Origin of the sequence: Pseudomonas sp. 5P_3.1_Bac2, from assembly GCF_025465995.1 — a bacterium.
Taxonomy (GTDB): domain Bacteria; phylum Pseudomonadota; class Gammaproteobacteria; order Pseudomonadales; family Pseudomonadaceae; genus Aquipseudomonas.
Map to the genome: position 1 here is coordinate 622094 of NZ_JANLNY010000006.1, position 57671 is coordinate 679764.

A 57671-nucleotide genomic window follows, 5' to 3' on the forward strand; every position below is an offset into this window, starting at 1 on the left:
TGCTGGAAGACCCGGCTCGTCTGCTGCTGGACATCTAAGCGCGACACATCCACGACGGCCCTCAAAAGGGGCCGCCCGGTTTATCCGAGAAGGAATGAGTTATGACCCAGAAATTTGACGTGGTAGTCATAGGTGCAGGCCCAGGCGGCTACGTTGCTGCCATCAAAGCGGCTCAGCTTGGTCTCAAGACCGCGTGCATCGAGAAATATCAGGATAAAGAAGGCAAAGTGGCCCTGGGTGGTACTTGCTTGAACGTGGGTTGTATCCCGTCCAAGGCGCTGCTGGACAGCTCCTGGAAGTACCACGAAGCCAAAGAAGGCTTCGCTGTACACGGTATCTCTGCGCCGAACGTCAGCATCGACGTGCCAGCCATGGTTGGTCGTAAGAACAGCATCATCAAAAACCTCACCGGTGGTGTTGCTGGCCTGTTCAAGGCTAACGGCGTAACGCTGCTGGAAGGCCACGGCAAGCTGCTGGCTAACAAGCAAGTTGAAGTGACCGACCGCGATGGCAAGACCCAAGTGGTTGAAGCCACCAGCGTGATCCTGGCTTCCGGCTCCAAGCCAATCGACATTCCGCCAGCCCCAGTTGATCAAGACGTCATCGTCGACTCCACTGGCGCCTTGGAATTCCAAAGCGTACCTAAGCGTCTGGGTGTGATCGGCGCTGGCGTTATCGGTCTGGAACTGGGCTCGGTATGGTCGCGTCTGGGTGCTGAGGTGACTGTTATCGAAGCGCTGGATAAATTCCTGCCAGCGGCTGATGAGCAAATCTCCAAAGAAGCTCTGAAAACCCTGACCAAGCAAGGTCTGCAAATCCGTCTGGGCGCTCGCGTGACCGCTTCGGAAGTGAAGAAGAAGCAAGTAACTGTGAGCTTCACTGACTCCGAAGGCGAGCAGAAACTGGTGTTCGACAAGCTGATCGTGGCCGTAGGCCGTCGCCCAGTGACCACCGACCTGCTGGCTGCTGACAGCGGCGTGACCCTGGATGAGCGCGGTTTCATCTTCGTTAACGATCAGTGCGAAACCAGCGTGCCAGGCGTTTACGCCATTGGCGACGTGGTGCGTGGTGCCATGCTCGCGCACAAAGCCTCGGAAGAGGGCGTGATGGTTGCCGAGCGTATCGCCGGTCACAAAGCGCAAATGAACTACGACCTGATCCCATCGGTTATCTACACTCACCCGGAAATTGCATGGGTCGGTAAAACCGAGCAGCAACTGAAGAGCGAAGGCGTGGCCATCAACGTCGGCACCTTCCCGTTTGCGGCCAGTGGTCGCGCCATGGCGGCTAACGACACCGGCGGCCTGGTTAAGGTTATCGCTGATGCCAATACCGACCGTGTCCTGGGTGTCCACGTGATTGGTCCTAGCGCTGCTGAGCTGGTTCAGCAAGGCGCTATCGGCATGGAATTCGGTACTAGCTCCGAAGACCTGGGCATGATGGTGTTCAGCCATCCAACCCTGTCTGAAGCGCTGCACGAAGCCGCTCTGGCTGTGAATGGCCACGCTATTCACATTGCCAACCGTAAGAAGCGTTAACACGCTATAGTCTGCGCCCCGTTCTGGCAGTGCCAGGGCAGGGCCCAGAATAAGAAACCACGACAGGTGGCCCGTGTACAGCATTGCTGGCTGCGCGGAAGACCAGTCGGATTGCTGTTAAGCAGTCACAGGTGGTGCGGCAAATATTTGCAGCATCGTATGCGCAATACCTAAACGAAGACGGTAGAAAAGCATGAATCTCCACGAGTATCAGGGTAAGCAGCTGTTCGCTGAATACGGCCTGCCCGTATCCAAAGGCTTCGCGGTAGACACCCCGGAAGAAGCCGCAGCAGCTTGCGAAAAAATCGGCGGCACTGAATGGGTCGTTAAGGCTCAGGTCCACGCTGGCGGTCGCGGTAAAGCGGGCGGCGTGAAACTGGTTAAGAGCAAAGACGACGCCAAGGCATTTGCTGCCAACTGGCTGGGCAAGCGTCTGGTGACTTACCAGACTGACGCCAATGGTCAGCCAGTGAGCAAAATCCTGGTCGAATCTTGCACCGATATCGCCAAAGAACTGTACCTGGGCGCGGTCGTTGACCGTTCCAGCCGTCGCATCGTGTTCATGGCCTCCACCGAAGGTGGTGTGGACATCGAGAAAGTCGCTCACGATACCCCTGAGAAAATCCTCAAGGCCACTATCGATCCACTGGTCGGCGCACAGCCGTTCCAGGGCCGCGAGCTGGCTTTCCAACTGGGCCTGCAAGGCGACCAGATCAAGCAATTCACTCAGATCTTCGTTGGTCTGGCCAAGCTGTTCCAGGACTACGACCTGGCTCTGCTGGAAGTGAACCCGCTGGTGATCAAAGCTGACGGCAACCTGCACTGCCTGGACGCCAAGATCAACATCGACTCCAACGCCCTGTACCGTCAGCCGAAGCTGCGTGCTATGCACGACGCCTCGCAAGACGATCCGCGCGAAGCTCACGCTGCCAAGTTCGAACTGAACTACGTAGCGCTGGAAGGCAACATTGGCTGCATGGTCAACGGTGCTGGTCTGGCCATGGGCACCATGGACATCGTTAACCTGCACGGCGGTAAGCCAGCCAACTTCCTCGACGTAGGTGGTGGTGCTACCAAAGAGCGCGTGACCGAAGCGTTCAAAATCATCCTGTCCGACAGCAACGTCGCTGCCGTACTGGTGAACATCTTCGGCGGCATCGTTCGTTGCGACATGATTGCTGAAGGCATCATCGGCGCCGTGAAAGAAGTCGGCGTGAAGATCCCAGTGGTTGTGCGTCTGGAAGGTAACAACGCTGAACTGGGTGCCAAAGTACTGGCTGAAAGTGGCTTGAACATCATCGCGGCAACCAGCCTGACCGACGCTGCACAGCAAGTCGTTAAAGCTGCGGAGGGCAAGTAATGAGCGTCCTGATCAATAAAGACACCAAAGTAATCTGCCAAGGCTTCACTGGCTCGCAAGGTACTTTCCACTCCGAACAAGCCATCGCCTACGGCACCAAGATGGTTGGCGGCGTGACTCCGGGCAAAGGCGGCACCACTCACCTGAACCTGCCGGTGTTCAACACCGTTAAGGAAGCTGTAGAAGCCACTGGCGCTACTGCCTCGGTGATCTACGTTCCGGCTCCGTTCTGCAAAGACTCGATCCTGGAAGCTGCTTTCGGCGGCATCAAGCTGATCGTGTGCATCACCGAAGGTATCGCTACCATCGACATGCTCGAAGCCAAAGTTAAGTGCGACGAGCTGGGTGTAGTGCTGATTGGCCCGAACTGCCCAGGCGTGATCACTCCGGGCGAGTGCAAAATCGGCATCATGCCAGGCCACATCCACCTGCCAGGCAAAGTAGGCATCGTGTCGCGTTCCGGCACCCTGACCTATGAAGCTGTTAAGCAGACTACCGATGCTGGTTTCGGTCAGTCCACTTGCGTTGGTATCGGTGGTGACCCGATCCCAGGCTCGAACTTCATCGATATCCTGAAACTGTTCCAGGAAGATCCGAAGACCGAAGCGATCGTGATGATCGGTGAGATCGGCGGCAGCGCTGAAGAAGAAGCCGCGGCTTACATCAAAGCCAACGTGACCAAGCCTGTGGTTTCCTACATCGCTGGTGTAACTGCTCCGGCAGGCAAGCGTATGGGCCACGCGGGTGCAATCATCTCCGGCGGTAAAGGCACTGCAGACGAGAAATTCGCTGCTCTGCAAGACGCTGGTGTGAAAACTGTGCGTTCCCTGGCCGACATCGGTAAAGCTCTGGCTGAACTGACTGGTTGGGAAGTCAAAAACGCTTAAGCGTTGCTGACTTAAAAAAGCCACCTTCGGGTGGCTTTTTTTGCTTTAGTGAAAAGTTAATAAGCAAGTTTTTTTTGACTTATCCGACAAGAAGTTAAGTGCAGCCGCACGTAAACCTATAAAATTGTTAGAACTTTTTTGCAGGGCGCGATCATCAAAAGTGATAACGCGCAGCTAGCGATCGAGCCTAACCGGCTAGGTGACGTTTCCCCCGATCCATCGGGAAACCCTCGGAATCAATCTTTTTTCTGCTTGTGGTATCCCTTCTATGACTCGTTTGAAAGGCACCAATTTGGTTGCCCTTGGCTTTATGACATTTGCGCTGTTCCTTGGCGCCGGCAATATCATCTTCCCCCCTAGTGCCGGTATGGCTGCAGGTGATCACCTGCTACCCGCTGCAATGGGCTTTCTGCTCACTGGCGTGGGTTTACCCTTGCTAACCGTAGTGGCGCTGGCCCGGGTCGGCGGCGGTATGGATAAGCTCACTGCGCCGATTGGCAAAGTCGCCGGTGCGATTCTGGCGGTAGCGGTTTACTTAGCCATTGGCCCGCTGTTTGCGACCCCCCGTACTGCGGTGGCCTCGTTTGAGATTGGCGTAGCGCCGATCACCGGCAACAGCAGCATGGCTCTGCTGCTGTACACCCTAGGTTACTTCGCCATCGTGCTGTTCCTGTCGCTCAATCCGGGTCAGCTGGTCGATCGTGTCGGCAAGTTGATCACCCCGGTATTGCTCGCCGGTTTGTTGATTCTCGGCTTGGCAGGGGTTTTCGCCCCAGCTGGCGAGTTCAGCACGAGCACCGATGCCTACCGGGAAGCACCGCTGGTACAGGGCTTCCTGCAGGGGTACCTGACCATGGATGCGCTTGGTGCGCTGGTGTTCGGTATTGTGATTACCACGGCCATTCGTGATCAGGGCATCACGGATAATGGCTTGGTCACTCGCTATTCGATTATCGCCGGGATCATCGCTGCTATTGGTCTGTCGCTGGTGTACGTGTCGCTGTTTTACCTCGGCGCTACCAGTGGCAATATCGCTGGCGATGCGCAGAACGGCGGGCAGATCCTCGCCGCCTATGTGCAACACACCTTTGGTAAGGGCGGCAGCTTGCTGCTGGCCGTGGTGATCATGCTGGCCTGTCTGACCACCGCAGTGGGCTTGCTCAGCGCGTGTGGTGAGTTCTTCAGCGCCATGTTTGGTCTGTCCTACCGCAAGGTGGTGATCGCCTTCGGCCTGTTCAGCATGGCCGTTGCTAACCAAGGCCTGACCCATTTGATCAGCGTTTCGGTACCGGTATTGGTGGGCCTGTATCCGCTGGCCATTGTTTTGGTTGCCCTGAGCCTGGCGGATCGGCTGTGGCTCAAACCGTCGCGGGTGTTTATCCCGGTAATGGGGCTGACCTTTATCTTTGGCCTGGCTGACGGTATTGCCGCCGCCGGCTGGGAACACTTGGTGCCGGCCTGGTTCAGCCACTTGCCACTGTCATCCTTGAGCATGGGCTGGCTGGTGCCGGCGTTAGTAGCCTTGCTGCTGGCGGTGATCGTCGATCGTGCGCTGGGCGCGCCGAAAGCGGTGCTCAACTAAGCCAGACCGATGTGCCTGAGGCCGCTCAATTGAGCGGCCTTTTTTATGGGCAGATGGCCAGGGCTGTCTATAATCCGCCGACTTTTGACGCGAAGGAGTTGCTATGCCTGTTCACGATTGGTACCTGCCCCACGTTTTAGCGGTGCTCTGGTTTATTCTGTGTTGGGCGGGCTACACGCGTTATGCCCTGCACAAGGGTAAAACCACACCTTGCCTGGCTAGCGTGCTGCACCTGTATCGTGAGGATTGGATGCGGCGCATGTTGCTGCGCGAGAACCGCATTGCCGATGCCAACGTGGTCGGCAATCTGGAGCGCAACGCCTCGTTTTTTGCTTCCAGTACCCTGATTATTCTGGCCGGTATTCTCACCGTGCTAGGCGCTTCTGACCGCGCCACTTCGCTGCTGGCCGACTTGCCCTTTGTGCAGGAGGCCAGTCGTGGTTTGTCGGAGTTTAAGTTGCTGTGTTTGGGGCTGGTGTTTGTCTATGCCTTCTTCACCTTTAGCTGGTGCATGCGTCAATACAACTTTGCCGCGGTGCTTGTCGGCTCGGCGCCGATGATCAGCGAGCGGCAGGTTAACGAGCAGGAGCGTAAGGCTTTCGGGCTGCGGGCGGCGCGGGTGATATCCATGGCCGCCAATCAGTTTAACCAGGGCCTGCGCGCCTATTACTTCGGCATGGCGACCTTGGCTTGGTTTATCAATCCGTGGTTTTTTATGCTGGTGACGGCAGGCGTGGTGTGGGTGCTGTACCGCCGCGAATTCCATTCGAGAGTGCTGGAAGTGATGGTTTACACGCAAACCGTGGTGGCTGAGCCGAGCAAGGACGCCTTGGACTAATCCTGCGGGCGGCATAGGGCTGTTGCCTTGAGTTGGACGCAACTGCGCACGCAGCGTGCAAAAGTGCCGTAGAAGAGCAGCGCTGCCCGGCGTTTTCCAGCTTATGCTTCGCTTGCTCGCTGCTCGCTGCTCGCTGCTCGGGGCGCTTTTGCACCGCCGCCACCGCGCCGACGTACTGATTGCGTCCCTGCTGTTTGGCTTGATACAGCGCCTGGTCGGCTTGCTGCAGGAGTTGCTCGGCGTTAATGGGCGTGTTTGCCAGCGCCACGGCGTAACCCAAGCTGACGCTGACTCGACCAATGGGCGCTTGGGCGTGGGGCAGGTTGAGGGCGCTGATCGCGCTGACGATTTTCTCCGCCAGGGCCTGCGCTCCATCTGCCCCGGTCATTGGCGCGAGGATGACAAACTCCTCACCGCCGTAGCGCGCGACTAAATCGCTGAGCCGACATGCCTGGCTCAGGCTCGCGGCTATCTGGCGCAGACAGCGATCCCCGCTGGGATGGCCGTACAGATCATTGAATGGCTTGAACCAATCCACGTCGATTACCGCCAGGGTCAACGGCGCCTGAATACGTTGTGCGCGGCTGCATTCTTGAGTCAGGACCTGATCGAAGTGACGGCGGTTGGCGATACCGGTGAGGGCATCGGTTAGCGACATGGCTTCCAGCTTGCTGTTGCTTAAGCGCAGCTCTTCGGTGCGTTCTGCCACGCGCCGCTCCAGTTCCCGTTCCGAGTCCTGCAAGGTGCTGACCAGCAATTGCTGCGCATGCAGCAGCTGGCGCTGGACCTGGGCTTTGTCACGGCGGATCACGTAGATCCGGTCAGCCAAGGCGAAGGCCAGCAGGAGCATTTCGCAAACCGAGGCGAACTGGATGCCGTCAGTGGTCAAGGGGTTGTTTGGCAGCAGGCCCATGGCCCGCAGCGAGGTGACGGCGCCACCTAACATGAGCAAGCTAAAGGCGGCGAGAAAGAAATAGGCGCCGCGCTGGCGTAGCCAGGCCCCGCGAATGGCCACCACAAAGATCAATAGCACGGTGAGCAGATTGAGGACGATACCGACGCGGGCGAAGGTCACCAGAGAGTAGGTATACAGCGGCAGGCTGAGCAGGTACAGGACGATGCACAAGCGTAGCCAGCGATCAAGCCGAGGCAGCAGTACATGGCTTTCGAGCATCTTGCGCATAAACCACAACATGCTTGCCAGCGCGATGGAAACCCCACTGAAATACGCTACGTTGCTGTTCAGTTGCCAGCCGCTCCAGGCTAAGTCAGGCGCCAGGCCATTTTTGATGGCGAACGTGTAAGCCGTGCTGCTGGCAAACAGCACGTAATACAGATAGATGTGCTCGCGCAGGGCAATGGCCAGTAGCAGGTTGAATAGGATCATGGCGCTGGCCATGCCGAAGTACCAAGCCTGTGCGGTGTAATCGCTGCGCTGCGCCAGGCTGAAAGCGCTACCCGACCACAGTTGCAAAGGCACTAAGAGGCCGATGTTGGACTGCACGCGCATGTACAGCACGGCTTCGCTATGGGCCGGCAACTGGAGTGGAAAAACGAAGTGACGATCATCGAACACCCGCGTTGAACTGGGCAGGTCGCTGCCGGTTTCAATCCGCGCAAAATGCCCTTGGCCATCTGGCACATACAACTGCACTGAGGCGATACGCGGATTGGCCAAGACCAGCAGCGGCTCAATGGCGACGGCGCTGCTATTGGCTAGGGGGATGCGCAGCCAGAAAGCAGATTGGCTAAAGCCTAGGCCGATTGATTTAACCGCTCCTTGTTGGACAAAGCGCTCATGGATCTGCGGTTGCAACACATCATCCAGGCTGAGCTGACCTTGCGGGTCTTCCAGTAAGCCTAGGTAGGGGGTGAGCACCGTCGGTTCGGGGGGCAGGTCGGCGGCGTCTAGGCCAGCGGCTTGGCTAAATACCGGGCTGAGGCACGCGATCAGGCTGAGCAGCCAGCAGGCAAGTAATGAAGGCAGGCGAGTGGCTGACATAGGCTCAGTGGCGGTCGCAGCGTTGGCTAATGCCCGCGACATGGCCGGCATACGGGTTCATTGTGGGACGATAGTCTACACATGCGCTGCGAATCGGCTAAGCACTAAATCTGCGGGTTGAACGAGCGCCATAAATGCTTACGTGACAACGGCTCGACGTACACCGCCGAACAGATGCGCCTGTTTGTTCGACATTAAGGCTGGCGGCCGGTGACCACAGCTAACGTTTTTCCCCAAAAATCATCAGCCGACAAACGGGGAAATACCCTCTGCAGCGCGCGAGTCAGTTTTCGCACTCATTTTTAAATATACCTAAGACATTGACTTAAAAGACTTTAACTGAGTTAAGCGGATTTTTATTGCTCAGGTTTTTCGTGTTTAGGTGCTGCTGAATTGGTATGTTAAAAAATGTTAGATTTCAAAAATACTTCACATAATCTGATCATTGGCGGATGATTTCTGCACCGGGTAGACGAGGTTTCACACGACCACAACGAGGGGCTTTAACCGACTCGGTGCTCAGACAGTGTGTCTAAGCGACGTCCCTGCGTGTTGGCCAAGCCTGCTTCGGCAACATCTACAACTCGGTCAGCGTTGGCGCCTGAGAGTAGAAGCCGTCTTTGTTTTGCTTTGGAGTTCCCATGAATAACAAGAATGTCGGTGTCATCGGCCTAGGCGCAATGGGCTTGGGAATAGCCCGTACGTTGTTACGCAGTGGATTCAATGTGCATGCCTATGATGTTCGCAGTGCCGTTATAGAGCAGTTCAGTGAAGAGGGCGGCGTAGCCTGCACCTCGCCCGCCCATATAGCTGCCGAGTGTGATCTGATCATTAGTGTTGTGGTGAATGCCGAGCAGACGGATACGGTTCTGTTTGGAGAGACTGGCGCCGTGGTTGGGTTGCGGCCAGGTAGCGTAGTGATAGGTTGTGCCACAGTCGCGCCAACCTATGCCGTAGAACTTGGGCAGAAGCTCGCCGCCCTCGGGTTGCTTTATCTCGATGCGCCGATCTCCGGAGGTGCCGCTAAAGCGGCTGCCGGTGAGATGACGATGATGACCTCTGGACCTGCTGAGGCCTACGCCAAAGCCGACGACGTTCTGGCCGCTATGGCCGCAACGGTCTATCGCCTGGGCGACACCCATGGCCTGGGTTCGAAAGTCAAAATTATCAACCAGCTGTTGGCAGGTGTGCATATTGCCGCTGCAGCTGAAGCACTGGCGCTGGGCTTGCGAGAAGGGGTAGATGCAGCGGCGCTGTATGAGGTGATTACCCACAGTGCCGGTAACTCCTGGATGTTCGAGAATCGCGTGCCGCATATTCTTAACGCGGATTACACGCCATTGTCTGCCGTCGATATTTTCGTCAAAGACCTAGGGTTGGTATTGGATACTGCCCGGGCCAGCAAATTTCCATTGCCACTTTCGGCAACGGCTCATCAGATGTTTATGCAAGCTTCCAGTGCAGGCTTTGGCCGTGAGGATGACTCGGCAGTGATCAAGATATTCCCGGGTATCGAACTGCCAGCCACTCAGACTGAATCTGCTTGAGGAACGCTTCATGACGACATTGTCCGCACGCCCATTATTGGGCTGCATCGCCGACGATTTCACGGGGGCGACCGATCTTGCCAATATGCTGGTTCGAGGTGGCATGCGCACCGTACAAAGCATTGGCATTCCCAACGATAAAGCGACCGCCACACTGGATGCCGACGCCATTGTCATTGCCCTGAAATCCCGTACCGCACCGGTGGCGCAGGCGCTTGAAGAATCCCTCAAGGCTCTGGCCTGGCTGCGCGCGCAGGGCTGCGAACAGATCTATTTCAAATACTGCTCAACCTTCGACTCTACTGCTGCGGGTAATATCGGGCAGGTCAGCGAAGCGTTACTCCGAGCCCTGGATAGCAACTTCACCATAGCCTGCCCGGCATTTCCGGAGAATGGCCGGACGATCTTTCGTGGTCACTTATTTGTGCAGGATCAACTGCTTAATGAGTCGGGCATGGAGCACCATCCGCTGACACCGATGACGGATGCCAACCTGGTTCGTATCTTAAAGATGCAGACTCAGCTGAATGTGGGTTTGCTGCGTTATGACACCATCGCCCAGGGCGTTGAATCCGTAAGGACTCGTATTGCCGAACTGCGAGAGCAGGGGGGTGGCATCGCGATTGCCGATGCTCTGTCGGATCAGGATCTATATACCCTGGGTTCAGCGTGCGCCGACCTGCCGTTGTTGACCGGGGGCTCGGGATTGGCTCTGGGGCTGCCAGGCAACTTCCGCCGTGCCGGAAAGCTGCGTGACCTAGACGCGGCAAAATTGCCGCAAGTCTCCGGAGGGGAAGTCGTCCTGGCGGGCAGTGCCTCAACCGCCACAAATGGTCAGGTCGCGGCCTGGATTGAAGCGGGCCATCCAGCCCTGCGTATTGATCCCCTGGCTTTGGCCGCCGGCGAACCCGTCGTTACGCAAGCCCTGAATTTTGCACGCGAGAGCAAGCGCACGGTCTTGATCTATGCCACCAGTTCACCGAACGAGGTCAAGTCGGTTCAACGACAACTAGGCGTCGAAAAATCGGGCAGTCTGGTTGAGCAGGCGTTTGCTGAAATTGCCCAAGGTTTGCAGCAGAGCGGCGTCCGCCGTTTTGTGATCGCCGGTGGTGAGACATCAGGGGCTGTGGTGCAGGCGCTGGGCATCCAACTGCTGCAAATTGGCGGGCAGATTGACCCTGGCGTACCCGCAACAGTCAGCACGACTGAAGAGCCTCTGGCGTTGGCTCTGAAATCAGGAAACTTCGGCGGCCGGGAGTTTTTCAGCAAGGCCCTAAGCCAACTCGCCGGAGGTGTGCAGTGAGCTCGGAAAACGCTTTGCGAGAAGAGATTTGCGACGTTGGGCGCAGCCTTTATCAGCGTGGATACACCGTTGGCACTGCTGGCAATATCAGCGCACGGTTGGACGATGGCTGGTTGATTACACCAACGGACGCCTGTTTGGGACGCCTTGATCCGGCAGCCATAGCCAAGGTCAATCTGGCCGGGGAGTGGATATCCGGGGATAAACCATCGAAGACACTGGCGCTTCATCGCCAAGTCTACGATCGCAATTCAAGTGTCGGTGGTGTGGTGCATACCCACTCGACCCATCTGGTGGCATTGACCCTTGCTTGCGTGTGGCTGGAGGAGGACATCCTGCCAGCTTTAACGCCATATCAGGTGATGAAGGTCGGGCATATTCCGCTGATCGGCTATCAGCGTCCGGGCTCCCCCCTGGTGGCTGAGCAAGTCGCGGAGCTGGCCAACCGTGTCCGCGGGGTGATGCTTGAGCGGCTAGGCCCGGTGGTCTGGGAAAGCTCAGTATCTAAGGCCAGTTATCTTCTAGAAGAGCTGGAAGAAACCGCCAAGCTTTGGCTGATGACCGACCCCAAACCCGAGCCACTCGATCAGCAGGCGCTGACTGAGCTCAGAGAGGTGTTCGGCGCGCGCTGGTAACCGGCAAGATTTAAGACAGACATTCACAAGGCATATCAAGGAACGCGCAGGCGATGTTCCGCGGTATCGGCTTGCCTGAAAACAATAAAAACAGGAAGCAACCAATCATGAATAAGTCCGAAAGAGGGTTTGTGTGATGAGCCCGTCAATCCTGCTAGTCACTGCCGCAGCGGGTATCGCGTTGTTACTGCTGCTGGTCCTTAAGTATAAGTTACAACCCTTCGTGGCCCTGATTCTGGTCAGTCTCATAGTGGCCCTGAGCGCAGGGGTAAAAGCGACGGATCTGGTCGCCACTATTGAAGGCGGTATGGGCAAGACGCTAGGGCATATCGCTATCATTATCGCGTTGGGCGCTATGATTGGCCGCATTATTGAGCTTTCAGGCGGTTCGGAGGCGCTGGCCCAAGCCCTTATCAAGCGCTTTGGAAGCCGCAGGACAGCACTGGCCTTAACCACTGCCGGTTTTATGGTCGGGGTCCCAGTGTTCTTCGAGGTTGGCGTCATCATCCTGATGCCGCTGGTGTACGGCATTGCCCGCCGGGCACGCAAACCATTGCTGGTGTTCGCCTTACCCATGTGTGCGGCTTTGCTGACGGTGCATGCATTTTTGCCGCCACATCCTGGTGCAGTGGCGGTAGCCAGCCAATTGGGGGTTGATATGGGCCGCATACTGATGTTCGGCCTGCCCATTACCGCGTTTCTTTGTTATGTCGGTTACAGCGTTGCAGGGCGCATGGCGCGCCGTGCTTATCCGATGACTGATGACATCCGTGCTGAGGTTTATGGCCCCCATGTCAGTAATCAGGATCTGGTCGCCTGGGCCCAGGAGCACGACGCTCCAAGCCAGCAGGATGTCGTGATTTCACCCATGAGCACAGAGGCCTCGGCCAGCAGCATTGCGGCTAGGTTGCCAGCAGCCCCGGCGCCGGGATTTGGCCTGATCGTCAGCTTGATTCTGTTACCTATCGTGCTGATTTTACTGGGCACAGTGTCCGGCTCATTACTGCCGGTCAACTCACTGCTGCGCAGTATCATGACTGTGCTTGGTGCTCCTTTGGTCGCGTTGCTGATCGACACTTTACTCTGTGCCTGGTTACTGGGAGCCCGTCGCGGCTGGAGCCGTAGCCAGATATCTGACGTGATCGGCTCCGCGATACCCGCTGTGGCCATGGTCATCCTGATTGCCGGCGCCGGAGGTGTATTTGGCAAGGTCTTGGTTGACACAGGAATCGGTGCCGTGGTCTCCAATCTGCTACGAAGCACAGGCTTACCCGTGCTGGCGCTGGGGTTTCTATTGACCATGCTGTTACGTGCAGTACAAGGCTCGACGACCGTGGCACTGGTGACTACGGCTGGCATCATCAGCCCCCTGATTGCGACGCTGAGTCTTAGCCCAAACCAAATGGCCTTGCTGTCTCTAGCCATGGGCGGTGGCGGTTTAGCGGCATCCCACATCAATGATGCCGGTTACTGGATTTTCACAAAGATGGCTGGCCTGAGTGTGGCTGATGGGCTGCGTACCTGGACAGTGCTGACGACATTGCTTGGCACATTGGGGTTCATCCTGACCTCACTGCTTTGGCCTTTTGTCTGACTTTTAACCACAGGAGCTACCATGCCTCGTTTTGCTGCCAATCTCAGCATGCTTTATCCGGAGTACGAGTTTCTTGAGCGCTTTTCCGCCGCTGCAGCCGATGGTTTCGATGCTGTGGAATATCTGTTTCCCTACGACCACAGCGCCGTCGAGCTTAAACAGCGTTTGCGCGACAACGGTTTGCAGCAAGTGCTGTTTAATGCGCCGCCTGGAGACTGGGCGGCAGGGGAGCGAGGGATAGCATCGTTACCAGGGCGGGAGCTGGAGTTTCGCAGTGGTTTTGATCGAGCGCTGGAATATGCCAGCGTGCTTGGCAATACGCGCATCCATGTGATGGCTGGGTTATTGCCCTCAGAGCAGTATCGCGCGCGAAATCACGAGGTTTATCTGGAGAACCTCACCTACGCCTGCACACAGGCCGCCAAGGCCGAGGTAACGGTGTTGCTGGAGCCGATCAATACCCGCGATATGCCAGGCTTCTTTCTCAACCGGCAAGATCAGGCCCATGCCATTCGCAAGGAAGTAGGCGCGCATAACCTGAAAGTACAGTTTGATTGCTACCACTGCCAAATCGTGGAGGGTGATCTGGCGAGCAAACTACAGCGGGACTTCAATGACATCGGGCATATCCAGATCGCAGGTGTACCTGATCGTCACGAACCGGATCAGGGTGAGGTGAATTACCCTTATTTGTTTGAATTGATTGACCAGCTCGGATATGACGGCTGGATAGGCTGCGAGTACCGCCCCCGTGGCAATACATCTGCCGGTTTGCAATGGCTGCGGGACTGGAAAAGCAGCCAATAATAGGCCCGTGAGAGGAGGGTGGAGAGGCCTTAACTCGATTACGAATAATCAGCGGGGAGCCATAAATCCCCGCCTAATTTGCGAATGCCGTCAGCTGCCGCGCCGGCCAGTGCGTCATCACTGAGAATCAAGTCGAACTCCTCAAGGCCTGCAATTCTGTAAGTACTAAATGTGCCGTATTTCGAGCTGCTGGCCACCAGCACGACTTGCGCTGCCGACTGCATGGCCGCTTGTTTTACCTCAACCTTGAGTACTGATGGCGTGGTAAGGCCACGGCGTAAATCCCAGGAACTCGTCGATATAAATGCGATATCCGTGACGATCTGGCGCAGCGTAACAACCGCAAGGTTGCCCACTGATGAGCGATTGCTGTGATCCAACTGTCCGCCAGTGTGGATCACCGTAACGTGGGGAGCATCAAGCAGTGCCTGCACAATAGCGAAGTCATTCGTCACCACCGTCATGCCGGATAGCGCCGTTATATAAGGAACAATTTCCAGTGTGCTGGTGCCGGCATCCAGATAAATGGTCATATCGGCATGTAGCAAACGTGCGGCTAGCTTGGCCATGGCCAGTTTCTGCGGCAACTCAATGGCCGACTTGAGCTGTCGACTGGGTTCACTGTGCAATTGACTGGCAATGCGCACGCCACCGGTTACCGAATAGGCAAGGCCTTCCTGTTCAAGCAGCGCAATGTCGCGGCGTATGGTCATGTGCGAGCAGCCAAACATCTCCATCAACTGATGAACACTCAGCACCTGATGTTTGCGCAACGTACGTAACATCAACACACGACGCTGCTCAGGAATCATGGGTGCGCCATTTTCAACCGCGATGTCCTTTGTTGACATTCAGGCTCCTGAATCCATCGTTTATGGATACAACGTGGGCCGACATAGTAGCGCAACTCATCTAGGACGCCATGGCGTGCGCTGCTCAATAACTGATGACTAGGACGGCTTGCAGAATGCTCAGGCTGAGCGAGGGCGGGATTTTACAGGCACAACTGCTAGCAGAGCGTTGTGCACAGGCTACGAGTCGGGTTGATAAAGCGATGGGAGTTAGCCTCGCAATAAAAAAACGCCCGATGCGGTGCACCGAGCGTTTTGATTGTCCTGGCAGTCGGTTTAAACCTATTTCAGGACGAGGCATGCGGCGGATTAGTTACCGTCGACAGCGTCTTTAGCTTCGTCGCCAGCATCTTTGATTGCATCAGAGGCTTTGTTGGCGGCATCTTCAATTTTTTCACCGGTGGTAGGCTCAGTGCCCAACACTTGATGGGTTTTCTGTTCGATGGCTTCACCAGTCTTTTTGGCCGCATCGCCCAAGGATTCTACGGCCTCGGAAGCCGATTCTTTAGCGGACTGGACTTTGTCTTCTGGAGTCTTCTCACAAGCCGCCAGAGCCAGGACGGAAGCCAGGAGCAGAGTGGTTACGAATGGCTTTTGCATAGTAGTAATCCCTAGTGTTTATAGTTTTGAATGCTTGGCGCCCAAGCATGCCGATTAAACAACTTAATGGGCGTTAAGTTCCCTTAATTACTTTAGTTGTTCCTGGCCATATGGCTAATTAACGTAGAAACCGGGTCTGTGGGTTATCATGCGCGCTCTTTATGTAGCGGGCCTGGAATAACAACATGAGCCAATCCTCGCTCTTCGAGCGGACCCAGTATTTCCTCTCAGCCTTACGTCATTGCCAAGTACTCGGCATGACGGTGCATAGCGCCGAGCCCAGCGGGCTGATTCTGCGCCTGCCATACAGCCAAATGATTGTCGGCAACCCACAAACCGGTGTGATTCATGGCGGCGCCATCACCACCTTGATGGATACCACCTGCGGTATTTCTACGGTATGTGCTTTACCTGAATTTGAGTTGTGCCCAACTTTAGACCTGCGCATTGATTACATGCACCCGGCCCAGCCGCATAAAGATGTCTTGGCTTTTGCTGAGTGTTATCGAGTCACGCCCACTGTTATTTTTACCCGCGGTTATGCCTATCAGGATGACCCTAGCCAGCCAATTGCCCATGCGGTGGGCACCTTTATGCGCATGGGCAAGCCCGGCAGCACAGTCAGCAGCCTGAAGGGGCGTAGTTAATGAGCGAGATCGATCTGAATCAGCTGGTGCAAGAGGCGCATCAGCAAAAAAACTACGACGCGCTGCTGAATTTAATTCCCTACGCTAAATTCCTCGGTATTGAGTGCGTGCGCTTTGGCGATGATGTGGTGTTTAAACTGCCGGCCAACCGCGACAACATCGGCAACCCCACTTTGCCGGCCCTGCACGGCGGGGTGATTGCCGGGTTTATGGAGCAAGCGGCGATGCTCCATTTACTGATGTATATGGGCATTGCCCACTTCCCGAAAATTATCGACTTTTCTGTCGATTACCTGCGCGCCGGGCATTTTCTTGATACGTTCGTGCAGTGTCAGGTGTGGCGCCAGGGCCGGCGCGTTGCCAACGTCGCCATCACTGCTTGGCAGACGAAACAAAGCGAGCCTATCGCCACCGCACGGGCGCATTTCAAAGTAGACGAGCCATAGGCACCTAGTGGCCATCAGTTAAGGACCCGGCAATGCCCGCACTGCTGATTATTGGAGGTTTGCTGCTGTTGGCGTTGGCCTTGTTATGGCTTGCGCTGCGCGCCTTCAGCCGTAGTTTGCTGTGGGGCTGCCTGACGGTGTTGCCACCGTTAACGCTGCTGTTTGTGTTTAAGCAGTGGTCACGCGCACGGGCACCGATGGTGCTCGCGGGGTTGGCCATCATCCCGTTGCTGATTGGGCTGGTGATGCTGGCCAATCAAGACCCGCAGCGGCTTGAGGCGTTGTTGAGCGGCCATTGGCGCCAGCCTGCCGCGGTACCGGCGGCGCCGCTCCAGATCAAGCTGCATGGCCTGCTCAATGGCCGGCCGTTTACCCCGGATCAAGCCGAGCTGGTGGATGGCGTGCTGCGTCTGCGTGAAGGAGCGGGGTTCTATGCCGAGAATGAGCTGGTGATTCGCTTGGGCCAACGTCCGAAAGGGCCGCTGCGCGTGAATGTGCTGCCCGCTGACCAAGGTCAGTTGCCGGAAGTGGAAATCAGTTGGTTGGCGCCTGGCCAAACGCTGCCGGAAGCACGCCGATTGAGCCAGGGCTATACCCTGAGTTTGGCGCTGCAACCCAGCGCACCGAACAAATGGTTGGGCGATATTCACCTAGTGCTGCCAGCGCCCTATAAAACCAGCCTGACTGGCAAGCTGGAATTATTCAGCAATGGTTTGCGCTACCGTGGCGATAAAGTCGATCGGCGCATCGACTCGCTGGACACCTTAAGTTACGTGATTGCCGACTACCTAGAGCGGCGCTTCGCCACCCGCCGCGTTGAGCTGCAGCCTCTGGCACCGATGAGCAAGCTCCAGCCGCCGTTAACCTTAACCGTGCAGGCGACGATCAAGGGCGAGCAGCAGCAGGTGTCCCTAAGTTTGGATAAATCGGCTAAGGGTGGCTGGAAGGTGGTCGATGATAGTTTCCCCAACCTACAGCAGGCGAGTGTGGAGGCTACAGCGCCAGCTGCTCAGCCGACTCCTGTCACTGACAGCGTTGCCGTGGCGCCCGCAGCGGCGGCGGATCGTCGGCAAGGCTTTAGTTTGCCGGCCCTGCAAGCTAATCCTAAGCGTTACCAAGGCCTGCGCATGCGCATTAGCACTCAAGGCAGTAGCGCCCAAGGGCGTTTCGAAGGCCTGACGGCAGCGGGGCAGTTGACCCTGCGTAAGCAAATCAGCGGCAGTGGTGATGTGAGTTATCGCTTTAATCCGCAGCAGATAATACAGATCGAGTTACTTGAGCCTTAAATAAGCACTTGAAATTCCTCAGCCTGCCCCCACTTCTATGACATCCGCCGTATTGCGGCTTCGTAAATAAAAGTGGAGAGAGAGCATGAGTGTGGAAACTCAAAAAGAAACCCTGGGCTTCCAGACCGAGGTGAAGCAACTGCTGCACCTGATGATCCATTCGCTGTATTCGAACAAGGAAATCTTCCTGCGTGAGCTGATTTCCAACGCCTCCGACGCCTCGGACAAATTACGTTTTGAAGCTCTGGCCAAGCCCGAGCTGCTCGAAGGCGGTGCGGATCTGAAAATCCGTATCAGCTTCGACAAAGAAGCCAAGACCCTGACCCTGGAAGACAACGGCATCGGCATGGGCCGCGAAGACGCCATCGCGCACCTGGGCACCATCGCCAAGTCCGGCACCGCTGACTTTATCAAGCAGCTCAGCGGCGACCAGAAAAAAGACTCGCACCTGATTGGCCAGTTCGGTGTGGGCTTCTATTCGGCGTTTATCGTCGCTGACAAAGTCGACGTTTACAGCCGTCGTGCCGGCACCCCGGCCAGCGCCGGTGTGCATTGGTCGAGCAAAGGCGAGGGCGACTTTGAAGTGGCCAGCATTGAGAAGGCTGAGCGCGGTACCCGTATCGTGCTGCACCTCAAGTCCGGTGAAGAAGAGTTCGCCGATGGCTGGCGTCTGCGCAACATCATCAAGAAATACTCCGACCACATCGCTCTGCCGATCGAGTTACCTAAAGAGCTCCACGGCGAAGAGAAAGACCAGCCGGCCGAGCCTGAGTGGGAAACCGTCAACCGCGCCAGCGCGCTGTGGACGCGTCCGCGTACCGAGATCAAGGACGAGGAATATCAAGAGTTCTACAAGCACATCGGCCATGATTTCGAGAACCCGCTAAGCTGGAGCCACAACAAGGTTGAAGGCAAGCTGGAGTACAGCTCGCTGCTGTATGTGCCGGCCCGCGCACCGTTTGACCTGTACCAGCGCGAAGCGCCGAAGGGCCTCAAGCTGTATGTGCAGCGCGTGTTCGTGATGGATCAGGCCGAGTCCTTCCTGCCGCTGTACCTGCGCTTTATCAAAGGTGTGGTCGACTCCAACGACCTGTCGCTGAACGTGTCGCGGGAAATCCTGCAGAAAGACCCGATCATCGATTCGATGAAGTCGGCGCTGACCAAGCGTGTGCTGGACATGCTGGAAAAACTGGCGAAGAACGAGCCTGAGCAATACCAAGGCTTCTGGAAAAACTTCGGTCAGGTGCTTAAAGAAGGCCCGGCAGAAGATTTCGCCAACAAGGAAAAAATCGCCGCTCTGCTGCGCTTTGCTTCCACTAAAGGCACCGACGGCGAGCAAAACGTTGGCTTGGCTGAGTACATCGCGCGCTTGGCCGAAGGTCAGGACAAGATCTACTTCCTCACTGGCGAATCCTACGCGCAAGTGAAGAACAGCCCGCACTTGGAAGTGTTCCGCAAGAAAGGCATCGAGGTGTTGCTGCTCACTGACCGTATCGATGAGTGGCTGATGAGCTACCTGACCGAGTTCGATGGTAAGCAGTTCGTCGACGTCGCCCGTGGCGATCTGGACCTCGGCAAGCTGGACACTGAGGAAGACAAGAAGGCCCAGGAAGAAGTCGCCAAAGCCAAAGAAGGTTTGGTTGAGCGTCTGAAAACTGCGCTGGGTGAGCAAGTGGCGGAGGTGCGGGTTTCCCACCGTCTGACCGACTCGCCAGCGATTCTGGCCATTGGTGAGCAGGACTTGGGTCTGCAAATGCGCCAGATCCTCGAAGCCAGCGGGCAGAAAGTGCCGGACTCCAAGCCCATCTTCGAATTCAACCCGGGCCACCCGCTGATTGAGAAGTTGGATGCCGAGGCCGATGAAGATCGCTTCGTTGACTTAAGCCACATCCTGTTTGACCAAGCGGCTCTGGCTGCCGGCGACACCCTGAAAGACCCGGCTGCCTATGTGCAGCGCCTGAACAAACTGCTGGTCGAACTCTCGGCCTAACAGTCTGCTCAAGAAAAGCCCGCTTACGCGGGCTTTTTTTTGCCTGGCGTTTGCCTTTGGCTTGACTGGCGCGGGCTCAGCAGCCGGCTGCTGGGTAAAGGGCAACGCCTTGAGGGGCACTTGGGAAGCGCTTTTGGTTTATATAACTTGGTAAAAATTTTGGGCTAACGGGTCTGTTTAAGAACTTTCTTAAAGTTACAGGGAGACTGCGGTGCGGACATTGTTAAATGGGCCTTTGGTCTATATTGGCTAGGTGTTGCCGCAGGCTGTAGTAAGTTCAGTGGCCGCTGCAGTGGTTTCGGCTATAAGGCATGGTGCTGCTGTTAAGTTTTATTGCTGTGCTTGGGGGGATGTAGATGATGCGAGCCAGCGCTGGCGGTGCGCTACCTCAGCGCTTGCGCCCAAAGTCTGCGGCTTGGCCGCAGGGGGGCAGGAGGGCAGAGCGGGCTCCACGCTTGCTAGATAATTCAGGGCTTTATATCGGTTAAGCAAGGAGGGCTGATTTAGATGGGGGGATTGGTTTTAAATTCTTATCTAGTAATTAGTTTTCTGCTTTATAGGTTTTGAGTTTGGTTATTTGTGGGTGTGAGTTTTATTTTGATTTGCCTGCTTGGCAGTGACAGATAGTTATTGGTAATGCCGGGGCTGGATAAGTTAAGAGGTCGCTTGGCTATGGAAAGTCTTCTGTTAGGTCAGCGCAGTGCGGTGTTTGATCAGGTCGATCCTCATCGCGTCTCCGATTACGTCAATCAGCATGTCGGTCAGCACTGCATCAGCCTGGCCAAGAGTGCGCGGCCGCAGGCCAATCTGAATCACCGCAAATTTGCCCAGCTGGATCTGTGCCGCATCAGTTATGGCGGCAGCGTGCGGGTGGTGTCGCCAGCGCTGGAAAACCTCTTTCACTTGCAGGTGCTGCTACAGGGGCAGTGCTTATGGCGCGGTCCACAGCATGAGCAATACCTGTTGCCGGGGGAGTTGTTGCTGATCAACCCGGATGATCCGGTGGACCTGACTTACTCCGAGGACTGCGAGAAATTTATCCTCAAGGTGCCGGTGGCGGTGCTGGAGTCGGTGTGCGATGACCAGCGCTGGCAGCGCCCGGCCGGTGGCGTGCGGTTCTTGCGCAATCACTACCAACTGACGGAGTTGGAGGGCTTTACCAATTTGCTGGCGATGATCTGCCAGGAGGCCGAGGCCCAGGACTCGCTGCTGCGGGTGCAGGAGCATTACACCCAGATCATCGGCACTAAGCTGCTGTCGCTGTTGCACTGCAACGTCAGCCGCGAGGAGCAGGGCAGTGCCAGTGTCAGCCTGGGGCGTATCCAAACCTATATCGATAGCCACCTCAGCCATAAGCTGGCTGCCGCAGAGCTGGCGGAGCATGCCTGCATAAGCCTGCGTGCGCTCTATGGTCTGTTTGAGCGACAACTGGGGCTGAGCCCTATGCAATACGTGCGGCAGCGTAAATTGGCGCGCATCCACGCCTGCTTGATCGACCCCCATTGCACCGTGCGCTCCCTGACCGAGTTGGCCATGGACTATGGCTTTGTCCATTTAGGCCGGTTTGCCGAAAGCTACCGCCAGCAGTTTGGCGAATTGCCCTCCGCGACCTTTAAGCGTCGTCACTGATTCCCTGTGCTGATCGTCAGCGCCGCTGTCGAGCGCCGCGCTAAGAGCCCTTGCGCCTAAGGTTTGCCTGTGTGCAGAAAACGGCTAGTGATCTGCGCAGATCGGCTATTGCGTGCTTAAGCGCCTGCATAACCTGAGCTGACTTGGCTTGGACAATAAAAAATGGAGGCTCAGCCATGTCTCTGCAATCCGACTATTTGCGTGCCCTGCTTGAAGAAGATACCGAACGAGGCATCTACCGCTGTAAGCGCGAGATGTTTACCGATCCACGGCTGTTTGAGCTGGAGATGCAACACATCTTCGAAGGTAACTGGATCTACCTCGCCCACGACAGCCAGTTGCCCAATAACAACGACTATCTGACCGTGACCATGGGGCGCCAGCCGGTATTTATTGCGCGCAATAAGGACGGCGAACTGAATGCCTTCCTCAATGCCTGCAGCCACCGTGGCGCCATGCTCTGCCGGCATAAGAGCGGTAACCGCAGCTCCTATACCTGTCCGTTCCACGGCTGGACCTTTAACAACAGCGGCAAGCTGCTCAAGGTTAAAGACCCGAAAGACGCCGGCTACCCGGACAGTTTCAACTGCGCAGGCTCCCATGACCTGAGCAAGATCGCCCGCTTTGAGTCCTACCGGGGCTTTCTGTTTGGCAGCTTAAACGCCGATGTGAAGCCCTTGCTTGAGCACTTAGGCGAGTCGGCGAAGATCATCGACATGATCGTCGACCAGTCACCTGAAGGGCTGGAAGTGCTACGGGGCTCATCGACCTATATCTACGAAGGCAACTGGAAGCTGACCGCCGAAAATGGTGCCGATGGCTATCACGTCAGCGCCGTGCACTGGAACTACGCAGCCACGCAAAACCAGCGGGCGCAGCGTGAGGCAGGGGAAGAAATCAAAACCATGGACGCCGGCGGTTGGGCGAAAAACGGCGGCGGTTTTTACAGCTTTGAGCATGGCCATCTGCTGCTTTGGAGCCGCTGGGCTAACCCTGAGGATCGTCCGGCTTATGAGCGGCGTGACGAGCTGGTGCAGGAGTATGGCCAGGCCCGCGCCGATTGGATGATCGAGAATTCGCGCAACCTGTGCCTGTACCCCAACGTGTACCTGATGGATCAGTTCAGTTCGCAGATTCGTGTGGCGCGGCCGCTGGATGTGAACCGCACGGAGATCAGCATCTATTGCATCGCGCCTAAGGGCGAGAGCGCCGAGGCGCGGGCCAAGCGCATCCGCCAGTACGAAGACTTCTTCAACGTCAGTGGTATGGCCACGCCCGATGATCTCGAAGAGTTTCGCTCGTGCCAGGTGGGTTACGGCGCCGGGCGCGGCTGGAACGATATGTCCCGCGGCGCCAAGCACTGGGTCAAGGGTGCCGATGCGGCGGCCACAGAAATCGCCTTAAAGCCGCTGCTCTCCGGCGTGCGCACCGAGGATGAGGGGCTGTTTGTGTTGCAGCACCAGTATTGGCAGCAGTGCATGCTCAAGGCTGTAGCGGCTGAGGCAGAAGTCATTGCCGGGGAGGCCGAACAATGAGCAGCCAGTACCTGCAAGTGTGCGAGTTTCTCTACCGTGAAGCGCGCTATCTGGATGATGGCCAGTGGGATCAGTGGCTGGAGCTGTATGCCAGCGACGCCAGCTTTTGGATGCCGGCCTGGGACGACAGCGATACGTTGACCGAGGACCCGCAGGCGGAAATTTCCCTGATTTGGTACGGCAATCGCAGCGGTCTGGAGGATCGGGTGTTTCGCATCAAAACCGAGCGCTCCAGCGCGACCCTGCCGCATACCCGTACCTCGCACAACCTGAGCAATATCGAGATCGTCGCCAGTGACGGCGAAGAGTGTCAGGTGCGCTTCAACTGGCACACCCTGAGCTTTCGCTACAAGGTCACCGACAGCTACTTCGGCACCAGTTTCTACACCTTGGATCTGCGCGGCGCGCAGCCGCTGATCAAGGCCAAGAAGGTGGTGCTGAAGAACGACTACGTGCGCCAGGTCATCGACATCTACCACATCTGATTGCAGCCGGCGCAAGCCTCGGTGCGTGTTCCTACATGCGCTGGCTGCGCTCGGCCGCGGGGTACCCAATGAGCTACCAGATCGCACTGAATTTTGAAGACGGGGTGACCCGTTTTATCACCGCCACGGCGGCCGAAACCATCGCCGATGCGGCCTATCGCCAAGGCATCAACATCCCCCTGGACTGCCGTGATGGCGCCTGTGGCACCTGCAAGTGCCTGGCCGAGGCCGGCAGCTATGACCTGGGCGATGAGTACATCGACGATGCCTTAAGCGAAGCCGAAGCCGCCCAAGGCTATGTGCTGACTTGCCAGATGCGTGCGCAAAGTGACTGCGTGCTGCGGGTGCCGGTCTCGGCGCAGCTGTGCAAGACTGAGCAGGCCAGCTACCAGGCCAGCATCAGCGCGCTGACTGAGTTGTCCGCCAGCACCTTAGCCTTATCGCTTAAAGGCCAGGCACTGGAGCAACTGGCGTTTTTGCCGGGGCAATACGTCAACTTGCAGGTGCCAGGCAGTGCGCAAACCCGCGCCTATTCCTTTAGCTCGTTGCCGCGTGCGGGCGAAGTCAGCTTTCTGATCCGCAATGTGCCGGGCGGGCTGATGAGCCACTACTTAAGCGCTGAGGCAAAACTGGGTGATGCCATCAGCCTGCGCGGCCCGCTCGGCAGCTTTTACCTGCGTCAGATCCAGCGGCCGTTGCTGCTGCTGGCCGGTGGCACCGGTTTGGCGCCGTTCACTGCAATGCTCGAACAGATCGCCGAGCAGGGCAGCACACAGCCGGTGCAGTTGCTCTATGGCGTGACCCATGATCAGGACTTAGTCGAGCTGGACAAGCTTGAGGGCTTCACTCAGCGCATCCCTAACTTCAGCTACCGCGCCTGCGTCGCCAGCCCTGACAGCAACTACCCGCACAAGGGCTATGTCACCCAGCACATCGAAGCCGGGCACCTCAATCACGGCGAGGTGGACATCTACCTGTGCGGACCGCCGCCGATGGTCGAGGCGGTTAGCCGCTATATGAGCGAGCAGGGCATCAGTCCCGCCAACTTCTACTACGAAAAATTCGCCGCCAGCGCTTAACGGGCGCTACGCGAAGTGTCTCTGTGCGCCGCGCCTGAGGCTGGGCGGCATATTGATCGAGGTCGAGATGAACAAAAGATTTTCGCAAAAGGTCGTGGTGGTCACTGGCGCCGCTCAGGGCATTGGCCGTGAGGTGGCGCAGCGCCTGCTGCGTGAAGGCGCGCAGGTGGTGGCGGTGGATCGCTCGGAGCTGGTCCATGAGTTGCTCGAGGCCAGTTGCAGTGCCGGGCAATTGATCACCCTGACGGCGGACCTTGAGCAATACGAGGACTGCCAGATGGTGATGCGTACGGCGGTGGACCGCCTGGGCCGGATCGACATTCTGATCAATAACGTCGGCGGCACCATCTGGGCCAAGCCTTACGAGCATTACCGCGAGCGGGAGATCGAGGCGGAAGTGCGCCGCTCCTTGTTCCCCACCCTGTGGTGCTGCCACAGCGCGCTGCCGTACATGTTGGCGCAAGGCGCCGGAGCCATCGTCAACGTGTCCTCCATCGCCACCCGCGGGATTAACCGCGTGCCTTACGGCGCGGCTAAGGGCGGGGTCAACGCGCTCACGGCTTGCCTGGCCTTCGAGACCGCCGGACGTGGCATCCGGGTGAATGCCACCGCGCCGGGCGGCACCGACGCGCCCCCACGGCGTATCCCGCGCAATAGCGAGCCGCTGAGCGCCCATGAGCAGCAGTGGTATCAGCAAATCGTTGAGCAAACCGTGCAGAGCAGCCTGATGAAGCGCTACGGCAGCGTGGAGGAGCAGGTCGGGGTGATTCTGTTTCTGGCCTCCGATGAAGCCTCGTACATCACCGGCGTGACCTTGCCGGTGGGCGGTGGCGATCTCGGTTAGCCGCACCGGAGGTGGCGCTAAGCCTCACTGGTTATCGACCTGCGCCTAGTGCGCCAGGCAATCCACTTAAACAGAGAATTGAGCCTATGACTCAAGCGCTGATCGAAAGCCTTACGGCGACCATCGTCGACCTGCCGACCATTCGCCCACACCAGCTGGCGATGCACACCCTGCAGCGCCAGACCCTGGTGATCATCCGGCTGCGCTGCAGCGACGGCATCGAAGGCATTGGCGAGTCCACCACCATCGGTGGCCTGGCCTACGGCAACGAAAGCCCGGAGAGCATCAAGCAGAACATCGACAGCCATTTTGCGCCGATGCTGCGCGGCTTGCCGGCAAGCAATATCAATGCGGCGATGCACAAGCTCGACCTGCTGGCCAAGGGCAACAACTTTGCTAAGTCCGGGATTGAGAGTGCCTTGCTCGATGCCCAAGGCAAGCGTTTGGGCTTGCCGGTCAGCGAGCTGCTGGGCGGGCGCGTGCATGACAGCTTGGAGGTGGCCTGGACCTTAGCCAGCGGCAATACCGCCCGGGATATCGCCGAGGCCGAGCAGATGCTCGAGGCCCGTCGGCATCGCATCTTTAAGCTGAAGATCGGGGCCAAACCGCTGGCCCATGATTTGCGTCATGTGTTGGCGATCAAGCAGGAGCTGGGCGATCGTGCCAGTGTGCGGGTCGATGTCAACCAGTACTGGGATGAGTCCCAGGCGATCCATGCCTGTCAGGTGTTGGGGGCCAACGGCATAGATCTGATCGAACAACCGATTGCCCGCACTAACCGCGCCGGCCAGGTGCGCCTTAACCTGCGCAGCCTGGCGCCGATCATGGCCGATGAGTCTATCGAGTCGGTTGAGGATGCCTTCAGCCTGGCTGCTGACGGCGCGGCCAGCGTCTTCGCCCTGAAGATCGCCAAAAACGGCGGCCCGCGCGCCGTGTTGCGCACCGCACAGATAGCCGAGGCCTGCGGCATCGCCCTGTACGGCGGAACCATGCTCGAAGGCAGCATCGGCACCCTGGCCTCGGCCCATGCCTTTATCACCCTTAAACACCTGACCTGGGGCACTGAGCTGTTCGGTCCGCTGCTGCTGACCGAAGAGATTGTCACTGAGCCGCCGGTGTACCGCGATTTCCAACTGCTGGTGCCAAACACCCCGGGCCTCGGCCTAAGCCTCGACGAAGAGCGTTTGGCGCATTTCGCCCGTAAGTAATGGAGGACTACGCAGATGTTGTTCCACGTGAAGATGACCGTGAAGTTGCCGCCAGACATGGCCCCCAGTCAGGCCGCCCAACTGAAAACTGATGAGAAGGTGCTCGCCAAGCGCCTGCAACACGAAGGCGTGTGGCGCCACCTGTGGCGTATCGCCGGGCATTACGCCAACTACAGCGTGTTCGACGTGCCCAGCGTCGAGGCGCTGCACGACACCCTCATGCAGCTGCCGCTGTTTCCTTACATGGAGATTGAGGTTAACGGCCTGTGCCGGCATCCCTCATCCATCCATAACGACGATCGCTAAGCCTTTGCCCTGGCAGCTGCCGTGCTGCCCATAACAACAGGTAGGTACCCAAGCATGACCGTGAAAATCTCCCCAACTGCTGAGCTGCAGCAATTCTTCCGTGAGGCCGCTGGCCTTAACCATGAGCAAGGTTCGCCGCGCCTGAAGCAGATCATCCTGCGTTTATTGCAGGACACTGCGCGTTTTATCGAGGAGCTGGCCATCAGCGACGATGAGTTCTGGAAGGCCGTCGATTACCTCAATCGCTTAGGCGGCAGCAATGAGGTCGGTTTGCTGGTGGCCGGGCTCGGCATTGAGCACTTCCTCGATCTGCGCCAAGACGCCATGGATGCCGATGCGGGCCTTACAGGCGGCACGCCACGCACCATCGAAGGCCCGCTGTATGTGGGCGGCGCGCCATTGTCTGAAGGCGCGGCGCGGATGGATGACGGCAGCGAAGAGGGCAGCGCCACGGTGATGTTCCTCGAGGGACAAATCCTCGACCCCCAAGGCCAGCCGCTGCCCGGCGCGGTAGTGGATGTGTGGCATGCCAACACCAAGGGTAACTACTCGTTCTTTGATAAGAGCCAGAGTCCGTTCAACCTGCGCCGGCGCATCGTCACCGATGCCGAAGGACGCTATCGTGCCCGCAGCATTGTGCCTTCGGGGTATGGCTGCAATCCGCAGGGGCCGACTCAGGAATGTCTCGACCTGCTGGGCCGCCATGGCCAGAGGCCGGCGCATATCCACTTCTTTATCTCTGCCCCTGGCCATCGCCACCTGACCACACAGATCAACCTGTCGGGCGATAAGTACCTGTGGGATGACTTCGCCTATGCCACCCGCGATGGTTTGGTTGGCGAGCTGAAATTTGTCGAGGGCGGCGGGCGTGGCATTGCCGGACGCTACGCTGAGCTGCAGTTTGACTTCCAATTGCAGCGGGCCTTGGCGCCCAAAGCAGAGCAGCGCAATCTGCGGCCACGGCCGCAGAAGGCCAGCTAAGCAGGGGGGCCGTCGGGCTGATTCGCCTGGCGGCTAGGCAGGGGCAACTGGCGCGCTTATTCAGCAAGACCAATGGTTGGACTAAGCCCGCTTTTAGCGGGCTTTTTCATGGCTAGGCGTTTAAATTCACTATTGTTAGGGTTAAGCCATTTCATTTAAGGGACAGACCATGAGTAAACACGCCATACCCAGCGTCATAACCGAGAAGGTTGGCGATAGCGCTGTGCAGTTCGTGCTCAAACCGGTGGCTTATGAGTTCAATGGCGAGGCCCTGGAAGGTCTGCTGATCTACTCGCAGCACATTACTGAGCCACGTCCAGGTTTGGTGGTGCTGCCCAACTGGTTGGGGATCAATGAGGACTCCGCCCGCAAGGCCATTCGTGTGGCGGGTAATCGCTACGTGGTGTTTTTGGCTGATATGTACGGCAAGGACGTGCGTCCGGAGAACGCCGACGAGGCGCAAGTTGTTTCGTCGAAACTGCGTAGTGACCGTCCCGAGATGCGCGGGCGCGCTCTGGCAGCGGTCAGCGCACTGCGTGCCCAGGCAGACGCGGCGGCCATCGATTTAAACAATCTTGGCGCGGTCGGCTTCTGCTTTGGCGGCTCCTGCGCCCTTGAGCTGGCCCGTGCCGGTGCCGACTTGCAAGGCTTTGTCAGCTTCCATGGCAGCCTGGATACTCCTCATCCGATCGACGCCCATAACATCAAAGCGCCGGTGCTGGTGCTGCATGGCGCTGAGGATCCGATCGTGACCAAGGAGCAAGTGGACGGATTTATCGCCGAGATGAGGTTGGCCCGGGTCGACTGGCAGTTGTTTATCTACGGTGGCGCCGTGCATTCCTTCACCAGCTTGAAAGCCAACGTGCCGGGGGTCGGTGAATACCATCCGGTGGCGGCGGCTCGCGCATTCAAAGCAATGAACGACTTCTTCGACGAGGCGTTTGCTGATTAGGCTTGCTGAGCCTTCTGCCGGCGTGCTGAACGCCGGCAGAAGTTGAGGTAGGTCGTGGGGGTCAGTGCGGCAGCTCGATACGGGCCTGTTCGCCTGGCACTTGCGGCCAGTCGCCTGTGCTCCAGCGCAGGCGCGCCTGATCAATCAGGCTCTGCTCGCTGGCCACAAAGTTCCAGTTGATCCGCCGTGGACCAATGGGCTCGCCACCGATCAGCACCAGATGACTTTCACTGCATGCGCTCAAGGTGAATTCCTCACCTTCAGGCAGCACCATCAACTGGCGGCGCGGCAGTTCCAGGCCGTCGACCAAGGCTTCGCCATCAATCAGGTACAGTGCCCGCTCGGTATGCTCTGCTGGCACTTGCAGGGTCGCCCCGGTGGCCAAGTGCAGCTCGGCGTAAAGAGTCGGCGAGCGCACCGGTACGGGTGATTGCAAACAAAACCCGCTGCCCGCGATCAGGCAGATGTCCACGCCCATGCTCGAGCTGCGTGGCAAGCTGCTCGCCGGATGATGGCTGTAGCTGGGTTCTGACTCTTCCTCGGCCGTGGGCATGGCCAGCCACACCTGCAAGCCGTGGCTGTTGGAACCGCTTTGCACCACGTCGGCGGGGGTCCGCTCAACATGGGCAATGCCGCGTCCGGCGGTCATCCAGCTGACATCGCCGGGCAACACGCGCTGATCCGAGCCGAGGCTGTCCTTGTGCTGCACTTGCCCCTCAAATAAGTAGGTGAGGGTCGACAGGCCAATATGCGGATGCTGATTGATGTTCATCCCGCTACCAGGGGCAAAGCGCGCCTCCAGCATATGGTCGAAAAACACAAAGGGCCCAACGCTGCGGCACTTGGCCGAGGGCAGGGGGCGCAGAATGCTTTGCCCGACCACATCCTCCTGACGCGGTTTGATAATCAGGGGTGAACTCATGCGGCTGGCTCAGCTAAATGCGTACTGATTTGCACCTCGCTGGTGGTCATCAGTTTGTGGATCGGGCACTTGTCGGCCACGCGCAGCAGTTGTTGGCGTTGGCTGTCATCTAACTCGCCCTTGAGGTTTAAGCTCACATCCAGGCGGTAAACGCCTTGACGTTCGCCGCTGTCGTCGCGGTTGATTTGTACATCCACGCCCTCCAGCGGTATGCCGCGCTGTTTGGCATACAGGGCCAGGGTCAGGGCTTTGCAGGCGCCTAAAGCGGCATCGAAAATATCGTGGGGAGCAGGGGCGGCGCCGCTGCCGCCGGATTCAGTCGAAACATCACTGTGTAGGGTGTGCTCACCGACGGTGATGCGCTGCAGCAAGCCTTTTTCATTACTGATACTAATCATATGAACTCCATGGCAAGGGATCGAAGGGCTCAGCCTAGCCCAAGGCAATAGGCGACCACCAGTGCTGGCCACCTGTTGACTAATTGTAAGACTAAAACATTGTCTGTTTGTTATGTCTAAGCTCTGTACCGGACTTAATGGAGGACGCCCGTTTGTTTAAGCCTTACCTAAGCCTTGCCCTGTGCGCATCACTGGCCGTTCTGCCGGGGCTGAGCCCAGTGGCGGCGGATTACCGCTACAGCGACGCCCATTTGCACTATGTCGACTTCTTTCAGGAAAGCGCCGGGCTGGACGAGCTGTTTAAACACATGGACGCCGGGCGCATCGACCATGTGATGCTCTCCGGTATTCCGGTGGCCAAGAAGTGGGATGAAGACGAACCCAAGCGCCCGCGTTATTACGCCGGCGACGATGCCAATGCGTACTGGTACAGCGCCACCGACGTGCTGGTGGCACATGCTTACAAGAGTGCCACGCCCGCTCAGCGCAAGCGCCTGCACCCGTTCCTGAGTGGCTTTAACCCCAACGACAAAAATGCTGACGCCCATATCCGCCGCATGCTGGAGATGGACCCTGGCTTATGGCAGGGGCTGGGCGAGATCTTTACCCGTCACGATGACCTTACTGCGTTGATCCACGGTGATGCGCCACGGGCGAATAACGAGGCACTGGCGCGGGTCTACCACCTGGCCGCTGAATACGACTTGCCGGTGATGCTGCATGCCAATATCACCTCCAAGCGTGAGCGTAATCCGCTGTATCTGCCAGAAATCGAGGAGTCGCTGCGCAACCACCCCCATGTGCGGTTTATCTGGGCCCATGCCGGCACCAGCATGGAAATCCATCGGCATCAGAAGAAGCTGGATTTTCTCCTAGAGAATCTCACGCGCATGCTTGAGCAATACCCCAATCTCTATATCGATCTGTCCTGGAGTGTGCTGCAGCCGTACTTACTGGATGCGCATGGCCAGGCCGACCCCGCCTGGCTCAAGTTAGTGAGCGCTTACCCAGAGCGTTTTATGTTGGGCAGCGATGTAGTGGGGCGCTTCGATAATCTGGAGCAAAGCCTGAGTGACTTTGAGCCCTTCTTAAACAAGTTACCCACCGAGGTGGCGCGGAAGGTGGCGCGGGATAACTTTTTAAACATTCTGCCGAAGTCCAGCCGCGAAAAAGACAACTAAGCCCAGTGCCGTAACTGCGCCTCTTGGTGCTCGCGCAGCACTTCAGGTGTTTACCGGTGGGTGAAATTTAACCCGTTGCTGTTTTGGGTTGCGTACAAAGTAACTGTTAATAGCCGTTGCGCATAACTAAGCGATGGCTCAGCTCTGATTGGCATGGGGCTAATACTTTAGCTGTATGCATAAGGCTGATTTTCCAAGAAAAATTATCCAGGCCACTCAATTGAGTGGCCTTTTTCATATTTTTCATAATTTTTAAGTCGTTTTTAAGGCGCTTTTAGGAAAAGCCGATACGGTTAATAACAGCGTGCACCTTTTTGTGATGCAGGCTTATGTCTTGCGCTTTGCGAGTAAGGCTTTAACTGTCACCGGGGAGATTCAGATGTTATTACGTAAGCTGGCAATTGCTCCTAGAGCAGCGCTAGGGTTTGGTTTGGCTGCACTGTTGACGTTGTTTTTAGGCATCTTCTCTTTAATGCAAATGAGCGAGATGCATGATCAGTCGGAGCTGGTTGATAGCAAGTGGTTGCCAAACGTCTTGGCGCTTAATGAAGTCAGTCAGGATATTTTGCGCTTGCGGGCGGTGACTCTGCGTTTGATCCTTAATCCTGAGCCAGAACATGTGCAAGCTAACTCCAAGTTGGCCCAGGAGTTACGGGAAAAGTTACATGAGGCGCAGAACCTCTATGAAAAACGCATCGTTAATGACAAAGAGCGCGCGGCCTACGCGCTGTTTAAACAAGCCGAACAAAGTTATTTGGCCGAACAGGCCAAGATTATGGCTGCGCTGGCGGCCAACGACTTCGCCGCCGCCCGCCAGCTCGCCAACGGCGAGCTGAATCAACATGCCGATGCCATGGCCAAGGCCTTGGTGGTGGTCTCTCACCTAGGGCGCGATGCCGTGTCGGCAGCGGCGAAGCGAACCGATACGGTGTATAGCGCGGCGCGGGTGTGGGTGATTGGCGGCATTCTGCTGGCGTTGCTGCTCACCGTGGTTTTGGCCTTTTTGCTGACCCGCAGCATTGCCAAACCTTTAGCCGAGGCCCTACATGTGGCGGAGGTGGTGGCCTCGGGGGATTTGACCCAGCCCATTGCGGTCGATGGCACCGATGAGCCTGCGCGCCTACTGGCTGCGTTAAAGAGCATGCAGGGCAGCCTGCGCAGCACTATCCACGGTATCGCCGAGTCGTCTAACCAATTGGCCTCGGCAGCCGAGGAACTGCACGCGGTGAGTGAGGATTCGACCCGCGGCCTGCATCAGCAAAGCAATGAAATCGAACAAGCCGCCACTGCTGTCAATGAAATGACCGCTGCGGTGGAGGAGGTGGCGCGCAATGCGGTGAGCACCTCGGAGGCGTCCCGCGAGTCCAATGAGATCTCGCAAAAAGGCCGCGAGCAGGTGCGCGAGACCGCCCGGCAGATCGAGGCGTTAGCGCAGGATGTCAGCACCACCTCGGGCCATGTCGAGCAACTTGCCGGTCGCGTCCATGACATCAGTAAGGTGCTGGATGTGATTCGTGCCATCGCCGAGCAGACCAACTTGCTGGCGCTCAACGCTGCCATTGAAGCTGCCCGGGCCGGTGATGCCGGGCGTGGGTTTGCTGTGGTAGCCGATGAGGTGCGCGCTCTGGCCCATCGCACGCAACAATCGACGCAAGAAATTGAGCAAATGATTGGCGGTATCCAGCAGGGCACTGATCAGGCCGTGAATGCCATGCGCAGCAGCAGTCAGCGCGTGCGCGGCAGTCTGGAAGTAGCGCAGGCGGCGGGGGCGGCGCTGGAACATATCGCCCAAGCCATCGCCACCATCAACGAGCGTAACTTGGTGATCGCCAGTGCTTCGGAAGAGCAAGCGCAGGTGGCGCGGGAAGTGGATCGGAATCTGATGAATATCCGTGATCTGTCGATGCAGACCACCACCGGCGCCGATGAAACCAACACCGCCTGCAATGAGCTGTCACGCCTAGCGGTGGAGCTGAATAATCTGGTCGCGCGCTTTAAGGTTTAATCCTTACAGCTGCGGTAAATCAGGCAATAAAAAACGGCGCCCTGAGGCGCCGTTTTGGTTGGCCGAAGCCCTTACTTAACTCTTACTTACCTGCCCAGCGTTGCAGCACCAGCGTGGCGTTGGTGCCGCCGAAGCCGAAGCTGTTGCTCATCACGGTGTCGATCTTCGCGTTCTCAACGGTGCTGAGTTGGATCGGCAGGTCAGCGACTTCTGGATCCAGTTCGTCGATGTTAGCCGAGCCTGCGATGAAGTTACCTTCCATCATCAGCATGCAGTAGATCGCTTCGTGGACACCGGCGGCGCCCAAGGAGTGACCCGACAGGCTCTTAGTCGAGCTGATCGGTGGCGCTTTATCTGCGAACACTTCACGGATGCCGCGTGCTTCAGCCACGTCGCCCACCGGAGTGGAAGTACCGTGGGTGTTCAGGTAGTCAATCGGGCTGTTAACGGTGGACAGGGCCTGCTGCATGCAGCGGATGGCGCCTTCGCCGCTTGGCGCAACCATGTCGTAGCCGTCGGAAGTGGCACCGTAGCCGATGATTTCGGCGTAGATCTTGGCGCCGCGCTTAAGGGCGTGCTCCAGCTCTTCGACCACCACCATGCCGCCACCGCCAGCGATGACGAAACCGTCACGCTTGGCGTCATAGGCGCGCGAGGCTTTTTCCGGGGCATCGTTGTACTGCGTGGACAGGGCGCCCATGGCGTCGAACAAGCAGCTCTGGCTCCAGTGCTCTTCTTCACCGCCGCCGGCAAACACGATGTCCTGTTTACCCATCTGAATCTGCTCCATGGCGTGGCCAATGCAGTGAGCACTAGTGGCGCAGGCAGAGGAGATGGAGTAGTTCAGACCTTTGATCTGGAACGGTGTGGCCAAGCAGGCGGATACCGTGCTGCCCATGGTGCGGGTTACGCGGTATGGGCCAATGCGCTTAACGCCTTTCTCACGCAGGGTGTCGATGGCTTCCATCTGGTTCAGCGTGGAAGCGCCACCGGAGCCGGCAACCAGGCCAGTACGCGGGTTGGACACTTGCTCGGGGCTCAGGCCGGAGTCGGCGATTGCCTGATTCATGGCCAGGTAAGCGTAGGCTGCAGCGTCACCCATGAAGCGGAACAGCTTACGGTCGATCAGCTCTTCGAGGTTCAGATCAACAGAGCCGGAAACGTGGCTACGCAGCCCCATTTCAGCGTAAGCAGGGTTGTGCCGAATACCAGGGCGACCAGCGCGCAGGTTGGCGGAGACGGTCTCTTTGTCATTGCCAAGGCAGGAAACAATACCCAGGCCAGTAATCACGACGCGACGCATGCAGAGAGTCCTTTAGAAGCTGTCGGTGGAAGTAAACAGGCCAACGCGCAGGCCTTCGGCACTGTAAATCTCGCGACCATCAACGCTAACGGTGCCATCGGCAATAGCCAGAACCAGGGAGCGTGCAATAGTGCGTTTGATATGAATGTTGTAAGTAACTTTCTTGGCTGTAGGCAATACCTGGCCAAAGAATTTAACTTCACCTGAACCGAGCGCACGGCCACGGCCAGGATTACCTTGCCAACCCAGGTGGAAGCCGACCAATTGCCACATCGCGTCAAGACCCAAGCAGCCAGGCATAACCGGATCACCTTCAAAGTGGCAAGCAAAGAACCACAGATCAGGATTGATATCGAGCTCGGCGACAATTTCGCCTTTGCCGAACTTACCGCCGGTATCGCTGATGTGAGTAATGCGGTCGATCATCAGCATGTTCGGCGCGGGCAGTTGCGCATTACCTGGGCCGAACAGTTCGCCGCGGCTGCAGCGTAACAGGTCTTCCCGGGTGAAGGCGTGTTGTTTGGTCATGCGAACTCCTCAATATGTCCCTTGCACCAAGGCTGGGAGATTTCATCTGGCTGGCGGCGCAGTCTGCTGCGTCTGCCTACAGCCTAGTCGTAGACTGTTGCGATGGGGTGAAAGTCACAGGTTTGTGAGTACAGTTGTACTGCGACCCGGACAGCTAGTTTAACGGCTATTGTAACTAGCCTGCCGTAGATGGTGGCGCTTGACTAGCGATTGCATCCAGATGGCCGGTCCAACGTTGTAAGATTTGTTGTAAATCAGCTCTTTTAAAGGGTTTTGCTAGATAATCATTCATTCCCGCCTGTAAACAGGCCTCGCGATCACCGGCTAAGACGTTGGCAGTGAGGGCAATGATCGGCAATTGTGCATTGTTGAACAAGTGGCGAATTTGTCGCGTAGCCTCCAAACCATCTAAACCCGGTAGCCGGCAGTCCATTAATACCGCGGCAAAGTTGCCTCGGCAGGCCATGCTAACGGCTTGAATACCATCGCTAATCACGCTGACTTGGTAGCCTAAGCTGCGCAGCATGGCTTCTATGACAGTTTGATTGACTGGATTGTCCTCAACTAAGAGGATATTTAATTCGTCAGAGTTTCGTGGCAGGGCCGGCGCCGCTGGTTTTTCTCCGCTGCCTTGGCTCGGCGCCAGTGGTAGCGGCAACTCCAAAGTGAAGATTGAGCCTTGGCCCTCAATACTGGTGGCGCGCAAAGTGCCGCCCATCTGCTCGGCCAAGCTGCGGGCAATGGGTAAGCCCAAACCGGTGCCGCCATAGCGGCGGGAAATCGAGTTGTCGGCCTGCTGGAAGGCATCAAACATGCTTTCCAGATGCGCGCTGCTAATGCCGATGCCGGTGTCTACTACTGCGCAGGTAAGCCACAACATTTCGCTATCCAGTGCCTGCCAGGTGCAGCGCAAGCGCACGCTACCGGATTCGGTAAATTTCAGGGCATTGCCCAGCAAATTGAGCAGTATTTGCCGGATACGGGTGGGGTCGCCCATTACCTGTATCTGCTCGGCCCCACTGGGATATTGCAGAGATAACTGAATACCGCGTTGCTGCGCACTATGGCGGAACACCTGCTGGCAGCCTTGAAGTAAGTCGTGTAAGGCGAAGCGGATACTTTCGAGTTGCACGGCACCGCGTTCGATGCGGGAAAAATCGAGAATATCGCTAATAACTTTCAGTAAGTGCTCAGTGGATTCACTGGCCAATGCCGTGTATTCGTCCTGTTCGGCATTGAGTTCAGTGGTTTGCAGCAGTTGCAACATACCCAGCACGCCATTGAGCGGTGTACGTAACTCATGACTCATCATGGCGAGAAATTCAGTTTTGCTGTTATTGGCCAGCTCGGCTTGTTCCCGGGCTTGAATCAATAAGCTGATCGACCTTTTTTGTTCTTCACTGGCGCAGGCCAAACTTTGCGCCAGATTATTGATATGGCAGGCGAGGGTTTTCAGTTCACCTTCACCTATTTCAGCTAAGCGCGTCTGATAGTTGCCAGCTTGAATGGCATTAACCGCATTGCCAATGGCGCTCAGGGGCTTTGATAAACGCCGGGCTAGGCGCCGCGCCAGCATATACGTCAGCAACAGGGCAAACAGCGCCAACAGTGCGGCTTTCAGCAGAATCAGCTGTTGGCGCTGATTAAAGGCAAATTCGGAAACACCAACGTTAACCTTGCCGATGGTTTGGCTCAGGTCATCACTGCGCGGCTCCACGGCTCTGACGCCCAGGGGATAGATGGCGGCGCTGTAGACCCGCACGGGTGAGTTGTCATCGTCAGCGTGGCTTGGGTGTTCGACGTACACCAAGAGCTTGCCATTTTTATCGCGGATTTCGAGAAAGTGCAGATAGGGCGTGTCGGCCAGCGTCTCTTCGAGCAGCGATTGCAATAGCTGCTGATTGTTCTTGAGTACGCCGAAGGCGCTGGCAGGGGCTAGTTGAATAGCGGTCAATTGGCCGAATTGATTGAGCTCGTGGCGTAGGTCCTGCAAGCGGTTAAAGGCGAAGAAACCACTGAGCAGCAGCGCCAGCAAAAGAGCGGGGCCCACACTGATCAGCTGAACGTGGGTGTGGATATTGATACGGCGCCACCAACTCATTGCGCAGTCCTCAACAGGCTGTGGGTGGAGGCTGCCGGAGGCGCTAGGGGCGAAAATGTCGGCATGATTGTTTACCCCTAGCACTCCAAGGCCTCTTTATTGTGGTTATAGGTAGGTATGAACTAAGGGATATCATTTTGCTAGCAGCTGCGGCAGTGCTTAATGCTGTCTAGGCGCAGGTCTAATCGTATAATGCGAGCAATTCGGCACTTTTACTGGCTTACGATGGATGCGTTATGACTGATCAGCTCCCAATTGCGGTGCTCGGTGGCGGTAGCTTCGGTACCGCAATTGCCAATTTGCTCGCTGAGAATGGCCAGCAGGTTATGCATTGGATGCGTGACCCGGCGCAGGCCGAGGCCATTCGCACGACCCGGGAAAATCCGCGTTACCTCAAAGGCATTAAGGTGCACGCCAATGTGCAGCCAGGCTCTGATCTGGCTGCCACCTTAGCGGCCTGCCAGCTGGTGTTTGTGGCTTTGCCGTCGAGTGCCTTGCGCCAAGCGCTGCAGCCTTTTGCGCAACAGCTCAGTGGCAAACTGTTGGTTAGCACCACCAAGGGTATCGAGGCGCAAAGCTTCTTGCTGATGAGCCAGATTCTGCAGGACATCGCCCCGCAGGCGCGCATTGGTGTGCTCTCCGGGCCGAACCTGGCCCGTGAGGTGGCTGAGCACGCGCTGACTGCCTCGGTGATCGCCAGCGAGGACGAAGACCTCTGCCGGCAGGTGCAAGCCGCGCTGCACGGGCGCACCTTCCGGGTGTATGCCAGTGCTGATCGCTTTGGGGTGGAACTGGGTGGGGCGCTGAAAAACGTCTACGCCATTATCGCCGGCATGGCCGCGGCCATGGGCATGGGCGAGAACACCAAGAGCATGCTGATTACCCGCGCCCTGGCGGAAATGACGCGCTTTGCCGTCCAGCTCGGCGCCAACCCGATGACCTTCCTCGGGCTGGCAGGGGTAGGGGATCTGATCGTCACGTGTTCTTCGGCGAAAAGCCGCAATTACCAGGTTGGATACGCTTTAGGCCAGGGTTTAAGCTTGGAAGAGGCTGTGGCGCGTCTGGGCGAGGTGGCCGAGGGCGTTAATACGATCAAGGTACTGAAGAGCAAAGCCGAGCAATTGCAGGTGTATATGCCGCTGGTGGCTGGCTTGCATGCGATTTTGTTCGAGGGGCGGACTTTGGATCAGGTGATCGGCGCCCTGATGCGCGGTGAGCCGAAAACCGATGTCGATTTTATTTCCCCCAGCGGTTTTTAACGGGCGTACAAGCCCGGCGAGGAGAAGCAAATGAGTGATGACAACAAAGTGCTGCAACGCGAATCCATCGTGCTGCGCGTCTTGTGGATGGTGATTTTCGCGGTGGTCTGGCAAGTGGCCGAGATCCTCCTGGCCCTTGTGGTGCTGGCGCAACTGGCCTATCGCCTGTTCTACGCTGCGCCCAATGGCGGGCTGCTAAGTTTTGGTGACAGCCTGAGCCAATACCTCGCGCAAATAGGTCGCTTCGGCACCTTTAATAGCGAAGAAAAGCCTTGGCCGTTTGCCGATTGGCCCACTGCCCAGGCGCCCCAAGGCGAGGCTGCCCACAACGTACCGCCGGCGCCGCATCCGGTGCGCGACGAAGAACCTAAGCTGTAGCGCCGGCCGATGAAACTTTGGCTCTTGCGTCACGGTGAAGCCGAACCGACCCGCACACTCGATGAAGCCCGCTGCCTGACGGCCTATGGTCGTCAGCAAGCGCGACAAGCGGCGGCATTGCTGGCTTCGCGCAGCGTGCCACTGATGTTGGTCAGCCCCTATGTGCGTGCCCAGCAAACCGCCGATGAGGTGTGCGCGCAGCTTGATTTTAAGGGCCAGCGCCTGAGTGTGCCGTGGCTCACTCCGGACAGCGAGGTGCGCCAAGTGCTGAGCGAGCTCGACGCTTATCCGCAAGCAGAGCTGCTCTTGGTGACCCATCAACCCTTGGTCGGTTCTTTGGCCGGCTGGCTGCTGCACGGCCATCGTCAGCAGCCTTTGGCCATGGGCACCGCAAGCCTGGCTGAGCTCGATGGGCCGGCGCTTGCCGCAGGTTTGATGGATTTAACCCGCGTGGTGCACCAGAACCGTTTTTGAGCGCGGCAGCGCACATCGGCCTATTTATCCTCTTGCCAGATCCCCTTTGTGCATGGAATAGTCAACCAAGCAATCGCTTGGTAGGCTCCAAAATAACAACAAAGGAGGAGGCCCCGTGCCCGAAATAATTCGTTTGCCGCTGGACTTGTTCTATGAGCGTGAGGCTCGGCACCCCGATAAAATTTATATGGTGCAGCCGCTGGCAGGCGGGCAACTGCTCCAGCTGAGTTGGGCCCAGGTCGGTGAGCAAGCCCGGCGTGCGGCCCATTGGCTGCGGCAGCGGGAGCTCCCCCAAGGTAGCCGCATTGCCATCGTGTCGAAAAACTGCGCGCATTGGATCATTGCGGACTTAGCGATCTGGATGGCAGGGCACGTCTCGGTACCGCTGTATCCCAACCTAACCGCAGACTCAATGCGGCAGGTGCTGGAGCACTCCGAATCGGTGTTGGCCTTTATCGGCAAGCTGGACGACTGGGCGGGCATGGCTCCAGGTATCCCCGCCGGGGTGCCAACCATCAGTCTGTTACAGCACCCTGAGGGCCGCTTCGACTACGCCTGGAAGGACCTGCAAGCCTGCACGCCGATTGCCGACTCGCCGCAGCCCAAGCCTGAGCAGCTGGCCACCATCATCTATACCTCCGGCACCACCGGCATGCCTAAAGGGGTGATGCACAATTTTGGCAACTTCGGTTTTGCCGCGGGCCACGCCATTGAGCTGTTTGGCGTGACCGATCACGACCGGGTGCTGTCGTACTTACCGCTGTGCCATGTCGCCGAACGCATGTTTGTTGAGTTGGCGTCGATTTACGCCGGGCAAACGGTGTACTTCGCTGAAAGTCTGGACACCTTCGTCAATGACCTGCGCCGCGCGCGGCCAACGGTGTTCTTCTCGGTGCCACGGTTGTGGACCAAGTTTCAGGTTGGCGTGTTCAGCAAGATGTCTGAGAGCAAGCTGGAGCTGTTGCTTAAGCTGCCGGTTATTCGCCGCATCGTCGGTAAGAAAGTCCTCGCCGGTTTGGGCCTGGATCAAGTCCGTTATGCGCTGTCGGGAGCCTCGCCGGTGCCTGAAGCGCTGCTTAAGTGGTATCGCCGTTTGGGCCTGGATATTCAGGAGGTCTACGGCATGACCGAAAACTGCGGTTACTCCCACGTGTGCCGCCCAGGCCTGTTCAAACTGGGTTGGATTGGGCAAAACAACCCAGGGGTCGAAGTGCGCATTGCCGAAGATGGCGAAGTGCAGGTGCGCAGCGGCGCAGTGATGCAGGGCTACTTCAAAGACCCGGAAAAAACCGCTGAAACCATGACCGCTGATGGCTACCTGCGCACCGGTGACAAAGGTGAGCAGGACAGCCAGGGCAATCTGCGTTTAACCGGGCGTCTTAAAGAAATTTTCAAGACCAGCAAAGGCAAGTACGTTGCCCCTGCACCCATCGAAAACCGCTTGGGCGAGCACTCGCGTATCGAGCAAGTGTGTGTGGTCGGCGATGGTATGTCGCAGCCGATTGCCCTCTGTGTGCTGTCCGATGAGGGCCGCGCCGAAGCCTCCAATGGCGAGCGCAGTGCCCTGCAAAACAGCCTGCACACGTTGCTCAACGAAACGAATGAACGCCTCGATCATCACGAGCGTTTGCAAGGGTTGGTGTTGGTTAAGGAAGTGTGGACGGTGGAGAATGGCTTTCTCACCCCAACCCTGAAAATCAAACGCAATGTGGTCGAGGACACTTATAAAGCGCACTTCGATCATTGGCAGAAGCGCACCGATGTGGTGTTCTGGCACGACTAGTTGCACGGCGCAGGTCGCGTTGTCCGCGACCTGCCATGCCCCAGTAAAAGGATGAAAGCATGAGTGTATGGTGGCAAACCCCCGATCTTCAGCAGCTCAACAAGGTGCACAAAAACACCATCGGCGAATTGCTGGATATTCGCTTCGAGGCCGTGGATGAGCAGTCCCTGACGGCCAGCATGGTGGTCGATCAGCGTACTCATCAGCCGTACGGGTTGCTCCATGGCGGTGCCTCGGTGGTGCTCGCCGAAACGGTCGGTTCGATGGCCAGCTACCTGTGTATCGATCCCAGCAAGTTTTACTGCGTTGGTTTGGAAGTTAACGCCAACCACCTGCGCGGCGTACGCAGCGGGCGGGTGCATGCGGTCGCCCAGCCCGTGCATTTGGGCCGTACCACCCACGTCTGGGACATTCGTTTGCACGACGACAGTGGCAAGACCAACTGCATCTCCCGGTTGACTGTGGCCGTGGTGCCTTTAGGCAGCAAAGCACCTGAACAAAGCTGACGCTGCGCGGCGCACGGCAGATGGCATAGACTGCTGTCGCTGTCCGCCGATTCCACATCCAGTCAGTTTGGCCTTAGCAAATGTCCCAGCCGATTTTCTTCGCCCACGCTAACGGTTTCCCGTCCGCTTGTTACGGCAAGCTGTTCGCTGCCCTAAGCCCAGAATTTGAAGTCGCCCACCTCGTACAGCATGGCCACGACCCGCGCTTCCCGGTGGATGACAACTGGGGCAACTTGGTTGCCGAACTGATCCACCACGTGCAACAACAGCGCACGCCGGTGTGGGGCGTGGGCCACTCCCTGGGCGGCGTGCTGCACTACCAAGCGGCTTTGCAGCGTCCGGAGCTGTATCGCGGCGTGGTGATGCTGGATTCCCCCATACTCGGCGTCACCGATCGCTTGTTAATTCGTGCGGCCAAGCGTTTTGGCTTTATCGACCGTATCACTCCCGCCGGGCGCACCTTGGGCCGTCGGGAGACCTTCAGCGATCAGGCTGAGGCGCGCGAGTATTTCGCCGGCAAAACGCTGTTTCGCGGCTTTGATCCTGACTGCCTGGATGCCTATGTGCAGCACGCATTAGAGCCAAACGAGGCGAGTTTGCGGTTGCGCTTTAACGCGCAAACCGAAGTGAGCATTTATCGCAGCGTGCCGCACCGCAAAACTGCCCACGCGCCTTTGCAAGTGCCGCTGGCCTTAGTGCGCGGGGCGCAGAGTAAGGTGGTGTTGCGCCATCATGCGTATCTATTCCAACGGGCCAAACGTGGCCAGTTTTACCGAGTTGAAGGTGGCCATATGTTTCCCCTCGAACGTCCGCTCAACACTGCGCAGTTACTTAAACAGGTGCTTTCTACCTGGGCTGACGCGGCTAAAACCGGGGCAGGTCAATGACTCAGGGCTTCACGGAAGTACGTTTACCACTTGAACATATCGAGCTGGCAGCGCGGGTTTATGGCCCCGAAGACGGCAAGCCAGTATTGGCCCTGCATGGTTGGTTGGATAACGCCGCCAGTTTTGCCCGCTTGGCGCCTCTACTGCCGGGCCTGCGCATCGTGGCTTTGGATATGGCCGGGCACGGCTTGTCGGCCCATCGGCCCGTGGGCGCCAGTTATGCCATCTGGGATTACGCCCATGATGTGCTGCAAGTCGCCGAGTATCTGGGCTGGTCACGCTTCGCCGTGCTCGGCCACAGCATGGGCGCCATCAGCGCCGTGTTATTGGCCGCCGCCATGCCTGAGAGGGTTGAGCGCTTAGCGCTGATCGATGGCTTAATTCCTTTTACCGGCGAAGCCGATACGGCTGCCGCAAAGCTCGGCGAAGCGTTGCGCGCACAACTGGCCTTAAGTGCTAAAAGCAAACCGCTGTATAGCGAAGTAGAGCGGGCGGTGCTGGCGCGCATGCGCGGCACCTCGGGGGTCAGTCGTGAAGCCGCGCAGTTGTTGGTGCAGCGTGGGCTGGAGGCGGTGGAGGGCGGCTACACCTGGAGCAGCGACAGTCGCCTGACGCTGCCCTCAGCTATGCGTTTAACGCAGGCCCATGCCCGGGGCTTTGTCGAGAGTTTGCAGTGCCCGGTGAGGCTGGTGTTGGCCGAGCAGGGCATGGCGAGCAGGCAAGCCCATTTACTGCCCTGGCTGGATAGCTTGCCGATTGAGCAAGTGCGCCTGCCAGGCGGTCATCATCTGCATTTGGATGATGCAGCCGGGGCGGCATTGGTCGCAGACTGTTTCAAAGCATTCTTGCTGGCGTCTTGACTTAGTTCTGGCAAGTGCCGAAGGTGTGGCGATTGTTAGGGAGCCTGCCATGATCGAGCTATATACCGCCGCCACGCCCAATGGCCACAAAGTGTCCATCGCCCTTGAAGAGCTGCAACTGCCCTATAACGTGCACGCCTTGAGTTTCGATAAGCAGGAACAAAAGGCGCCAGCGTTCCTTAAAATCAACCCCAATGGCCGTATTCCTGCCATCGTTGACCGCAATAACGATGACTTCGCCGTATTTGAGTCTGGCGCGATCCTGCTCTATCTGGCCGAGCTGACTGGCCAGTTATTGCCCAGCGACGCCAAGGGTCGTTCCAAGGTGGTGCAGTGGTTGATGTTCCAGATGGGCGGAGTAGGCCCGATGCAAGGTCAGGCCAATGTGTTTTACCGCTATTTCCCGGAAAAACTGCAAGGCCCGATCGATCGCTATCAGCATGAAACCCGCCGCTTATACGAAGTGCTCAACAGTCGTCTGAGTGAGGCGCAGTATTTGGCCGACGCCTACAGCATCGCCGATATTGCCACCTATCCTTGGGTGTGCAGGCATGATTGGGCGGGGGTTTCTGTCGACGGCTTGACGCACTTGCAGCGCTGGATGAATGAGCTCGCCGAACGCCCAGCCGTGCAGCGTGGCCTGCTGGTGCCGGTGCGTGATGTGGACAGCAGTACGCTGGTGAAATCCGCCCAGGCGATGCTGATCAAGTGACCTTTATGCTACGTACTACCCTAGTTATCGGCGCCATGCTGCTGAGTTCAAGCCTGTGGGCGGATGTTCCCGGCAGCCAAGATTTACCCATTTTGCCCCGGCTTAACGAGGCTAAAATCGTCAGTTATCAGCAAGCAGCAGAGCAGGAACGGCGCTATCCGCAAGGTGCCATCAGCCGTATTAGCGGTAAGCTGCGCTATGAACGAGACGTTTTGGCCAGTGGCGCTTTGACTCGTCTGACTTATGAGTTACCGGCCAGTCACAGTGCCGATGAGGCCTTTGCCGCCGCGCGCACGACGTTGCAAGAGCAGGGCGCGCACATGCTCTACTGGTGTGTCGGACGTGAATGCGGCTCCAGTAGCCTGTGGGCCAACTCGGTGTTTGCCAACGCCAGCCTGTATGGCGCTGATGATCAGCAAAGCTATGCGCTGCTACGTTTGGCCGCGCCCCAGCAGGACAGCCTGCTGGCGCTCTACAGCATCACCCGGGGTAATCGCCGTGCTTATCTGCATGTTGAGCAGCTGGACTCCAGTAGCGCCCTGGGGCAGATTCTGCCGACCCCGGCGACGTTACAGCGGCAACTGAAGAGTCAGGGGCAGTTGCAGCTGTTTGGGCAGGCTGAACCGACTGCCGAGTGGGTAGCGCTGTTGGCGCGTAGTTTGAATAGCGACAGTACTCAGCGCGTGGCACTGGCCGGCGCCAAGGCGGAGGCCTGGCGTGAGGCGCTGGTGGCACAACGGGTGCGCGCCAGCCGTCTGGAGCTAGACTCGCAAGACGCCGAAGGGTTGCTGGTGAAGTTGCTGCGTTAAAGCCTCTGACCCAGCGCCGGCTGCACTTAAGATCGATTTATATTGGGCAAGCCCGCGCTTGCCGGTTGGGAGCGGTAGATGGTCAATAACGATCGTATGTTGGTGCAGATTCTCTTGCTGGCCCTGTTAGGCGCCAGCCTTTGGGTGCTGGCGCCATTTTGGTCGGCGTTGTTTTGGGCGGCAGTGCTGGCCTTTGCCAGCTGGCCGTTGATGCGCTGGCTGAGCACGGCCCTGGGCGGCCGGCATTCCTTGGCGGCGGGGGTGCTGACCTTGGCGTGGATGGTGGTGGTGGCGGTGCCTTTGATCATGCTGGGCTTTAACTTGGCCGACCATATCAAGGATGCCACCAGCCTGATCAAAGACTTGCAAGTCGACGGCTTACCACCGGCGCCCAGTTGGTTAGCCGGGGTACCGTTGGTGGGCAATTACCTGGTGCAGCTGTGGCAAACCATCGATGAGCAAGGCGTGGCTTTACTGGCCAGCGTGCGTCCCTATTTGGGCCAGGTGGGCAACTGGCTGCTGGCGCGCAGTGCGCAAATCGGTGGTGGGGTTGTCGAGCTGGCGCTGAGTTTGATTCTGGTGTTTTTCTTCTACCGCGATGGTCCGCGTCTCGCGGCCTTTGCTGAAAGCCTGCTGCAACGCCTGATCGGTGATCGCGCCGAACATTACCTGGAGTTGGTGGCCGGTACGGTGCAGCGGGTGGTGAACGGGGTGATCGGTACGGCTGCGGCGCAAGCCATCCTGGCTTGGATCGGCTTCACCATCGCCGGGGTGCACGGCTCGTTGATCCTTGGCCTGCTGACCTTTTTCTGCAGCCTGATCATGGTTCCGCCTCTGGTCTGGGGGCCAGTGGCCGCTTGGCTGTTCTGGCAAGGGCAGATCGGCATGGGCATCTTTATGCTGGTCTGGGGCTTCTTTGCGATCAGCGGCGTGGACAACATCCTCAAACCGTACCTGATCAGCCGTGGCGGCAATCTGCCGTTGGTGGTGGTGCTGCTTGGCGTATTTGGCGGCATTCTGGCCTTTGGTTTTATGGGCCTGTTCCTCGGTCCGACGCTATTGGCCGTGGCCTATAACCTGATCAGCGATTGGGTGGCGCAAAACGAAAAAGCCGCCAGTAAGGCCCGTTCGCATAACTGCGACTAACCCCCCTGCGCGGAACAATGGCCAAGCATGCAACCGCCTGCCTGGCCATTTTTTTAGGCGCTGCAGCCCGGGCGGCCGAGTGCACTCGCTGCTGTCTTCGCCGGGCAAGATAAGGCCGGCAATGAGCACGTTGAAGCGACTCGCGGCGCGGACCTGGCCGTCGCCCCATGACTTCACTGTGATGTTAAAGCCGCTCAGGTAGCCGCAGCAGGCTAGGTCATTCTTGATCGCCATCAACGAGCAGGCCGCGCCTCGGGCGAAGAGGCTTGCACTGGCCAGGCCGCAAACCTGGCGCTCCAGATCAGCAGCCTGCATATCCCGGCATGCCCCCGGTCGCCATGCTCAGGGGGCACAGCGTGACGGCCATGTATCGGTATTGATAGAAAAACGCCGCCTTGGTGCTGTTGCCTACGCATTTCTTTGCGCTTTCTTTACGCCCCAAGCGCCGGCGGCAATCGAATCTTTACAGAGGCCTTAGCCAGAATCAGTGCTCCAGTTTTGTTTGAGGCGGCACCGATGAACCTTCTCGATGGCATTGCCCTGGCGCTCGCCAGTGGCCTGTTTATCTATCTGCTGGTGGCGCTGCTACGCGCCGGGCAGGCTTAGGAGCGCTTATGGCCAGTTATGAAGTGTTAATGATTGCAGCGTTCTTCATTGCGGTGCTGTTGCCGGCGCCGTTTCTGGGACGCTATCTGTACCGGGCGATGGAGGGCGAAAAGACTTGGTTGAGCCCGCTGTTACGGCCGCTGGAAGAGGGCTGTTACCGCTTAGCTGGGATCAACCGCGCGGAACAGGATTGGAAGAGTTATAGCCTGGCGCTGTTGGCGTTTAGCCTCGCCAGCGTGTTGCTGTTAGTCGTGATTTTGATGGCCCAAGGCATGTTGCCGCTCAATCCGCAGAAGTTGCCGGGGCTGGATTGGTCGCTGGCGCTGAATACCGCGGTGAGCTTTGTCAGCAACACCAACTGGCAGGCTTATAGCGGTGAAGCCAGCTTGAGTTACTTCAGCCAGATGCTCGGCCTCGGCGTGCAGAACTTTGTTAGCCCGGCAGTGGGCCTAGCCGTGCTGGTGGCGCTGTGTCGGGGTATTAGCCGGCGCAATAGCGCGACGCTGGGCAACTTCTGGGTCGACATGACCCGTGCCACCTTGTATGGCTTGCTGCCGTTGGCCCTGGTGCTGGCGCTGCTGTTGGTGTGGCAAGGGGTGCCGCAGAGCCTGCTGAGCTATGTCAGCGCCCAGGGCGTGGCCGGCCATGATCAGGTGATCCCCTTAGGCCCGGCTGCCAGCCAGATTGCGATTAAGCAGCTGGGGACTAACGGTGGCGGTTTCTTTGGCGTTAACTCGGCCCATCCGCTGGAAAACCCCACCGCCTGGAGCAACCTGCTGGAGATGGCAGCGATTCTGCTGGTGCCGGCGGCGCTGCTGTTCAGCTTCGGTCATTACGTGAAGGACATGCGCCAGAGCCGTGCGCTACTGGCCTGCATGCTGCTGCTGTTCTGCCTAAGCCTGGCCGGCACGTTGTACGCCGAATTTCAGGTCAACCCTGCGCTTGCCGGTTTACCGATTGAGCAGGTGGGCTCCCTGGAGGGCAAGGAGAGTCGCTTTGGCATTGCCGCCTCGGCCTTATGGTCAGTGGCGACGACGGCGGCTTCCAGCGGTTCGGTGAATGCCATGCACGACAGCTTTAGTGCCTTGGGTGGCATGCTGCCGCTGCTGAATATGCTCTTCGGCGAAGTGATATTTGGCGGTGTTGGCGCCGGTCTTTACGGCATGTTGCTGCTGGTGCTGCTGACCGTATTTTTGGCCGGCTTGATGATTGGCCGCAGCCCTGAATACCTCGGCAAAAAACTCGAGGCCCGGGAAGTGCGTCTGCTGGTGCTAACCCTGATGGTGATGCCCATCGGCGTGCTCGTGTTCAGCGCACTGAGCGCCAGTTTGGCGGGGCCTGCGGCCTCGGTGAGTAACCCCGGCGCCCATGGCTTTAGTCAGATTCTCTACAACTACGCCTCGGCCACGGCCAACAACGGCTCGGCCTTCGCTGGCTTTTCCGCCAATACCACTTACCACAACCTGCTGCTGGCCGCGGCCATGATCATCGGGCGTTTGGGCTACATCCTGCCGGTGCTGGCGATTGCTGGCAGCTTAGCGGCTAAGCAGCGCATGCCGATTGGCGCGAATAGCTTTCCCAGTCATGGGCCGCTGTTTGTCTGCCTGCTGAGCCTGATCATCCTATTGGTTGCTGGTTTGACCTTTCTGCCGGCCCTGGCCTTAGGCCCGCTGGCTGAGCATCTGGCCCAGTGGCAAGGGCAATGAGGGAGTTATCCATGTCTAATTCAGTTGCGAGTTCTAGTACCTCGTTGGCGGCGTTGTATCGCCCAGCCATGCTCAATGCCGTACGCAAGCTCGATCCCCGCCAGCTGCTGCGCTCACCGGTGATGTTGGTGGTGGAGCTGTGTGCGGTGGTCTGCACGCTGCTGTGCTTTGTGCCCAACGCGCAGGTGTCCACCGGCGTCGCCGTGCAAATCAGCCTGTGGCTGTGGTTCACCTTGCTGTTTGCCAACTTCGCCGAGGCGCTGGCCGAAGGCCGGGGCAAAGCCCGCGCCGACAGTTTGAAGGCCGGCAGCCAAGGTCTAAGCGCGCAAAAGCGCGAAGGCGATACTTTTGTCGCTGTGCCTGCCCATAGCCTGCGCAGTGGCGACGTGGTGCGGGTGGTCAGTGGCGAGCTGATCCCCGGCGATGGTGAGGTCATCGAGGGCATCGCGGCGGTCAACGAGGCGGCGATTACCGGTGAGTCCGCACCGGTGATTCGCGAGTCCGGCGGCGATCGCAGTGCGGTCACCGGCGGCACCTTGGTGGTGTCGGATTGGCTGCTGGTGCAGATCACCGCCAATCCCGGTGAGTCGACCTTGGATCGGATGATCGCTTTGGTCGAAGGCGCCAAGCGGCAGAAAACCCCCAACGAAGTGGCGCTGGATATTCTGCTGATCGGCCTGAGCCTGATCTTCCTGTTGGTGGTCGTGACCTTACAGCCGTTTGCCCGCTTTGCTGGCGGCGACTTACCGCTGCTGTACCTGGTGGCGCTACTGGTTACGCTGATTCCGACCACCATCGGCGGGCTGCTCTCAGCCATTGGTATTGCCGGGATGGACCGTTTGGTGCGGCTCAACGTGATCGCCAAGTCTGGCCGCGCCGTAGAAGCCGCTGGCGACGTGCATGTGCTGATGCTGGATAAGACCGGCACCATCACCTTTGGTAACCGTCGTTGCAGCGCCTTACACAGCGCGCCGGGGGTGACTGCCCGTGAACTCAACGAGGGCGCGTTGCTGGCCTCGCTGGCCGATGACACCGCCGAAGGCAAATCGATTGTCGAGTTTCTTAAGGCGCAGGGCACCCAGGTCAGCGCCCAGCGCGACAGCATCGAGGCCATTGCCTTTACTGCGCAAACACGCTTGTCCGGGGCTAATTATGCGCAGCGCCAGTACCGTAAAGGCGCCGTCGACGCACTGCTGGAGTACCTCGGGCAAAGCCGCGAGCAACTGCCCCAGACGCTGGCCCGGGAGATCGAGCAGATCGCCCAAAGTGGCGGTACACCGCTGCTGGTGGCGGTGGATCAACAGCTGCTCGGCGCGATTCACCTCAAAGACGTGGTCAAGCCCGGCATCCGGGAGCGCTTTGCCCAGCTGCGCGCCATGGGCATCCGCACGGTAATGGTGACGGGCGATAACCCGCTCACGGCGGCGGCGATTGCCGCCGAGGCAGGGGTGGATGATGTGCTGGCCGAGGCCACGCCGCAGAAGAAGTTGCAGCGTATCCGCAGCGAGCAGGGCGAGGGCAAGTTGGTGGCCATGTGCGGCGACGGCGCTAACGATGCCCCAGCCTTGGCCCAGGCCGATGTGGGCCTGGCCATGAACGACGGCACCCAAGCCGCGCGGGAAGCCGCCAACTTGGTGGATTTGGACAGCGATCCGACCAAGCTGCTGGACGTGGTGCAGGTCGGCAAGCAACTGCTGATTACCCGTGGCGCGCTGACCACCTTCTCGGTGGCCAATGATCTGGCCAAATACTTCGCCATCCTGCCGGCGCTGTTTGCGGGGATTTATCCGCAGCTTGGGGTGCTCAACCTGATGCACTTGCACAGTCCGCAGAGTGCGATTCTCTCGGCCATTGTGTTCAACGCGCTGATCATCGTCGTGCTGATTCCCCTTGCGCTGCGCGGGGTACAGGTGCGCGCTACGGATGCGTTGAGCCTGCTGCGGCGCAACCTGCTGATCTACGGCTTAGGTGGGGTATTGGCACCCTTTGTGGGGATCAAATTAATCGACTTGGCGCTGGTCGCGCTGGGTCTGGTTTAAGGCATCAGGAGGCACGACATCATGCTTAAGCATCTACGCCCAGCCTTAGCGGTTTGGCTGTTTATGACCCTGTTATGTGGCGCGGTCTATCCGCTGCTGATCACCCTTGTGGCGCAGTTGGCCATGCCTGAACAGGCCAATGGCAGCTTGATTTACAACAGCAAAGGCGAAGTCCTTGGCAGTCAGCTGCTGGCCCAGCCTGTAAACGGCCCGCGCTGGTTCCAGCCACGGCCATCGGCAGCGGATTACGCCACGGTGCCCAGCGGCGCGAGCAACCTGGCGCCGAGTAACCCGGCTTTGGCCGCGCGCATCGCCGCCAGTGCGGCGCAGTGGCAAGCCGCCGGGGACAGCGGGCCGGTGCCGATGCAACTGGTCACTACCTCTGGCAGTGGTCTGGACCCCCATCTATCACCCGCGGCGGCGGCCTATCAGGTGCCGGCCATTGCGGCGGCCCGGCAGATCCCGGCCAGTGATCTGCAACGCTTGATTCAGCGTTACACTGAGCAGCCTCTACTCGGCCCGCCAGTGGTCAATGTGCTGAGTTTGAACTTAGCGTTAATGGATAACCGCCTAACCAGCAGGAGCGATTAAGCGCGATGCGTGCCAGCCAACGGGCCGATGCCCTGTTACAGGATTTGCCGCGCAGTGGCCGCGGCCGCTTAAAGGTGTTTTTAGGCGCCGCGCCAGGGGTGGGCAAAACCTACGCGATGTTGCAGGCGGCCCAGGCTCAACTGCGCCAAGGCGTGGCGGTGCGGGTCGGGGTGGTGGAAACCCACGGCCGCGCCGACACCGAGGCGATGCTTATCGGCCTGCCGCAGCAAGCGCTGCTGCGCAGTGAGTATCGCGGCATGCAGCTCAGCGAAATGGACCTCGATGGCATCCTCGCCCAGCCGCCGCAGCTCTTGCTGGTCGATGAGCTGGCCCACAGCAATGCCCCCGGCAGCCGCCACAGCAAACGCTGGCAGGATGTGCAGGAGTTGTTGGCCGCCGGTATCGACATCTACACCACGGTTAACGTCCAGCATCTGGAGACGCTCAACGATCAGGTGCGTGATATCACCGGTGTGCAGGTGCGTGAAACCTTGCCGGATTGGGTGCTGCACGAAGCCGATGACATCCTCCTGATCGACTTGCCGCCACGGGAGCTGCTCGAGCGTCTGCGCGACGGCAAGGTGTATGTGCCCGAGCAAGCCCGCGCTGCCATCGATGCGTTTTTTAGCCAAACCAACCTCACCGCACTGCGCGAGCTGGCGATGCAAACCGCGGCGGCGCGGGTCGATGCCGACTTGCGTCAGCGCTACTTGCAGCAAGGTCAGACGCTGCCGGTGGTGCGTGGCCGCTTACTGCTGGCGCTGGATGGTGATGGTCAGGCCGAACGCTTAGTGCGCCATGCCTATCAGGTGGCGCAGCGGCGTCATCTGCCGTGGTCGGTGGTGCACGTCGACAACGCCTCCGGGCGCGATGAACAGCGCTTGCTGCAGCTGCAAAACGCTCAGCAACTGGCTGAGCGACTGGGTGCTGAAGTCGTGACTCTGCGTGGCGGCGAAGTGGCGCAAACCCTGCTTGAGCATGCCCGGCAACGGCAGGCCAGCGTGCTCATGGTTGGTCGCGGCAAGCCGCTGTGGCGGCGCCGCTTTGCCTGGGGCCGTGGCCTGGCGGAACGCTTGGTGCAGCAGGGCGACGGCTTGGAAGTCAGCGTGCTGGATGGCGCCCAGGATGCCAGCCAACCGCAGGCGCGACGTAGCTCCGGGCCGTTGGTGTGGCGCGATTATCTGCTGGCGGTGCTGGCTTCGTTGATTGCCGCTGGTGTGGCGGTGGGGTTGGCCAGCGTACTGGAGCTGCCGAATATCTCCCTGGTGCTGCTGGCCGCGGTGTTGGTGGTGGCGGTGCGCAGCAGTTTGGGCCCGGCGTTGCTCTGCGCCGGCTTGTCGTTTCTGGCCTACAACTTTCTGTTTATCTCGCCGACCCTAACCCTCAGCATCGCCCGCCAAGAGGATGTGCTGACGCTGCTGTTCTTCCTCTTGATGGCCGCGCTGACCGGTAACCTGGCGTCGCGCCAGCGCCGGCAATTGCAAGCTCTACGCGAAAGCCAAGCAGAGACCAGCTTAGTGCTCGAGCTGTCGCGCAAGCTTACAGCCGCCACTGACCGCCAAGCCGTGCAGGCTGCGGCTTTACAGCTGTTTGCGCGCTGGCCGGAGCTGCCCGTGAGTCTCTGGGCACGGCACAAAAACCAGTGGACGTTCCTAGGCGGCGGCCCTAATGAGTTAACCGAGGTGGAGCGGGCGGCGGCCGATTGGTCGTGGCAACACGGCCACCCGGCCGGTTTGGGCACCGATACTTTGCCCAGTGGCCGTTGCTGGTGGCTGCCGTTATTAAGCGAGGAGGGGCCATTGGCCTTGCTGGCGGTCAGCCCGGCTAATCAAGCGGATCTGCCCCCCGAGCGCCGGCGCTTATTGACCGCGCTGGCCCAGCCCATGGCTCAGGCTTTACAGCGCGCGCAACTGGCTGAGGAGCTGGAGGCGGCACGCTTGCACGGACAAACCGAAGAGCTGCGCAGCGCCTTGCTTGCCTCGGTCTCCCACGACCTGCGCACGCCACTGACCGCCATGCGTGGCTCGATCGACAGCTTGCTGGCCTTGGGCGAGCAAATCCCCCTGGATGATCGTCGCGAATTACTCGAAGGCACCCGCGATGAGGCCGAGCGTCTGGATCGCTATATCCAAAACCTGCTCGATATGACTCGCTTGGGCCACGGCGAACTTAAGTTGCAGCGCGACTGGGTGGCCCCGGCCGATGTGCTGAGCAGCGCTGTGCAACGCCTGCGGCCAGTGCTGGCACCGTTGCAGTTGCAATTGCAGGTGCCGGCTGAGCTGCCGCTGCTGTATGTGCATGCCGCGCTGATCGAACAGGCGCTGATCAATGTGCTGGAAAATGCCGCGCGGTTTTCGCCCACCAATGGCCGCCTGCAAGTGCTGATCGAGGCCGATAGCAGCGAGCTGCGCTTTATCGTCAGTGATCAGGGGCCGGGTATTCCCTTGGCCGAGCGGGATAAGATCTTCGATATGTTCTACACCGCCGCCCGGGGTGATCGCGGTGGGCATGGCACCGGTTTAGGTTTGGCCATCTGCCAAGGTATGCTCGGCGCTCACGGTGGTAAGGTAACGGTGGCCGATGGCCTGGACGGGCAGGGCACCAGCATGGTGCTGCACCTGCCGCTGCAACAGCAACCGCCACTGGAAGAAGACAGCTAAGGGCCGAGCATGGGCGCACATCCTGCCTGCATATTGGTAATCGATGATGAGTTGCAGATTCGCAAGTTTCTGCGCATCAGCCTCAGCGCCCAAGGCTATAAGGTGCTGGAGGCGGCCAATGGCCAAGACGGTCTGGCGCAAGCGGCCTTGGCCAAGCCGGATCTGGTGGTGCTGGATTTAGGCTTGCCGGATCTGGACGGCCAAACGGTGCTGCGCGAATTGCGGGTGTGGTCGCAGGTGCCGGTGTTGGTGCTTTCCGTGCGCGCCAGCGAAGGTGAGAAGGTGCTGGCTCTGGACGGCGGCGCCAACGACTACGTGACCAAGCCCTTCGGCATCCAAGAGTTCCTTGCCCGCGTGCGGGTGCTGCTGCGTTTGCCATCCACTGCCGCGCAGACCCAGACTGCCACCGTGACCAGCGGCGCCTTAGCGGTGGATTTCGCCTATCGCCGAGTCAGCCTCGACGGCCAACCGATCAGCCTGACGCCCAAGGAGTACGCGGTGCTGGCGCAACTGGCCGAGCACCTTGGTCGGGTCGTCACTCAGCGCCAGTTGCTACTGGATATTTGGGGCCCCAGCCATGGCGATGACAGTCACTACCTGCGGGTGGTGGTCGGTCATTTACGCCAGAAGCTCAAGGATGATCCCACTGCGCCGCGCTATATCCTCACCGAGCCCGGAGTGGGCTATCGCCTGGTCGAAGGCGACTGATCAGGGCTCGCCGCGCTCGTAACGATCCAGGCTGTCGCTGGCAATTTGGCGACCGAGCATGATCAGCTCCGGGGCTTTGTAAAACTCAAAAAAACGGCACACACGCTTGGGCACGTTGATCAGCACATCGGGCGGGTAGCCGGCGATCTTGTACTGCGCCAGGGATGTTTGCATCACTTCAAAACTCTGGTTAATCAGCTCCAGCAACGAGGCTGGGCCGGTTAAATCTGCCACGCGGGTGCCTTCGGCGCTGCTGCGGGTGGCGGTTTTGCTGCGCTGTGTCTGGGGTTGACCTTGCCAGGGGTTGATCGCCTCGGGGGCGGTGGTTTCGGTGTGCGGTTCGAGCAGCAGCTCTTCGTCGTCCTGCTCGTGTTTGCGCTTAAACGAAGGCAAGCGCGAGCCGAGGGTGCTGACTAAGTTTTCCACCCGGCTGCGCAGTGCTGCCGGACGATGAATCACCGGCAGTTCGTAGTGATGCTGCTGGGTCGAGTTAAGGTTGACCGCGACGATCAAATCACAGCGGCTGGACACCACCGGCACAATCGGCAAGGGATTAAGCAGGCCGCCATCGACCAACATGCGACGGCCTTGCACCACGGGGGTGAACAGGCTCGGAATCGCTGCCGAAGCGCGCATGGCTTGGTGGATACAGCCTTCCTGGAACCAGATTTCCTGCTGGTTGGTGAGGTCGGTCGCCACGGCGGTAAAGGGAATGGGCAGGTCTTCGATATTGATCTCGCCGACGAGCTCGTGGATACGCCCGAAAACTTTTTCGCCACGGATCGCGCCCAAGCGAAAGCTCACATCCAGCAAGCGCAACACGTCGAGGTAATCCAGGCTTTCGGTCCACTGGCGGTACTCGGCGAGTTTGCCAGCGGCATAGATACCGCCCACTACAGCACCCATGGAGCAGCCGGCGATGCAGCCAATCTCATACCCGCGTGCTTCCAACTCTTCAATCACGCCGATATGTGCGTAGCCGCGTGCTCCTCCTGAGCCTAAAACCAGTGCCACCCGCTTGCTCATGCTGCTGCCCCCATCAGTTGTGAAGGGCCAACATACTCGCGCCGTGGTGTTGCGCCAAGGCATCATTGTGCCGGGTAGGAGGCAATTTCGCGCTGACTTAAGCCGGCGCTACTACAGTTAAACAACTAGCCCGCCATTGAAAGCCTGAGTGGGTGAGTGCGCGGTGGCGGCTGGCCATCTAGACTGCGGCCACAGCAAGACCTAACTGAGGGTGGCACTGATGTATGGAATTGGGCACTTTTGCCCGTTGCATGCGTCATAGCTGACGGATCATCGTGTTTTTTTATGGCGGAGTAAGTGAATGAAACTGTGGATCCTATTACCCGTGGCGGTGTTGGCGCTCAGCGGTTGTGCCGGTAAAACGGCTTATCGCAACAGCTGCGGTACTCAGCTGGATGCTGCCTGGCGTGAATTGGACTTGGCCAAGGCTGATGGATTCGCCGGTACGGTGAGTTACTCCAAGGCGCTGTCGTTGCTCACCGCAGCTAAAACCCAGCAGCAATTCGAAAGTTATGAGGGCTGCACGGCGAAATCCGAGCGGGCACGTTTTTACATTCGTGAGTCACGGGCAGGTCGTTGATGCAAATAGATTTTAGCCAGCTGGCTCCCCTAGATCGTTATCGATGGATGGCTTCAACCGTAACGCCACGGCCAATTGCCTGGGTTTCCACCCTGTCGGCTGATGGCGTGAGCAATCTGGCGCCCTTTAGTTTTTTCCAAGTGATTAGCGATGATCCGGCCACGCTGCTGATCAACGTTAACCACCGCCAGGACGGTAGCTACAAAGACACCGTGCGTAACCTGCAAAGCAGCGACGAATTGGTGGTGCACTTGGTCAATTTTGCCCAGGCCCAGGCGATGAATGCCTCGTCGGCCACTCTGGACTACGGCATCAGCGAATTTGAGCAATGCGGCATCGCCAGCGTGCCTTCGCAATTAGTCAAACCGCCACGCGTCGCCGCCGCCCCGGTGGCGTTCGAGTGCCGGGTGGCGCAGATTCAGCCGTATCCGGCGCAGTCGCCGAACTGCAGTTTGATCTTTGCCGAAGTGCTGTTGGCCCATATCGACGATGCCGTGCTGGATGGCCGTGGCCGGATAGATCCGCATAAGCTCGATCTGGTCGGGCGCCTGGGCGGTATGGCCTATGCCCGTACCCAGCAAAGTTTTGAAATGCAGCGTCCCAGCTAAGCCTGCTTGTTGCTAGGCACTTTTCTTCCAGCACCTAGCGACACACGCAGCGCAGCCCCATGGTTTTTAACCCTCTGCACTTGGGTCGAAAACCCATGGGGCTGTACAAGTTTTGCAATCAGTTTGCTGTCCAGCGCACCTTTTTAAACCTATCCGTTGCTGCTTACGCCCAGTAGCATCACGCCATTGTGGCGGGTTGCCAGGGGAGTTTGTGATGCACGAAAAAATCGCCGCCAGCTTAGCTGCGGTCAATCAACTGCTATTGGGTAAAGAGGCCCAGGTGCGCTTGGCCATGACGTGTTTGTTAGCCAAGGGCCATTTGTTGTTGGAAGACTTGCCCGGCATGGGCAAAACCACCTTGAGTCATGCGCTGGCCAAGGTCTTGGGCTTAAGTTTTCAGCGCGTTCAGTTCACCTCTGATTTGCTCCCCGGCGATATTCTCGGCACCTCGGTATTCGATCAGCACAGCGGCCAGTTCAGCTTCCACCCAGGGCCGATCTTTGCCGAGCTGTTGCTCGCCGATGAGATCAACCGCGCTCCGGCCAAGAGCCAAAGTGCCTTGCTGGAGGCCATGGAGGAGGGCCAGGTGACCATCGAGGGCGCTACCCGGCCTTTGCCTGAACCGTTCTTTGTGATCGCCACGCAAAACCCGGCCAGCCAAGCGGGTACCTTCGCCTTGCCTGAGTCTCAGCTCGACCGTTTTCTGATGCGCCTGTCCCTGGGCTATCCCTCCCCGGATGCGGAAAAAGCCTTGCTGCAAGGCACCCTGCGTCGCGATCTGCTGGCACACGTGACGGCGCAGCTTAGCCATGTGGATCTCGCCCAATTACAGGCACAGGTGCGCCAGGTGCGAGTGAGTGAGGATTTGCTCGATTACCTGCTGCGCTTGGTGCACTACAGTCGCAGTCAGGCTCAGTTCGCGTTGGGCCTGTCGCCACGGGCCAGCTTGGCGCTGCAGGCCGC

At 58.5% G+C, this 57671-nt stretch carries 53 protein-coding genes and 1 pseudogene (2 of these 54 running past the window's edge); 45 read left to right on the plus strand and 9 right to left on the minus strand.

Features of this window, described 5'->3' with window-relative positions:
* The 6 genes from odhB to NTD81_RS07245 form a co-directional block, all read left to right on the plus strand.
* Positions 1-38 carry the end of a 2-oxoglutarate dehydrogenase complex dihydrolipoyllysine-residue succinyltransferase gene (odhB, locus tag NTD81_RS07220; RefSeq protein ID WP_262180980.1) on the plus strand. It extends 1198 nt beyond the left edge of the window, so 38 of the gene's 1236 nt are visible here — the last part of the coding sequence; its start codon lies off the left edge, out of view; its stop codon occupies positions 36-38.
* A 63-nt stretch (positions 39-101) separates the two neighbouring features.
* Positions 102-1538: a dihydrolipoyl dehydrogenase gene (gene lpdA, locus NTD81_RS07225; protein WP_262180982.1), complete on the plus strand. Its 1437-nt coding sequence runs from the start codon at positions 102-104 to the stop codon at positions 1536-1538.
* Positions 1539-1731: 193 nt separating this feature from the next.
* Positions 1732-2898, plus strand: a complete 1167-nt coding sequence (gene sucC, locus NTD81_RS07230; protein ID WP_262180984.1) for an ADP-forming succinate--CoA ligase subunit beta — start codon at positions 1732-1734, stop codon at positions 2896-2898.
* Positions 2898-3785 (plus strand): succinate--CoA ligase subunit alpha, encoded by an 888-nt coding sequence (gene sucD / locus NTD81_RS07235; RefSeq protein ID WP_108488307.1) that lies wholly within the window; start codon positions 2898-2900, stop codon positions 3783-3785. The genes sucC and sucD overlap by 1 nt, the downstream gene beginning before the upstream one ends.
* 268 nt (positions 3786-4053) lie before the next feature.
* Positions 4054-5367, plus strand: coding sequence for a branched-chain amino acid transport system II carrier protein (gene brnQ, locus NTD81_RS07240; protein ID WP_262180989.1), 1314 nt, complete (start codon positions 4054-4056; stop codon positions 5365-5367).
* A gap of 103 nt (positions 5368-5470) precedes the next feature.
* Positions 5471-6205, plus strand: a complete 735-nt coding sequence (locus tag NTD81_RS07245; RefSeq protein WP_262180991.1) for a DUF599 domain-containing protein — start codon at positions 5471-5473, stop codon at positions 6203-6205.
* 181 nt (positions 6206-6386) lie between these two features.
* Here the strand turns inward: NTD81_RS07245 and NTD81_RS07250 are convergent.
* A pseudogene (locus tag NTD81_RS07250) lies at positions 6387-8258 on the minus strand (diguanylate cyclase domain-containing protein); the annotation flags it as partial.
* Positions 8259-8848: 590 nt separating this feature from the next.
* Between NTD81_RS07250 and ltnD the strand changes: the two are divergent.
* The 5 genes from ltnD (at position 8849) to otnI (ending at position 14093) form a co-directional block, all read left to right on the plus strand.
* Positions 8849-9754, plus strand: coding sequence for an L-threonate dehydrogenase (gene ltnD / locus NTD81_RS07255; protein WP_262180994.1), 906 nt, complete (start codon positions 8849-8851; stop codon positions 9752-9754).
* A 10-nt stretch (positions 9755-9764) separates the two neighbouring features.
* Positions 9765-11057, plus strand: coding sequence for a 3-oxo-tetronate kinase (otnK, locus tag NTD81_RS07260; protein WP_262180997.1), 1293 nt, complete (start codon positions 9765-9767; stop codon positions 11055-11057).
* Positions 11054-11692 (plus strand): aldolase, encoded by a 639-nt coding sequence (locus NTD81_RS07265; RefSeq protein ID WP_262181001.1) that lies wholly within the window; start codon positions 11054-11056, stop codon positions 11690-11692. Before otnK ends, NTD81_RS07265 begins: the two co-directional genes overlap by 4 nt.
* Before the next feature lie 136 nt (positions 11693-11828).
* Positions 11829-13286 (plus strand): SLC13 family permease, encoded by a 1458-nt coding sequence (locus tag NTD81_RS07270; protein WP_262181003.1) that lies wholly within the window; start codon positions 11829-11831, stop codon positions 13284-13286.
* Between the two features lie 21 nt (positions 13287-13307).
* On the plus strand, positions 13308-14093 hold the full coding sequence (gene otnI / locus NTD81_RS07275; protein WP_262181007.1) for a 2-oxo-tetronate isomerase: 786 nt from the start codon (positions 13308-13310) through the stop codon (positions 14091-14093).
* A 38-nt stretch (positions 14094-14131) separates the two neighbouring features.
* Here otnI and NTD81_RS07280 read toward each other — a convergent pair whose 3' ends face one another.
* Positions 14132-14944 carry a DeoR/GlpR family DNA-binding transcription regulator gene (locus NTD81_RS07280; protein ID WP_262181009.1) on the minus strand — a complete coding sequence of 271 codons (813 nt, stop codon included), beginning with the start codon at positions 14942-14944 and terminating at the stop codon, positions 14132-14134.
* Positions 14945-15253: 309 nt separating this feature from the next.
* Positions 15254-15544: a hypothetical protein gene (locus tag NTD81_RS07285; protein WP_262181011.1), complete on the minus strand. Its 291-nt coding sequence runs from the start codon at positions 15542-15544 to the stop codon at positions 15254-15256.
* A 185-nt stretch (positions 15545-15729) separates the two neighbouring features.
* On the opposite strand from NTD81_RS07285, the gene NTD81_RS07290 reads away from it, so the two are divergent.
* The 13 genes from NTD81_RS07290 to NTD81_RS07350 all read left to right on the plus strand — a co-directional run bounded on the left by NTD81_RS07290 (position 15730) and on the right by NTD81_RS07350 (position 28932).
* Complete coding sequence (locus NTD81_RS07290) at positions 15730-16191, plus strand: PaaI family thioesterase (RefSeq protein WP_262181014.1); 462 nt, start codon at positions 15730-15732, stop codon at positions 16189-16191.
* On the plus strand, positions 16191-16637 hold the full coding sequence (locus NTD81_RS07295; protein WP_262181016.1) for a PaaI family thioesterase: 447 nt from the start codon (positions 16191-16193) through the stop codon (positions 16635-16637). Before NTD81_RS07290 ends, NTD81_RS07295 begins: the two co-directional genes overlap by 1 nt.
* 32 nt (positions 16638-16669) lie before the next feature.
* Positions 16670-17923: an MFS transporter gene (locus tag NTD81_RS07300; RefSeq protein ID WP_262181018.1), complete on the plus strand. Its 1254-nt coding sequence runs from the start codon at positions 16670-16672 to the stop codon at positions 17921-17923.
* Between the two features lie 85 nt (positions 17924-18008).
* Positions 18009-19913: a molecular chaperone HtpG gene (gene htpG / locus NTD81_RS07305; RefSeq protein WP_262181021.1), complete on the plus strand. Its 1905-nt coding sequence runs from the start codon at positions 18009-18011 to the stop codon at positions 19911-19913.
* 672 nt (positions 19914-20585) lie between these two features.
* Positions 20586-21542, plus strand: coding sequence for an AraC family transcriptional regulator (locus NTD81_RS07310; protein ID WP_262181022.1), 957 nt, complete (start codon positions 20586-20588; stop codon positions 21540-21542).
* A gap of 176 nt (positions 21543-21718) precedes the next feature.
* Positions 21719-23077 (plus strand): benzoate 1,2-dioxygenase large subunit, encoded by a 1359-nt coding sequence (benA, locus tag NTD81_RS07315; protein ID WP_262181023.1) that lies wholly within the window; start codon positions 21719-21721, stop codon positions 23075-23077.
* Entirely contained in the window at positions 23074-23562 is a 489-nt protein-coding gene (benB, locus tag NTD81_RS07320; protein ID WP_262181025.1) for a benzoate 1,2-dioxygenase small subunit, read from the plus strand. Before benA ends, benB begins: the two co-directional genes overlap by 4 nt.
* Positions 23563-23630: 68 nt before the next feature.
* Positions 23631-24641, plus strand: coding sequence for a benzoate 1,2-dioxygenase electron transfer component BenC (gene benC / locus NTD81_RS07325; protein WP_262181027.1), 1011 nt, complete (start codon positions 23631-23633; stop codon positions 24639-24641).
* Positions 24642-24708: 67 nt separating this feature from the next.
* Positions 24709-25485: a 1,6-dihydroxycyclohexa-2,4-diene-1-carboxylate dehydrogenase gene (locus tag NTD81_RS07330; RefSeq protein WP_262181029.1), complete on the plus strand. Its 777-nt coding sequence runs from the start codon at positions 24709-24711 to the stop codon at positions 25483-25485.
* 86 nt (positions 25486-25571) lie between these two features.
* Positions 25572-26693, plus strand: a complete 1122-nt coding sequence (locus tag NTD81_RS07335; protein WP_262181030.1) for a muconate cycloisomerase family protein — start codon at positions 25572-25574, stop codon at positions 26691-26693.
* A 15-nt stretch (positions 26694-26708) separates the two neighbouring features.
* The gene (catC, locus tag NTD81_RS07340) at positions 26709-26999 is read left to right on the plus strand and encodes a muconolactone Delta-isomerase (RefSeq protein WP_262181032.1); all 291 of its coding nucleotides are present in this window, start codon (positions 26709-26711) and stop codon (positions 26997-26999) included.
* A 54-nt stretch (positions 27000-27053) separates the two neighbouring features.
* On the plus strand, positions 27054-27980 hold the full coding sequence (gene catA / locus NTD81_RS07345) for a catechol 1,2-dioxygenase (RefSeq protein WP_262181034.1): 927 nt from the start codon (positions 27054-27056) through the stop codon (positions 27978-27980).
* A 169-nt stretch (positions 27981-28149) separates the two neighbouring features.
* Positions 28150-28932 carry a dienelactone hydrolase family protein gene (locus NTD81_RS07350; protein WP_262181035.1) on the plus strand — a complete coding sequence of 261 codons (783 nt, stop codon included), beginning with the start codon at positions 28150-28152 and terminating at the stop codon, positions 28930-28932.
* Positions 28933-28993: 61 nt separating this feature from the next.
* Here the strand turns inward: NTD81_RS07350 and NTD81_RS07355 are convergent, their stop codons facing one another.
* The gene (locus tag NTD81_RS07355) at positions 28994-29854 is read right to left on the minus strand and encodes a pirin family protein (RefSeq protein ID WP_262181037.1); all 861 of its coding nucleotides are present in this window, start codon (positions 29852-29854) and stop codon (positions 28994-28996) included.
* On the minus strand, positions 29851-30252 hold the full coding sequence (locus NTD81_RS07360) for an OsmC family protein (RefSeq protein ID WP_262181040.1): 402 nt from the start codon (positions 30250-30252) through the stop codon (positions 29851-29853). The genes NTD81_RS07355 and NTD81_RS07360 overlap by 4 nt, the downstream gene beginning before the upstream one ends.
* 152 nt (positions 30253-30404) lie before the next feature.
* Here NTD81_RS07360 and NTD81_RS07365 point away from each other — a divergent pair, with 152 nt between their 5' ends.
* Both NTD81_RS07365 and NTD81_RS07370 read left to right on the plus strand, forming a co-directional pair.
* A complete protein-coding gene (locus NTD81_RS07365; protein ID WP_410017121.1) occupies positions 30405-31433 on the plus strand; it encodes an amidohydrolase family protein in 1029 nt (342 codons plus the stop codon).
* Positions 31434-31812: 379 nt separating this feature from the next.
* On the plus strand, positions 31813-33438 hold the full coding sequence (locus NTD81_RS07370; protein ID WP_262181046.1) for a methyl-accepting chemotaxis protein: 1626 nt from the start codon (positions 31813-31815) through the stop codon (positions 33436-33438).
* Positions 33439-33520: 82 nt separating this feature from the next.
* Here the strand turns inward: NTD81_RS07370 and fabB are convergent, their stop codons facing one another.
* The 3 genes from fabB to NTD81_RS07385 all read right to left on the minus strand — a co-directional run bounded on the left by fabB (position 33521) and on the right by NTD81_RS07385 (position 37370).
* Positions 33521-34741, minus strand: coding sequence for a beta-ketoacyl-ACP synthase I (fabB, locus tag NTD81_RS07375; RefSeq protein WP_262181049.1), 1221 nt, complete (start codon positions 34739-34741; stop codon positions 33521-33523).
* Positions 34742-34753: 12 nt separating this feature from the next.
* Positions 34754-35269: a 3-hydroxyacyl-[acyl-carrier-protein] dehydratase FabA gene (gene fabA, locus NTD81_RS07380; RefSeq protein WP_262181052.1), complete on the minus strand. Its 516-nt coding sequence runs from the start codon at positions 35267-35269 to the stop codon at positions 34754-34756.
* 175 nt (positions 35270-35444) lie between these two features.
* Positions 35445-37370, minus strand: a complete 1926-nt coding sequence (locus tag NTD81_RS07385; RefSeq protein WP_262181055.1) for an ATP-binding protein — start codon at positions 37368-37370, stop codon at positions 35445-35447.
* A gap of 236 nt (positions 37371-37606) precedes the next feature.
* Between NTD81_RS07385 and NTD81_RS07390 the strand changes: the two genes are divergently transcribed.
* The 16 genes from NTD81_RS07390 to NTD81_RS07465 all read left to right on the plus strand — a co-directional run bounded on the left by NTD81_RS07390 (position 37607) and on the right by NTD81_RS07465 (position 54494).
* Positions 37607-38629, plus strand: coding sequence for an NAD(P)H-dependent glycerol-3-phosphate dehydrogenase (locus NTD81_RS07390; protein ID WP_262181059.1), 1023 nt, complete (start codon positions 37607-37609; stop codon positions 38627-38629).
* 30 nt (positions 38630-38659) lie between these two features.
* Positions 38660-39007 (plus strand): DUF4389 domain-containing protein, encoded by a 348-nt coding sequence (locus NTD81_RS07395; RefSeq protein ID WP_262181063.1) that lies wholly within the window; start codon positions 38660-38662, stop codon positions 39005-39007.
* A gap of 9 nt (positions 39008-39016) precedes the next feature.
* Positions 39017-39481: a phosphohistidine phosphatase SixA gene (sixA, locus tag NTD81_RS07400; protein ID WP_262181066.1), complete on the plus strand. Its 465-nt coding sequence runs from the start codon at positions 39017-39019 to the stop codon at positions 39479-39481.
* Positions 39482-39596: 115 nt separating this feature from the next.
* Positions 39597-41264 (plus strand): AMP-binding protein, encoded by a 1668-nt coding sequence (locus NTD81_RS07405; protein WP_262181078.1) that lies wholly within the window; start codon positions 39597-39599, stop codon positions 41262-41264.
* A 59-nt stretch (positions 41265-41323) separates the two neighbouring features.
* The gene (locus tag NTD81_RS07410) at positions 41324-41770 is read left to right on the plus strand and encodes a hotdog fold thioesterase (protein ID WP_262181079.1); all 447 of its coding nucleotides are present in this window, start codon (positions 41324-41326) and stop codon (positions 41768-41770) included.
* 80 nt (positions 41771-41850) lie between these two features.
* Entirely contained in the window at positions 41851-42657 is an 807-nt protein-coding gene (locus NTD81_RS07415) for an alpha/beta fold hydrolase (protein WP_262181080.1), read from the plus strand.
* Positions 42654-43517, plus strand: a complete 864-nt coding sequence (locus tag NTD81_RS07420; RefSeq protein ID WP_262181081.1) for an alpha/beta hydrolase — start codon at positions 42654-42656, stop codon at positions 43515-43517. Before NTD81_RS07415 ends, NTD81_RS07420 begins: the two co-directional genes overlap by 4 nt.
* Before the next feature lie 49 nt (positions 43518-43566).
* Positions 43567-44229: a glutathione S-transferase family protein gene (locus NTD81_RS07425; RefSeq protein WP_262181082.1), complete on the plus strand. Its 663-nt coding sequence runs from the start codon at positions 43567-43569 to the stop codon at positions 44227-44229.
* A 5-nt stretch (positions 44230-44234) separates the two neighbouring features.
* Positions 44235-45038, plus strand: a complete 804-nt coding sequence (locus NTD81_RS07430; protein ID WP_262181083.1) for a DUF4892 domain-containing protein — start codon at positions 44235-44237, stop codon at positions 45036-45038.
* Positions 45039-45116: 78 nt separating this feature from the next.
* Complete coding sequence (locus NTD81_RS07435; protein WP_262181085.1) at positions 45117-46184, plus strand: AI-2E family transporter; 1068 nt, start codon at positions 45117-45119, stop codon at positions 46182-46184.
* Between the two features lie 516 nt (positions 46185-46700).
* Positions 46701-46790, plus strand: a complete 90-nt coding sequence (gene kdpF, locus NTD81_RS07440; protein WP_262181086.1) for a K(+)-transporting ATPase subunit F — start codon at positions 46701-46703, stop codon at positions 46788-46790.
* An 8-nt stretch (positions 46791-46798) separates the two neighbouring features.
* Entirely contained in the window at positions 46799-48496 is a 1698-nt protein-coding gene (gene kdpA / locus NTD81_RS07445) for a potassium-transporting ATPase subunit KdpA (RefSeq protein WP_262181087.1), read from the plus strand.
* Positions 48493-50535: a potassium-transporting ATPase subunit KdpB gene (gene kdpB / locus NTD81_RS07450; protein WP_315974679.1), complete on the plus strand. Its 2043-nt coding sequence runs from the start codon at positions 48493-48495 to the stop codon at positions 50533-50535. The genes kdpA and kdpB overlap by 4 nt, the downstream gene beginning before the upstream one ends.
* A 21-nt stretch (positions 50536-50556) precedes the next feature.
* Positions 50557-51126, plus strand: coding sequence for a potassium-transporting ATPase subunit KdpC (kdpC, locus tag NTD81_RS07455; protein ID WP_262181089.1), 570 nt, complete (start codon positions 50557-50559; stop codon positions 51124-51126).
* 5 nt (positions 51127-51131) lie between these two features.
* Positions 51132-53786, plus strand: coding sequence for a sensor histidine kinase (locus NTD81_RS07460; RefSeq protein WP_262181090.1), 2655 nt, complete (start codon positions 51132-51134; stop codon positions 53784-53786).
* 9 nt (positions 53787-53795) lie between these two features.
* Positions 53796-54494: a response regulator gene (locus NTD81_RS07465; protein ID WP_262181091.1), complete on the plus strand. Its 699-nt coding sequence runs from the start codon at positions 53796-53798 to the stop codon at positions 54492-54494.
* On the opposite strand, the gene NTD81_RS07470 is transcribed toward NTD81_RS07465, so the two are convergent.
* Positions 54495-55520, minus strand: coding sequence for a patatin-like phospholipase family protein (locus NTD81_RS07470; RefSeq protein ID WP_262181093.1), 1026 nt, complete (start codon positions 55518-55520; stop codon positions 54495-54497).
* Positions 55521-55821: 301 nt separating this feature from the next.
* Here NTD81_RS07470 and NTD81_RS07475 point away from each other — a divergent pair, with 301 nt between their 5' ends.
* From NTD81_RS07475 to NTD81_RS07485, 3 genes are all read left to right on the plus strand, one after another.
* Entirely contained in the window at positions 55822-56100 is a 279-nt protein-coding gene (locus NTD81_RS07475; protein ID WP_262181097.1) for a hypothetical protein, read from the plus strand.
* On the plus strand, positions 56100-56708 hold the full coding sequence (locus NTD81_RS07480) for a flavin reductase family protein (RefSeq protein WP_262181099.1): 609 nt from the start codon (positions 56100-56102) through the stop codon (positions 56706-56708). Before NTD81_RS07475 ends, NTD81_RS07480 begins: the two co-directional genes overlap by 1 nt.
* A gap of 214 nt (positions 56709-56922) precedes the next feature.
* Positions 56923-57671 carry the 5' portion of an AAA family ATPase gene (locus NTD81_RS07485; protein WP_262181102.1) on the plus strand. It continues 166 nt past the right edge of the window, so only the first 749 of its 915 coding nucleotides appear in the window; the start codon lies at positions 56923-56925; its stop codon lies beyond the right edge, outside the window.

Coding starts and splice junctions, on each gene's coding strand:
- NTD81_RS07290 (WP_262181014.1), top strand. CDS start 15,730: ATGAGCCAATCCTCGCTCTTCGAGCGGACCCAGTATTTCCTCTCAGCC.
- NTD81_RS07335 (WP_262181030.1), top strand. CDS start 25,572: ATGACTCAAGCGCTGATCGAAAGCCTTACGGCGACCATCGTCGACCTG.
- sucC (WP_262180984.1), top strand. CDS start 1,732: ATGAATCTCCACGAGTATCAGGGTAAGCAGCTGTTCGCTGAATACGGC.
- lpdA (WP_262180982.1), top strand. CDS start 102: ATGACCCAGAAATTTGACGTGGTAGTCATAGGTGCAGGCCCAGGCGGC.
- otnI (WP_262181007.1), top strand. CDS start 13,308: ATGCCTCGTTTTGCTGCCAATCTCAGCATGCTTTATCCGGAGTACGAG.
- NTD81_RS07285 (WP_262181011.1), bottom strand. CDS start 15,544: ATGCAAAAGCCATTCGTAACCACTCTGCTCCTGGCTTCCGTCCTGGCT.
- kdpF (WP_262181086.1), top strand. CDS start 46,701: ATGAACCTTCTCGATGGCATTGCCCTGGCGCTCGCCAGTGGCCTGTTT.
- kdpB (WP_315974679.1), top strand. CDS start 48,493: ATGAGGGAGTTATCCATGTCTAATTCAGTTGCGAGTTCTAGTACCTCG.
- NTD81_RS07245 (WP_262180991.1), top strand. CDS start 5,471: ATGCCTGTTCACGATTGGTACCTGCCCCACGTTTTAGCGGTGCTCTGG.
- NTD81_RS07425 (WP_262181082.1), top strand. CDS start 43,567: ATGATCGAGCTATATACCGCCGCCACGCCCAATGGCCACAAAGTGTCC.
- NTD81_RS07480 (WP_262181099.1), top strand. CDS start 56,100: ATGCAAATAGATTTTAGCCAGCTGGCTCCCCTAGATCGTTATCGATGG.
- NTD81_RS07330 (WP_262181029.1), top strand. CDS start 24,709: ATGAACAAAAGATTTTCGCAAAAGGTCGTGGTGGTCACTGGCGCCGCT.
- benC (WP_262181027.1), top strand. CDS start 23,631: ATGAGCTACCAGATCGCACTGAATTTTGAAGACGGGGTGACCCGTTTT.
- NTD81_RS07390 (WP_262181059.1), top strand. CDS start 37,607: ATGACTGATCAGCTCCCAATTGCGGTGCTCGGTGGCGGTAGCTTCGGT.
- htpG (WP_262181021.1), top strand. CDS start 18,009: ATGAGTGTGGAAACTCAAAAAGAAACCCTGGGCTTCCAGACCGAGGTG.
- NTD81_RS07370 (WP_262181046.1), top strand. CDS start 31,813: ATGTTATTACGTAAGCTGGCAATTGCTCCTAGAGCAGCGCTAGGGTTT.
- catA (WP_262181034.1), top strand. CDS start 27,054: ATGACCGTGAAAATCTCCCCAACTGCTGAGCTGCAGCAATTCTTCCGT.
- NTD81_RS07475 (WP_262181097.1), top strand. CDS start 55,822: ATGAAACTGTGGATCCTATTACCCGTGGCGGTGTTGGCGCTCAGCGGT.
- NTD81_RS07465 (WP_262181091.1), top strand. CDS start 53,796: ATGGGCGCACATCCTGCCTGCATATTGGTAATCGATGATGAGTTGCAG.
- NTD81_RS07395 (WP_262181063.1), top strand. CDS start 38,660: ATGAGTGATGACAACAAAGTGCTGCAACGCGAATCCATCGTGCTGCGC.
- NTD81_RS07295 (WP_262181016.1), top strand. CDS start 16,191: ATGAGCGAGATCGATCTGAATCAGCTGGTGCAAGAGGCGCATCAGCAA.
- fabA (WP_262181052.1), bottom strand. CDS start 35,269: ATGACCAAACAACACGCCTTCACCCGGGAAGACCTGTTACGCTGCAGC.
- NTD81_RS07415 (WP_262181080.1), top strand. CDS start 41,851: ATGTCCCAGCCGATTTTCTTCGCCCACGCTAACGGTTTCCCGTCCGCT.
- sixA (WP_262181066.1), top strand. CDS start 39,017: ATGAAACTTTGGCTCTTGCGTCACGGTGAAGCCGAACCGACCCGCACA.
- brnQ (WP_262180989.1), top strand. CDS start 4,054: ATGACTCGTTTGAAAGGCACCAATTTGGTTGCCCTTGGCTTTATGACA.
- benA (WP_262181023.1), top strand. CDS start 21,719: ATGTCTCTGCAATCCGACTATTTGCGTGCCCTGCTTGAAGAAGATACC.
- NTD81_RS07300 (WP_262181018.1), top strand. CDS start 16,670: ATGCCCGCACTGCTGATTATTGGAGGTTTGCTGCTGTTGGCGTTGGCC.
- NTD81_RS07470 (WP_262181093.1), bottom strand. CDS start 55,520: ATGAGCAAGCGGGTGGCACTGGTTTTAGGCTCAGGAGGAGCACGCGGC.
- benB (WP_262181025.1), top strand. CDS start 23,074: ATGAGCAGCCAGTACCTGCAAGTGTGCGAGTTTCTCTACCGTGAAGCG.
- NTD81_RS07270 (WP_262181003.1), top strand. CDS start 11,829: ATGAGCCCGTCAATCCTGCTAGTCACTGCCGCAGCGGGTATCGCGTTG.
- NTD81_RS07410 (WP_262181079.1), top strand. CDS start 41,324: ATGAGTGTATGGTGGCAAACCCCCGATCTTCAGCAGCTCAACAAGGTG.
- NTD81_RS07435 (WP_262181085.1), top strand. CDS start 45,117: ATGGTCAATAACGATCGTATGTTGGTGCAGATTCTCTTGCTGGCCCTG.
- NTD81_RS07430 (WP_262181083.1), top strand. CDS start 44,235: ATGCTACGTACTACCCTAGTTATCGGCGCCATGCTGCTGAGTTCAAGC.
- NTD81_RS07360 (WP_262181040.1), bottom strand. CDS start 30,252: ATGATTAGTATCAGTAATGAAAAAGGCTTGCTGCAGCGCATCACCGTC.
- NTD81_RS07310 (WP_262181022.1), top strand. CDS start 20,586: ATGGAAAGTCTTCTGTTAGGTCAGCGCAGTGCGGTGTTTGATCAGGTC.
- NTD81_RS07460 (WP_262181090.1), top strand. CDS start 51,132: ATGCGTGCCAGCCAACGGGCCGATGCCCTGTTACAGGATTTGCCGCGC.
- fabB (WP_262181049.1), bottom strand. CDS start 34,741: ATGCGTCGCGTCGTGATTACTGGCCTGGGTATTGTTTCCTGCCTTGGC.
- NTD81_RS07355 (WP_262181037.1), bottom strand. CDS start 29,854: ATGAGTTCACCCCTGATTATCAAACCGCGTCAGGAGGATGTGGTCGGG.
- sucD (WP_108488307.1), top strand. CDS start 2,898: ATGAGCGTCCTGATCAATAAAGACACCAAAGTAATCTGCCAAGGCTTC.
- kdpA (WP_262181087.1), top strand. CDS start 46,799: ATGGCCAGTTATGAAGTGTTAATGATTGCAGCGTTCTTCATTGCGGTG.
- NTD81_RS07350 (WP_262181035.1), top strand. CDS start 28,150: ATGAGTAAACACGCCATACCCAGCGTCATAACCGAGAAGGTTGGCGAT.
- catC (WP_262181032.1), top strand. CDS start 26,709: ATGTTGTTCCACGTGAAGATGACCGTGAAGTTGCCGCCAGACATGGCC.
- ltnD (WP_262180994.1), top strand. CDS start 8,849: ATGAATAACAAGAATGTCGGTGTCATCGGCCTAGGCGCAATGGGCTTG.
- NTD81_RS07385 (WP_262181055.1), bottom strand. CDS start 37,370: ATGAGTTGGTGGCGCCGTATCAATATCCACACCCACGTTCAGCTGATC.
- kdpC (WP_262181089.1), top strand. CDS start 50,557: ATGCTTAAGCATCTACGCCCAGCCTTAGCGGTTTGGCTGTTTATGACC.
- otnK (WP_262180997.1), top strand. CDS start 9,765: ATGACGACATTGTCCGCACGCCCATTATTGGGCTGCATCGCCGACGAT.
- NTD81_RS07280 (WP_262181009.1), bottom strand. CDS start 14,944: ATGTCAACAAAGGACATCGCGGTTGAAAATGGCGCACCCATGATTCCT.
- NTD81_RS07420 (WP_262181081.1), top strand. CDS start 42,654: ATGACTCAGGGCTTCACGGAAGTACGTTTACCACTTGAACATATCGAG.